Genomic DNA, 57671 nt, shown 5'->3' with positions numbered 1-57671 from the left:
GCGCGAAACGAAAAGCCCCTTGGATTTCCAAGGGGCTTTTTTGCAGGTGGATACAGTGGCGGGCACGTCGCTGTGCAATGAGGGACGGTTTCCGGCCCAGCGCAGGCTGGCTGGCGCTTGCCGCTGAACCATGTACAATACCCCGTAAGCTAGAAAACATTCCGCAGCGGCTGAGCGGGCTTACGCCCCCTCAGCCGCTTTTTCGTTTGGGCGACGCCCACGCATCATTTGGCGTTATTCAGGTAAACATTCATGGGTAACTGGTTGCTGCCCGAGAGCCTCGCCGACGTACTTCCGGCAGAGGCCCGGCGCATCGAGGAATTGCGCCGCGAACTTCTCGATCTGTATCGTACTTACGGTTTCGAGTTGGTCGCGCCGCCCCTGGTCGAATACATTGATTCATTGCTGTCCGGCACTGGCAGCGATCTGGATCTGCGCACCTGCAAGCTGGTCGACCAACTGTCTGGCCGCACGCTGGGCGTGCGCGCGGACATGACTCCTCAGGTCACGCGCATCGACGCGCACTTGTTGAACCGCGCCGGCGTTACCCGCCTGTGCTATTGCGGCAACGTGCTGCATGCCCGTCCGGCGGACCTGCTGTCCAGCCGCGAGCTGCTGCAGATCGGCGCCGAGATCTACGGCCATGCGGGTTTCGAGGCCGACCTGGAAATTATCCAGCTGGTGCTGGAAACGGTGGCGATCGCCGGTGTGCGCAACCCGAGGCTGGATCTGTGCCACCCGGGCGTACTGCGCGCCATCCTGGAGTCGGATCCGGCCGCGGCGGCCTTGTCGCAAGACGTCATTCTGCTGATGCGCGAGAAGGACGTTCCTGGGCTGGGCGAGCTGGCGGCGCGAGCCCCTGGCCTGCGCGGCGAGACCCTGAAGGCTTTGCAGTTGCTACCCAAGCTGTACGGCGGGCCGGAAGTGCTGAAGGAAGCGCGCCGCGAGTTGCCCTTGTTGCCGGGCGTGGTGGCGGCGCTGGACGCGCTGCAGCTGGTGGTGGATGCCATGCCCAATGTGGAGTTTGGCGTGGACCTGGCCGACGTGGGTGGCTATGGCTACCATTCCGGCGTGAAGTTCGCGCTGTATGCCGAAGGCTGGCGCGATGCGCTGGTCAGCGGCGGCCGTTATGACGATGTCAGCCGTGCGTTCGGTCGGGCCCGTCCCGCCACCGGCTTCAGTCTTGATTTACGCAAGCTGGCGGCAGGTTTGCCGCCGGCGGAAAGGGCGCGTGCGGTTCGCGCACCCTGGGGGCAAGCCCCCGCCCTGACCGAGGCGGTGCGCCGCCTGCGCCGGTCGGGGGAAATTGTCGTTCAGGTATTGCCCGGTCACGAGCAGGATCAGGACGAATTCGTTTGCGATCGCGAGCTGGCGCTGCAGGATGGCGCCTGGACGGTCAGAACGCTGTGACTAACTCCCTCTCGGCAGCGAGAGGGCCGCGGGGAGATTTCCGGATTTCCCGAGAAACTCGATATTGATTCGTAACATGAGCAAGAACGTAGTCGTAATCGGCACCCAGTGGGGTGACGAGGGCAAGGGCAAGATCGTCGACTGGCTGGCGGAATCCGTCCAGGGCGTGGTCCGCTTCCAAGGCGGTCACAATGCCGGCCATACGCTGTGGATCAACGGCAAGAAGACGATTCTCCGCCTGATCCCGTCGGGCATCATGCATCCCGGCGTCACCTGCTTCATCGGCAACGGCGTCGTGCTGTCCCCCGAAGCCCTGCTCAAGGAAATCGAAGAGCTTGAGGCCGCCGGTCTGGACGTGCGTTCGCGCCTGCAGATTTCCGAAATCTGCCCGCTGATCCTGCCGTACCACGTCGCCATCGACAAGGCGCGCGAAGCGCGCAAGGGCGACGGCAAGATCGGCACGACCGGTCGCGGCATCGGCCCTGCGTACGAAGACAAGGTCGCCCGTCGCGCGCTGCGCGTGCAGGACCTGTTCAATCCCGCACTGTTCGACGAAAAGCTCGCCGAAGTGCTGGATTACCACAACTTCGTGCTGACCAAGTACCTGGGCGCCGAGGCGGTTTCCGCCAATGAAGTGCGCGACCAAGCCATGGCGCTGGCTCCGGCCATCGCCCCGATGGTCAAGGACGTGTCGAGCAACCTGTACGCCATGCAACAGGAAGGCAAGCGCCTGTTGTTCGAAGGCGCGCAGGGCGCTTTGCTAGACGTGGATCACGGCACCTATCCCTTCGTCACCAGCAGCAACTGCGTTGCTGGCGCGGCCTCGGCTGGCGCTGGCGTCGGTCCGCAGCAGCTGGACTACGTCCTGGGTATCACCAAGGCCTACACGACTCGTGTCGGTTCGGGCCCGTTCCCCACGGAACTGGTCGATGAGATCGGTACCCGCCTGGCCACGATCGGCAAGGAATTCGGCTCCGTCACGGGCCGTCCGCGTCGTTGCGGCTGGTTTGACGGTGCGGCGCTCAAGCGCTCGGTCCGCCTGAACGGCATCACCGGCCTGTGCATCACCAAGCTGGACGTGCTGGACGGCCTGGAAACCATCCAGCTGGGCGTCGGCTACCGCGTCAATGGCGAGTTCCGCGATGTGCTGCCTTACGGCGCGCATGCCGTGGCGCAGGCACAGCCGGTGCTGGAAGAGCTCCCTGGCTGGAGCGAATCCACCGTCGGCATCACCGAGTACGACAAGCTGCCCGAGGCGGCCCGTCGCTACCTGGAGCGCGTGGCCGAAGTCTGCGGCGTTCCGATCGACCTGGTGTCGACCGGTCCCGACCGCAACGAAACCATTGTGCTGCGTCATCCCCTGAAGGGCTGACATCGGGTTATTATTCGCAAGGCCGCCGCCGGTCTCATACCGGCGGCGGCCTTTTCGTATTTATTAAGCAGGAGATGCTTGCCTATGAGCACGCCGACCAATGATGACAGCCATCTGTGGGTGACGTGGGACGACTACAACCGCCTGATCGAGCGCCTTACCTTGCAGGTGCATCAATCGGGTTGGAAGTTCGACAAGATTCTTTGTCTGGCGCGCGGCGGCATGCGCGTCGGTGATGTTATGTCCCGTATTTTTGATGTGCCGCTGGGCATCCTGGCCACGAGCAGCTATCGCGAAGCGGCCGGCACCAAGCAGGGCGACATGGATATCGCCCAGTTCATCACCATCACGCGCGGCACATTGTCCGGGCGGGTGTTGCTGGTGGACGACATGGTTGACACGGGTAAGACCTTCAACAAGGTCTTCGATCACCTGAAGAGTCAGTTCGCCGACATTACCGAGCTGCGCAGCGCGGTGCTGTGGTGGAAAGGCCATTCGCAGGCGACGCCGGACTACTACGTCGACAAGCTGCCCACGAATCCCTGGATTCACCAGCCTTTCGAAGACTACGACAGCCTGCGTCCGCATCAGCTCGAGGCCTGGATCCGCAAGGGTTCCAAGAGCTGAGCTTGCTGTTCCGGCAGGAGAGGGCATTCTGGTCGCCCAAGGCGCCAGACTGTCCCTCCAGTAGTCAAAATGGTCGTGACCATGCTAGAATCGCTGGTTATCGCTAAACCGAACTTGGCTTGTTACTCTTTGGGTAGTCTTTGGGTAACGGAAACAGCCAGCGGAAATCCGGGATGGGATCTGCGGTTCAGGGCTGCCAAGCAGCGCTGAAGCCAGCATCCAGCGCCTGGATTGCGCTTTCAAGGTTCCCCGTTCGCGGTACCTGCCTCTGTTGGTATGATTTTGGTATCGACGAGGCCGTTTACGCGTACCTGGACCCGCGCAGCGTTGCTGGTAAGCAAGCCAGGTTTGTCATCAACTTTTGTTACCCTACAAGCAGGCCAATCACTTTATGCCTATCGTTCGACTGAAGGAAAACGAACCGTTTGAAGCCGCTCTGCGCCGCTTCAAGCGCACCATCGAAAAGACCGGTTTGCTCACCGAGCTGCGTTCGCGCGAGTTCTATGAGAAGCCCACGGCCGAGCGCAAGCGCAAGCATGCCGCCGCTGTGAAGCGCCACTACAAGCGCATCCGTAGCCAACAACTGCCCCCGCGCCTGTATTGATTTTTGATTCCCGAATCTATTGATTCCAGAATCATTCATCCAGGATTTGCTCGCCCGAGTCGACGTCGTCGACATAGTCGGGCGATACGTGCAGTTGAGAAAGGGTGGGGCCAACTTGCTTGGCCTGTGCCCTTTTCATAACGAAAAAAGTCCCTCGTTCACTGTCAGCCCCACCAAGCAGTTCTATCACTGTTTCGGTTGCGGAGCGCATGGCAGCGCCATCACCTTTCTGATGGAACACACGGGCGCCAGTTTCCCCGATGCCGTGCGTACGCTCGCGGCATCGGCGGGAATGACGGTCCCCGAAGAAAACCGCAGTCCACGCCAGCAGCAGGAATCCGCGCGCCGCAAGGCCGAGGAATCTCGCCACACGCAGGTGCTGGATGCCGCTCAGGCCCATTACCTCAAGCAGTTGCGGGCATCGCCCGCGGCGATCCGCTATCTGAAGCAGCGCGGCCTGACGGGTGAAATCGCGGCCCATTTCGGCCTGGGGTGGTCGGGTACCGACCGCCACGGCCTGTCGCAAGTCTTTCCGACCTACGAGGATCCCGTCCTGGTCGAGTCCGGGCTGGTCATCGAATCCGAGGACGGGCGCCGTTACGACCGCTTCCGGGAACGGGTCATGTTTCCGATCCGCAATGTGCGGGGCAGTCTCATCGGATTCGGCGGCCGCATCATCGGCAAGGGTGAGCCCAAGTACCTGAATTCGCCTGAAACCCCGCTGTTCTCCAAGGGGCATGAGCTTTACGGTCTGTGGGAGGCGCGCCAGGCCATACGCCAGGAAGGGCAGGTCATTGTGGTCGAAGGCTACATGGACGTGGTCGGTCTGGCCCAGCAAGGCATCGCCAACGCGGTGGCGACGCTGGGTACCGCCACCACGCCGGACCATGTCAAGAAGCTGCTGCGCGCTAGCGACAAGGTTATCTTCAGTTTCGACGGCGATGGCGCCGGCAGGCGCGCCGCGTGGCGCGCCTTGCAGGCATGCCTGCCGGTGCTGCGCGACGATATCGCGATCCGCTTCCTGTTCCTGCCCACTGAACACGATCCTGACTCGTACGTGCGCGAACTGGGCGCGGAAGCCTTCCGCGCATGCCTGGGGGAGGCCGTGGCGCTCTCCCGCTTCCTGCTGGATGAGCTGGCCTCGCGGCACAACATGAATGAAGCCGAAGGGCGGGCCAGTTGCCTGCACGAGGCCAAGCCCTTGCTGGCTACCATTCCCGAGTGCGCGCTGCGCGTGCAGATCGAGCGGGAGATGGCCAAGCTGGTTCAGCTGACGCCAGAGGAAATGGCCCAGGTGCTGGCGCAGCAGCCTGCAAAACCCTTCGCGCCCGCGCCCAAATCCGGCGTGGCGGGAGGGGATGCGGCCTCGGCATCCGGGCGGGAGCATGAGCCCGGCCATTCAGACACGGGCTACGACTTTGCCGGTCACGATTTTCATGACATTCCGGCCGATGAGTCCGATTACGCGGACCAGGTCCACTTGCCGTCCCAGGGTTCCGACTTTGGTGGCGGAGGCGGTCAGCGCAACGGCGGCAAACAGGAGTGGAAGGGCAAAGGCGACTGGAAAGGCAAGAGCGACTGGAAAGGCGGCAAAGGCAACTGGAAAGGCAAGCGCGACAACGACGTCGGCGGCTTTGAGGGCCGCCGCACCATGCCGTCGCTAGCCAAACGCCTGCTCGGCCTGCTGCTGGCACATCCTGAGCTGGTCGACTCCATGGGCGACCAGCAGCTTGAAGTCATCGACCATGGCCCCCATCTAGGTCTTGTAAGGGACTTGATCATGCTGGCGCAATCCAGCGGCGCCCGCCATGTCGGCGCGTTGCTGGAGGCGGCGGATCCGGATTCGGATCTGGCCACCGTGCTGAAGGGGCTGCGGGCCGATATCCTGTCCCAGGAAGACCTGCCGGACCCGCAAACTGAGTGGGATGATGCCTTGAGGCGCATTGAGTTCGACTCGGCCAAGCTGGAGATCGCCAAGCTCGCAGCCTCGGGGTTGGCCACGGAAGAGGCGCGCAAGCGCTATCTGGAGCTTTCCAGCCGCATGGCCGTGCTGAAAGGTGCCGGCGTGCGCTAAATGCGCTAAAATCAAAGGTTGTCCGCCGGCATAGCGTGTTTTTTGGCCGGTGGGGCTAGGGCAGGTAGCTGTTGTGCGGCGCGGTACCCGTTGCGGGGCGCCGATGTTTGACGGACTTGGCCTGGTGCGTCTGCGAATTGAGGGGCTTGCAGTCGATTTCTGCTTAATTCTTGCTGAATTTGGTGGTGATCCTGATGCCGCAATAAGTGGGCAATACGAAATGCGTCTGGCAGACGGAATCTATTCCGGATGCTGGAATCTAATGGATGTATAGGGTTTGACGCGGGACCCGCGACCCGGACGCGGCGGACGCTCCAAAAAAATGGAACGTCAGGCGCGCAACGGCAGAAATAAAAGCGGATGCGCGCGTCAAATTTGTTACATAGTTAATTAATATAGCTGAGCGGTGAATCAAGCAGTTCGGCGACGGTTATTTCCGCGTAGCGTTAGTGGTTTGGGTGCTGTGTCTACTCAGCTGCTTGGGGCTAAGGCCCAATAAGCAAGCAAAGCCTATTTATAGGCAGACAGCCCCCCCGACGCCCGGAAGCCCCCGCAGGATGAGGCCATGCACGCAAGGCGCAATGACGGTATCGCACCGGAACGGCGCCAAACGGGCTCGCAAGAGCTGGCGCTGCGAACAACGCAGCCGTGTGGTCTCCGCTGATTCACCAGTTTTACCCGTATAACCGCCGTGTTGGGCTGCCCGTCCAAGGCGGCTTCATGCGGTGCAACATGCCCGAACGGGTTGCGACGACCACGGAAGCGACTATGACCAAATCCACCGGCAAATCCTCCTCTGCAATTGATGCGGCCGAAACCAAGGCCACCACGGCCAAGCGCGTCGTAAGCATGGCAGCGGAAAAGGCGCCCGCCAAGACGGCGGTGAAGGTCGCCAAGCCCGCCGCCAAGACGGCCGCCAAGAAGGCGACCAAGGCCGCCGCGGCTGACAAGCCCGAGAAGGTGACGAAGGCCCGCGCCAAGAAGGCCGAAGACAAGCTCGCCGATCTGGTGGGCAGCGCGCGCCCCGTGCCCAGCGGCCGCCGCCCGGGCCGTCCGGCCAAGAACGCCAACAATGATTCCGACGGCTTCGACGACGCGATGGACGGCGAAGGCGAAGTCCTGCCCGATCTGAAGCCGCCCAAGCGCGGCGGCAAGCGCGGCAAGGCCGATCCCAAGGATCTGATCGCCCGCGGTCCCGTTACGCCCGAAGAATACGAAGCGCGCCGCAACCGCCTGAAGCAGCTGATCAAGCTGGGCAAGGACCGCGGCTACCTGACCTACGGCGAAATCAACGACCATCTGCCTGACGACCTGGTCGACGCGGAAGCGATCGACGGCATCATCAGCACGTTCAGCGACATGGGCATCGCGGTCTACGACCAGGCGCCCGATGCCGAAACGCTGCTGATGAGCGAAAACGCGCCGGTGGCCTCCAACGATGACGACGTCGAAGACGAAGCCGAAGCCGCGCTGACCACCGTGGACTCCGATTTCGGCCGCACCACCGATCCCGTGCGTATGTACATGCGCGAAATGGGCTCGGTGGAACTGCTGACGCGCGAAGGCGAAATTGAAATCGCCAAGCGCATCGAAGACGGCCTGAAGCACATGGTCATGGCCATCTCGGCCTGCCCGACCACGATCAACGAGATCCTGGCCCACATCCTGCGCGTGCGCGAAGGCCAGGCCCAGATCGACGAAGTGGTCGACGGCCTGGTGGATCCGGAAGACGGCGAGGAATACGCCGGCGCCGGCGTCACCGCCGAGGAAGACGAAGGCGATGATGGTCCCGCCGGCGGCATGTCCAGCAAGCAGCTGGAAGACCTGCGCGTGAAGGCCCTGGCCAAGTTCGACGAAGTCGGCAAGCAATTCGAAAAGATGCGCCACTCGTACGAGAAGGACGGCTACAAGTCGGACGTCTACGTGCGCGCCCAGGAATCCATCCAGAACGAACTGATGGGCATCCGCTTCACGGCCAAGATGGTCGAGAAACTGGCCGACACCCTGCGCCAGCAGGTCGAGGAAGTGCGCCAGCTCGAACGCGCCGTCCTGCACACGTGTGTGGACCGTGCCGGCATGCCGCGCACGCACTTCATCAAGGTGTTCCCGGGCAACGAAACCAACATGCAGTGGGTCGTCGATGAAGTGGCCGCCGGTCACCCGTACGCCGAAACGCTGGAGCGCCAGATTCCCGCCGTGCAGGAACTGCAGCAGAAGCTCATCGACCTGCAAACGCGCGTCGTGCTGCCGCTGAAGGACCTGAAGGACGTCAACAAGCGCATGGCCACCGGCGAAGCCAAGGCCCGCAAGGCCAAGCGCGAAATGACCGAGGCCAACCTGCGTCTGGTGATCTCGATCGCCAAGAAGTACACGAACCGCGGCCTGCAGTTCCTGGACCTGATCCAGGAAGGCAACATCGGCCTGATGAAGGCCGTGGACAAGTTCGAATACCGCCGCGGCTACAAGTTCTCGACTTACGCGACCTGGTGGATCCGTCAGGCCATCACGCGTTCCATCGCCGACCAGGCGCGCACCATCCGTATTCCGGTTCACATGATCGAAACGATCAACAAGATGAACCGGATCAGCCGCCAGATCCTGCAGGAAACCGGCGCCGAGCCGGATCCCGCGACCTTGGCGCAGAAGATGGACATGCCCGAGGACAAGATCCGCAAGATCCTGAAGATCGCCAAGGAACCGATCTCCATGGAAACTCCTATCGGTGATGACGACGACTCGCACCTGGGCGATTTCATCGAAGACACGTCCACCCTGGCGCCTTCCGACGCGGCCTTGCACGGTTCGATGCGCGATGTGGTCAAGGAAGTGCTAGACTCTCTCACCCCGCGTGAAGCCAAGGTTCTGCGCATGCGTTTCGGCATCGAAATGAGCACGGACCAGACCCTGGAAGAAGTGGGCAAGCAATTCGACGTCACGCGCGAGCGCATTCGCCAAATAGAGGCGAAAGCACTGCGCAAGCTGCGTCACCCCAGCCGCGCCGATAAGCTCAAGAGCTTCCTGGAAGGGCAGTAATCGTTTTTAGGGCCTCTAGCTCATGCCTGGTTAGAGCAGCGGACTCATAATCCGTTGGTGCCGAGTTCGACTCTCGGGGGGCCTACCAAGTAATGGCGCGGGTTTGCGGGAAGTTCACGCAACCCGCGCTTTCTTTTGTGTGTGGGATTTCTTGCCAATCTCCCAAAGCGCGGACTTGATGGAATCGGTAGACAAGTGTGCATACCGTTTTGTGCGGGCGGCAGACTTGTGGCCCAGGACCGCGCTGACCGTGTAAAGATCAACCCTGACGTTGATCATTCGCTGGCTGCACTGTGACGCAGATCATGGAAACGCAGATGACCCATGCCGTACAGCGACGGCTATACCCGTGGAATCGTTCAGTGCCCTTTGCGTACTTACTGTGTGCGCCCCTGGCCGCGTATGCGCAACCAACGACGCCGTCGACGTGGCCAACGCTACCTGTTAATTTCAGCGCTCGGTGCCCGCCAGTCCCACACGTTGATTCCGCTTCCTGGGACGATCTTGTGCAGGCATATGTCGCCCTCGCTTTCCAATACGCGGAATGCGCGGCCCGACACCGGGCCCCGTTCGATGCTCGGGAAATGCCTAAGCGGTAGCTGGGACGACAGCCGGCTGCGCGGCTGCTTTCTTTCTGGTGCCCAGCTTGCGGAGGAGATTACGAGAAGGCCGTTCGATTAGGTAGTAGGAGATAGTAGCCGTGCAAATCGCCAGAGAGATCTTGTCGGCCAACCGCAGCCCTACAATCTCGTTGGACATGACCACGTTGAGCAGGAAGTGTGTCAAGTACAGGGAATAGGAGATCTCGCCCAGGAACACCGAAACCCGGTTCCCGAAAAGAAGGTGTCCCAGGCCTTTATTGCACAGCAGGCCGCCGATCAGCAGCAGCGCACCGCAGGTCATGATCCACGATTGAAACGGGACAGTGCATGCATATCCCAGGATGGCGATCCCAGCAACCACCAGAGCGTCAGAAACGAGGGTAGGGAGTTTATTGATGTCCTGGACGACGCGATAGAGAGCCACGCCAGCGATGAAGACGGACGTGAACTGAACCAGGAAATTGCCGTGGGACAGGACAATGTTGCTCGTATCGACGCCAGCGGCCTGCAAGAGGCCGATATGGGGCATTTTCATCAGAATCCAGACCATGGCAGCCATTACGGCAGCCGCGAACACCTTGGGCAGCTTGAACAGGATCAGCGCGGCGAACGGGAACCAGATATATGCGAACATTTCCACGCTGATGGTCCAGGACAGCGCGTTCCATGAAAACTGATTGACGAAGCCCCAAGCCTGGATCAAGAGCAAATTCAAGCCGAAAGTGAAGGCCGTTTCATTGGGCGTTCGCAGTGGATATCCAGCTTCCATGAGGGCAAGAAAGGCCAGAAGTGTAACTAAATGCAGAGGGTAAATCCGGGCCACTCGTTTGTAAAAGTAACTGCCGTAGGCGCCAAGATTGACCGACTTTCGGAACTCCGGATAGACGTGAGCCATCACGAATCCGCTCAGGACCAGGAACACGATCACGCCCGAGAAGCCGTATAGCAAGATCTGCATGAAAAGCCCTTCGCCTTTCATGCCTCCTCCCCAGGTGTAGTGCATCAGAACAACCCAAAGCGCCGCATACCCACGAACTCCAGTGAGAGCCGGGATGTTTTGTATCATTTTTATTCTCTGTAAATTCGAAATTTGGGCCGGATTGTAGCCCGTGTGCGCCAAAGTGGTGCGCTAGGCAGTCCTACCGCTGTAGAGGGAAAACCACCATGGCGAAGTAGGTAAATTTCGCAGCCATGTTGTGGCTCTGCGAGCACCGTGGCCGTTGACTCATAATCCGTCGGTGCCAAATTCGACTCTCGGGGGCCTACCAAGAAAGACGCGGGTCTCCAAGTAATCCGAGACCCGTCTATTTGCACATCTGGGATTTTGATTCTTTGGCGCCCAAGCGCGACTTCGGCTGTTTTCCGATCCGTCGTGGCGCCGCAGCAATCAATCGATGACTTCCGCGCAAGCATCCGTCGGCGCCGCAGCGACATCGCCGACGACCGGCACGATCTTGATGGCGGCCGATGCAATGCGGCAAGGGGCGGCAACCACGCCGCAACCGGACGCGGATAGGCACAGCATTGAAATCAAGATCCACTTCATTGGCCGTACTCGAAAATAGTTGATCAAGGCGCAGCCCGGGCAAGGGCTGGCGGTGTCCCGCGGCGTCGATGTCGATTATGTTCAGACGCGGATTTCCATTTGAAGAAAATGTGCGCGATGCATGGCGAAGGCGGCATTCTGCTGTGCGTCTCCATGCCAACAAGCGGGGAAATGTTGGGCAAGTGTAATGACACTTGCTCGTCTTGGAACAGGACGTAACGCAGCCCCTGTTTGCCTGGCGCCAGGGCCGGAGAATCCCAGGTAGGATGGTGGCGTTCCTGCCGGGCGCGCCCGGCAGGGCATCCAACAAAAAGAAGGAGCGCTACATGCTTGATACTTTCCCCAAGGCAGGCCGAGCGGGCGTGATCGCCGCGATGCTCGGCGTGGCTAGCCTGTTGTTTACCGGCTGCACCACGACCACCGCTCAATCCTCGGCCACGGCTGCGGAAAAGCGCCAGGAGCTCGATACCGCCGCGGACGCCACTCTGACCAAGCTTTATCAATCCTCGTCGCAGGCCAAGCAATTGGTCGAACGCGCGCGCGGGGTGTTGGTGTTCCCCGGCGTATTGAGTGCAAGCTTCATCGTGGGAGCTCAGCATGGGTCCGGCGTGCTGCGCGTGAGCGGTTCGGATACCGGCTACTACAGCATCACGGGCGGTTCTATTGGCTTGCAGGCTGGCGCCCAGTCCAAGGCCATGGTGGTGTTGTTCATGACGGACGATGCCTTGGCCAAGTTCCGCGCCAGCAGCGGTTGGACGGTCGGGGCGGACGCGACGGTCGCGGTGGCCAACGTGGGCGTCAACGGCAGCATCGATACCAACACCGCGCAACAACCCATCGTCGGTTTCGTCTTGAACAATGGCGGCCTCATGGCCGGAGTGTCAGTGGACGGCAGCAAGATTTCGCCGCTGTTGTTGTAGCAGGCGCGCGCGCTCTTACAGGCCCATGGCCTTTTCCCAAGGCAATTGGGGAGGCATGGCCTGCGTCATTGCATCCACAAAAGCGCGGATGCGCGGCGATAGGTGCCGGTTCGGCAGATAGACCAGCTGGACCGGCGCACCAGGCGCCATCCAGTCGGTCAACACCAGTTTCAGGCGTCCGTCCATGACGGCGGCGTCCGCGATGAAGCTGGCCATGCGGGCGATGCCCGCGCCGGCCACCACGGCATCCAGGATGGCTTCGGGATGGTTCACATTCAGGTTGCCCGCAGGCGTGATCGTGTAGCGCTCATCGCCTTTCTGGAAATCCCATTCGTGATATCGGCCGGTCTGCCATTGGACGTAGGCCAGGCAGTTGTGCCGTTCCAGTTCGGCGGGTGTGGCCGGCGTGCCGTGCACGGCCAGATAGGCGGGGCTGGCGCAGGTGACGTAGCGCAGCTGGGACAAGGTCTTGGCGATGAGGCGCGAATCCGCGGTGACGCCGATACGTATGGTGGCATCCAATCCTTCTTCGGCCAGATTGGGCATGCGGTCGCTGAAATCGGCGTTGATCGATAGTTCCGGGTAGCGCGCGGTCAGCGACAGCAGCGCAGGCATGATCACCTTTCTGCCCAACCCGACCGGCGCATGCACGCGCAGTTTGCCGCGCGGACTCTCGCTCGCTCCCGTTACTTCGGCCTCGGCGGCCTCCACTTCGAGCAGGATATGGCGGCAACGCTGCAGCAGCAATTCGCCATCGTCCGTCAGCGACAGGTTGCGCGTGGTGCGGTTGAGCAGCTTCACGCCCAACTTGGCTTCAAGCAGTGAAACGCTCTTGCTCACCGACGCGGTTGAGATATCGAGCCGGTGCGCCGCGGCCGTGAAGCTGCCGCTGTCCGCGACCCGCACGAAATTCAGAACATGCTTGAGATGGTCTATCAGGATGTACATGGCGCTCGGGCTGATGGGTGCACGCCATCTTAGCCATTCCCACGCGGAAAGTTAAAGGTGATTTGCCCTCGAGTCCGTTTATCTGCCGCATGCCTGTCCCTACACTGAACCGCAATGTTGGCAGGTTCAGAAGACGACACGACAGGAGGCATGGGTGGAGATCCAGAGCAGTGCGCAGGCAGCGGGCGGACCCGAGCGGATTTATCTAGATGGGCTGGCGGCGGGCCGGTTCCAGATTCAACGTTGCGAGGATTGCAGCCAGGCGGTGTTCTATCCCCGCTGCGTGTGCCCCCATTGCGGCGGCTTGGCATTGCGCTGGTTCTCGCCTTCGGGTGAGGGAGTGGTGTATGCCACCACGACCGTGTACCGCAAGCCGGAGCAGGGCGGAGACTACAACGTCTGCCTGGTGGATTTGCCGGAAGGCGTGCGGATGATGAGCCGGGTCGCGGACCTGGCGCCCGCGCAGGTGCGTATCGGCATGCGCGTCAGCGCCCGGATCGTGGCGGACGGCCATGCCGCGCAAGTGGTGTTCGTGCCCTCGGGGAGGACAGCATGACGCTGCGCGACTTGAGAGGCAAGACGGCCGTGGTCGGCGTGGGGCTGGCCGGGCTGGGACAGGCCAGCGGCCATAGCGAGCAGGAAGTGCTGGCGCAAGCCGCCATGGCCGCGATTGCGGACGCCGGCTTGAGCCTCAAGGACATAGACGGCATAACGACCTGTAGTTCCCTGTCGCCCATGTGGGCGATGTCGGTCGTTGAGTATCTCGGCATACGTCCGACCTTCGTGGACAGCACCATGATCGGCGGTTCCAGCTATGTGGCGCATTTGCTCCCGGCCATGCACGCGCTCGCTTCCGGGCAGTGCAATGCGGTTCTGGTCTGCTACGGCAGTACCCAGCGCACCGCCACGTTCAACCGTGCCGATCTGACCCGCGTGCGGAAATTCCTCGACCCGCAGCCCTACGAAACGCCTTATGACCCGCCTCTGCCCGTGGCGGCCTACGCCTTGGCCGCGAGCCGCCACATGCATCAGTACGGCACCACGCGCAAGCAGTTGTCTGAAGTGGCGGTAGCAGCGCGGAAATGGGCGCAGTTGAACCCTGAAGCCACCATGCGGGAGCCGCTGTCGTTGGCGGACGTCGAGGCGGCGCGTCCGGTCTGCGAGCCCTTTACGGTGCGCGACTGTTGCATGGTCAGCGACGGCGCCGGCGCGTTCGTGCTGACCCGGTCGGACCGCGCGCGCGACTGCGCCCAGAAACCGGTGTACGTGATGGGCAACGCGACCGCGATTTGGAACCGGCAGGTTTCGTCCATGCATGACCTGACCGTGACCGCAGCGCTCGAATCGGGCAAGCGCTGCTACGAGATGGCCGGCGTCTCAGCGAAAGACATGGACCTGGCCATGCTGTACGACGCCTTCACCATCAACACCATCCTGTTCCTGGAGGACCTGGGGTTCTGCCGGAAGGGCGAGGGCGGCGCGTTTGTGGACGATGGCGCGATCGCGCCCGGCGGGCGGCTGGCCGTCAACACCAACGGCGGCGGCCTGTCCTGCGTGCATCCGGGCATGTACGGGGTGTTTCTCATGGTCGAGGCGGTCAGGCAGCTGCGTGGAGAGTGCGGTGAGCGCCAGTTGAGGGATCCGAACCTGGCCCTGGTGCACGGCAACGGCGGCACGCTGTCCAGCCAGTCCACCGCGATCCTCAGCGCGTTGCCTACGCTGTGACCGTCCAACAAGTTTGCGGTGGAAGCGGCGCAACCGCGTTCACCGCCATGGGGTAAGCAATGTTGAACAAGATCGTGCCTTCCCTGGAGGAGGCCGTGGCCGGGGTGGCGGATGGCGCCACGCTGCTGATAGGCGGGTTTGGCGCTTCCGGCGTGCCGACGGAACTGCTGCAGGCGCTACTGGAGACCGACGCGCGCGAACTGACCATCGTCAACAACAACGCGGGCAATGGCGAGCAGGGTTTGAGTCAGCTGATCCGGGCGGGGCGGGTGCGGAAAGTGATCTGCTCCTTTGCGCGCTCGTCGAATCCCAAGAAGCCCAATGCCGCGGCGTTCGGAGAGTGGTATGCCGCAGGCAGAGTCGAACTGGAGGTGGTGCCGCAAGGCACGCTGGCCGAGCGCTTGCGCGCGGCCGGAGCCGGCATGGGTCCGTTCTTCACGCCCACTGCCTACGGAACCCGCTTGGCGCAAGGCAAGGAAGCGCGCGTGATCAACGGCCGCGGCTACGTACTGGAAGAGCCGCTGCCGGGCGATGTGGCCTTCGTGAAGGCGCAGTACGGCGACAGCGCGGGCAATCTGACCTACCGCTACGCCAGCCGTAATTTCGGACCCGTGATGTGCATGGCCGCGAGGTTGACGGTGGCCCAGGTAGACCAGGTGGTGTCTCTGGGGGAACTGGCGCCGGAACAGGTCATGACGCCCGGGATTTTCGTTCAACGCATCGTCGAGTGTCCCAATGAGTATCAATAGCCTGTCCCGCGCGCGCATGGCTCAGATCGTCGCCGACGACATTCCGCCCGCCTCCTACGTCAATCTGGGCATCGGCATGCCGACGTCGGTGGCCGACTATCTGAAGCCCGAGCGCGGCGTGGTGCTGCACAGTGAAAACGGCATCCTGGGCATGAAAGGACTGCCGCCGGGCGTCGCGGTCGATAGGGATCTGCTCAACGCCAGCAAGGAGCCCGTTGCGCTGGACATCGGCGCCTCGATCACCGACCACGTGGTGTCCTTCGCCATGATGCGCGGCGGCCATATCGATCTGACCGTGCTGGGCGCCTTCCAGGTTTCGGCCGACGGCGACCTGGCCAACTGGGACACGGGACGCGAAGACTCGATTCCAGCCGTGGGCGGGGCCATGGACCTGGTAGCAGGCGCCAAACGCATCTTCGTAATGATGCAGCACGTGGACCGGGATGGCCGCCCGAAGATCGTGCCTGAATGCACCTATCCCCTAACCGGCAAGGCCGTGGTCGATCGCATCTACAGCGATCTGGCAATCCTGGACATCACGCCGGACGGACTGCGTGTGCGGGCGATGGTGCGGGGCCTGGATTTTGCGGCGCTGCAGGCGCGGACCGCGGTGGACTTGAAGCTGGACGATGCATGGATCGAACTGGCGCCCTGAATTTCAGGTGGACGCCGTCATTGGAGGAAGTCATGAGCTGGACGCAGGAGTTGGACGAACTGGCACGCCGCAAGGAGTATTCCCTGCGCATGGGCGGCGCGGAAAAGGTGCAGCGTCAGCACGACGCGGGCAAGCTGGACATCCGCCAGCGGATCGAACGGCTGGTCGATGGCGGTTCGTTCGTCGAGGTGGGAGGTTTGGCCGGAAGCGGCGAATATGACGAGCAGGGCCGCCTGGTCCACGTGATGCCGTCGAACGTGATCATGGGGCGCGCGGCGCTGGACAGCAAAAGCGTCGTAGTCGTGGGCGACGACTTCACCGTGCGCGGCGGCGCGAACGACGGCGCCGTGGGCGACAAGATGATTTTTGCCGAACAAATGGCGTTCGACCTGCGCTTGCCGCTGGTACGCCTGATCGACGGCACGGGCGGAGGCGGCTCGGTCAAGAACATCGAGAAGATGGGGCATGCGCTGCTGCCGAAGATGAAGATCTGGGCCTACGTGGCGCGCAACCTGGCCCAGGTCCCTGTGGTGTCGCTGGCCCTCGGGTCGGTGGCCGGCCAGGGGGCCGCGCGCGTCGCCGGCAGCCACTACTCCGTCATGGTCAAGGACACCTCGCAGCTTTTTATCGCGGGGCCTCCGGTGGTGGCCAAGATCGGCCAGAAACTGAGTAAGAACGAGCTGGGTGGAAGCGCCATACACACCCGTAACGGCGTGGTGGACGATGAGGTGGATTCCGAGGACGAGGCCTTTGCGGCGGCCCGGCGTTTCCTGTCGTATCTGCCGGCGTCGGTCTACGAACTCGCGCCCAGGGGAGAGGTCCCCGTCGCCGCGGCGGAGCAGGAATGGCTGCGGACCGCCATTCCGAAGGATACGCGCAAGGTCTACAAGATCCGGCCGATACTGGACACCTTGTTCGATCCGGGCACCGTGTTCGAAATCGGCCGGCATTGGGGCAGGGCGATCGTGGGCGGGCTGGCTCGGGTGGATGGCTGGCCGGTGCTGTTCGTCGCCAGCAATCCCTATCACTACGGCGGCGGCTGGGACCGGCACACCGCCGAGAAATTCACCCGTCTGGTCGACCTGGCAGAAACCTTCCATCTTCCGGTGGTGAACCTGGTGGACGTCGCGGGCTTCCAGATCGGCCTGGAGGCCGAGAAGGACGGCGTGATGCGCGCCGGAGTCAGGGCGCTGACGGCGGTCTCGCAGTCAACGGTGCCGTGGTTTTCCCTGATCATGCGGCGGGCCTTCGGCGTGGCCGCGGGCGGCCATCAGAATTCCAGCCGTTTCAATTTCCGCTATGCCTGGCCTTCGGCCCAGTGGGGCTCGCTGCCGATCGAGGGCGGGCTGGAGGTGGCGTACCGGTCGGAGATCGAGGCGGCCGCCGATCCCGAAGCCAAGCGCGTGGAAATCGAGGCACGAGTGCGCGCCCTGACGTCGCCCTTCCGCAGCGCGGAGGCCTTCGTCATCGAAGACATCATCGATCCGGCCTGCACGCGTGCGCGCCTGGTCGAGTTCGTGAATCTGGCCGCACCGCTGCGCCAGCCTGGCCAGGTGGCCACTGGATACCGGCCCTGAGGGGATGCAGATGAAGAAGATCCTGATCGCCAACCGGGGAGCCGCCGCCGCGCGCATCCTGCGTGCCGCGAAGGCGCTGGGCCTGCGGTCCGTGGTGGTGTACTCCGAGGCCGATGCTGACCTTCCGTACGTTCACCAGGCCGACGAGAGTGTCTGCATCGGGCCGGCGCCGGCGCGGGCCAGCTATCTCAACCAGGACCTGCTGCTCGAGGTCATGGCGCGTTGCGGCGCCGACGCGCTGCATCCGGGCTACGGATTCCTATCCGAGAACGCGCAGTTCGCGCGCAGAATCGAAGAGGCGGGGCATTGCTTCATCGGACCTTCGTTCAAATGGATCGAGGTGCTGGGCAACAAGGCCAGCGCACGCGAGCTGATGCAACGGCATGGCCTACAGGCAGGCGGCAGCACGGGCATCCTGCCCCGGGATGACATGGCGGCAGTACGCCAGGCGGCCGAGGCGCTCGGGTATCCGGTGCTGATCAAGCCTGCGGGCGGCGGCGGCGGCATAGGCATGATCCCCGTCCACGATCCGCGGGCGCTATCTGATTGCTGGGAGCGCGCCAGCGCCATGGCCGAAAAGGCCTTCGCCAACCCCGCCCTGTACATGGAACGATTCGTGCCGTCTCCGCGGCATATCGAATTCCAGTTCCTGGCGGACAGGTTTGGCAATGTCTTGTCCTTGTTCGAACGCGATTGCTCCACCCAGCGCAGATACCAGAAGGTGATCGAGGAAGCGCCGGCGCCGGCCATCGACCGCCAGGCCGTCGCCCGCATGTCGCAGCGGCTGTCGGCGATCCTGGGAGAGATCGGCTACGACGTCATCGGCACGGTGGAGATGCTGTACACGCCGGACAGCGGCTTTTCGTTCCTTGAAGTCAACACGCGTTTGCAGGTCGAACACGCCATCACGGAAGCGGTGACCGGCGTGGACATCGTGCTGGCGCAGATCCGCTTGGCGGCCGGCGAAAGGCTGTCCTCGGTGATCGACAGGCAGCCTGTCGCGACGGGCCATGCCATCGAGGCGCGCGTCTATGCCGAGGATCCCGTGCGCTTCCTGCCTTCGCCCGGCGTCCTGAAGATGTTCGAGTTGCCGCAGTGCCGTCCCGGCTTGCGGATAGAGACAGGCTATGCGCAAGGCAACCGGGTTTCCAGCCACTACGACCCCATGGTGGCGAAGGTCATTGCGCACTCGGTCGATCGCGCCGCCGCCATCGGCGAACTGAGCAGCGCGCTTGGCCGCATGCGGGTAGAGGGCATCAAGACCAACATTCCCATGATTCTTCAGGTGCTCGGATCGGAGCGGTTCCGGGCTGGCGCAATGACTGTCGACGGTTTGCAGGAAGTGATTTCAACAGAGTCGGTAAAGGAGCTTGCATGAAAAAAATAGTCTCCAACGTGGCGGGCCGCGTGGTCGCTTGTTGCGTGGAAGAGGGCGTGCAGATTCAGACGGGCGACGAGGCGTTCAAGGTCGAGTCGATGAAGATGGAAATCCCCGTTGAAAGCGAGGCGGCAGGCCGTATCGCCAAGGTGCTGGTGGCGGTTGGCGATGAAGTGGAGGAAGGGCAGGATCTTGCGTTGCTGGATTGAGGCGGACCGCCTCTGAACCTGGATAAAAAAAGCGAGGAGACAATGTTCAAGACAATCAAAAAAGACGCGCCCGCAGCTTTTGCGCGCAAGCATCCCCTGAAGACCCTGGCGCTGCTGGGATGGGCGGCCCTGCTGGGCGCCGGCGCGGTGGGCGCGCAAACCACGCAGGGCTTTCCGAACAAGCCGGTGACCATCAATGTGCCGTTCTCGGCGGGTGGCACGACCGACATCCTGGCGCGCGTGATAGGCCAGCGCCTGAGCGAGCGCTGGGGCGTGTCGGTGGTGGTCGAGAACAAGCCGGGCGCGGGCGGCAACATCGGCACGGCGCAAGTAGCACGGGCCGCGCCGGACGGCTATACGCTGGTAATGGGCACGATCGGCACGCACGCCATCAATCCCAGCCTGTACAAGTCCATGCCCTACGACGCCATCAAGGACTTCGCGCCGATCACGCGCACCGCCATGGTGCCGAATGCCCTGGTGGTGCCCAAGAGTGCGCCGTATGACACCGTGAAGGAACTGATCGCCTACGGCAAGACCCATCCGGGGAAGCTCACCTTCGGCTCTTCCGGGCACGGGAGCACGCTGCACATGTCCGGCGAGACTTTCAAGATGATGACCGGCGTCGACATGGTGCACGTGCCCTACAAGGGCAGCACGCCGGCGGTGACGGACCTGCTGGGCGGCCGGATCTCGATGATTTTCGACAACCTGCCTTCGGCGCTGCCGCACATCAAGGCCGGCCGGCTGAAGGTGCTGGCGGTGACCTCGGCGCAGCGCAGCGATCAATTGCCCGACGTGCCCACCGTGGCGGAGGCCGGCGTTCCCGGCTACGAGGTCGTGTCGTGGTTCGGCCTGTGGGCTCCCGCCAGGACGCCGGACGACGTCGTGGCGGAGATCAACAAGCAGGTAGTCGCCATCATTCAGACCCCCGATATGCAGAAGCAGATCCGGGACCAGGGAGCGGTGCCCAATCCCGATACGCCCGTGGAGTTCGCCGCCTTCATCGGCAGCGAAGGCAGGAAGTGGGCCGAGGTGGTGCGCCGCGCCAACGTGACGACCGAGTAGGAATTCGACAGTGCCGCGTCTGCCGGATGACGCCGGCAGGCGTGCTTTGAGGAGACGCAGCATGGAACGCATGATGCAAGGCAAGGTGGTGGTGGTGACCGGGGCGGGAGGCGGCATAGGCCGCGAGGTGGCTCTGCAACTGGCGGCCGAGGGCGCCAAGGTCGTGGTCAACGACATCGGGGTCGCTCTCAATGGCGACGGCCTGTCCACCGAGCAAGCGCCGATAGCGCCTGCCGACGCGGTGGTCGCCGAGATACGCGCCGCGGGCGGCGTGGCGGTCGCCAACTTCGATTCGGTCGCGACGCATGCGTCCGCCCATGCGATCGTTCAGTGCGCGATGGACCAGTTCGGGCGCATCGATGGCGTGGTCAACAACGCGGGCAATCTGCGCGACCGCTCCTTTCACAAGATGAGCGAGGAAGAATGGCGCGCGGTCATCGCGGTGCATCTCGATGGCACGTTCTTCGTCAGCCGGGCCGCGGCCACGCACTTCCGCGAACAGGCGGGCGGGGCGCTGGTGCACATGACCTCGACCTCCGGGCTGATCGGCAACTATGGCCAGGCCAACTACGGCGCGGCCAAACTGGGCATCGTGGCCTTGTCCAAGATGATCGCGCTGGACATGGGCCGGTATGGCGTGCGCTCCAACTGCATCGCGCCGTCGGCCTGGAGCCGCATGACCAGTTCCATCCCCACCGACACGCCGCAACAGCGGGACCGGGTGGAGAAGCTGAAGAAGATGGAGGCGGGCAAGATCGCGCCGATGGCCGTCTACCTGCTCAGCGATGCCGCGCAGGAGGTCAGCGGCCAGATATTCGCGGTGCGCGCCAACGAAATCATGCTGATGAGCCAGCCGCGTCCCTTGCGGTCGGTGCATTTCAGCGAAGGCTGGACCCCGCAGCGTATTGCCGAGATCGCCATTCCGGCGATGCAGAAGCACTTCTACCCCCTGGAACGCTCACCCGACGTGATGAGCTGGGATCCGATCTGACTCCGAGTCCATGGCCGTGGAATCGTCTTTTGGAAAAAGGGGAGGGAAGTCATGCGATTAAGCCATGAGCAACTGTTGAACTACGAGTTGCCGGAGATCAGGCAACGCTACGTGGCGCGCGACGTCATGCTGTACGCGCTGTCGGTGGGCCTGGGACAGGACCCTCTGGATGCCTGCGATCTTGCCCATGTGGGCAGGCGGCACGATCCACTGGTGCTGCCATATATGGCCGTGGTTCTGGGTTATCCGGGCTTCTGGCTGAACGCGCCCGATATCGGGGCCGATACGGTGCGGCTGCTGCACGGCGAGCAGGGGATGGAACTCTTCCATCCCATTCCCGCCGCCGGCGAACTGATAGGCAAGACCCGCGTCGTCGAGGTGGTGGACAAGGGCGAAAAGGGACTGCTGCTGTATTCCGAGAAAACCCTGACGGATGCCGGCACGGGAGTGCTCATCGCGCGGACTTCCGCAACCCATGTGCTCCGGGGGGATGGCGGCATGGCGAATGCCGGCAAACAGGCGCGTCCGGCGCACGCCATGCCCGGCAGTCCGCCGGACTGGACCGTGCGGGTGCACACCCGGCCCGAGCAGGCGCTGGTGTATCGGCTCAATGGCGACTACAACCCGCTGCACAGCGATCCGACGATCGCCCGCGCCGCGGGATTTCCGCGGCCCATACTGCACGGGCTGTGCACCTTCGGCATGGTGTCGCACGCCGTCGCCAGGCAGTTGCTGCCTGAGACGCCAGGGGCCGTGCGTTCCGTGTCGCTGCGATTTTCTGGCCCGATGTATCCCGGCGAGACCCTGAGGGTGGACGTCTGGCGGGACGGGTCCTTCCGGGCAACGGTCGTGGAGCGCGACGCGGTCGTCATCGACAATGGCGTGTTGCGGGGCGCCAGCGTCGGATAGGGCGGGCCGGTCCAGGCGGCATGCTTGAGGGCGACGCGCATTTGCGCGCTGCAAAATGGAAGAGCGCCCCAGCTCAAGGTGAGTCTGAGGCGCTCCTGCCCGGCTTCGCACGCGATGGGTGTCAGACAGCCCGGCAACTCAAATCTACTGCTGAGCCTTAGGCTGGACAATAGGGAAAACCCTTGAATATTAAAGGGTTACAAGATGGCTGCCCCCCCGCGTGGCGACTGGCCTGCGCTGGGCGCTGAAGTCGGTCAGCTGTCAATGGGGCCGCGACAACTTGATCCGCCTCGGTATCCGCGAATTGTGAAGCCAGGGGGCAGACGCCGACACTGAAGCCTGTTTTCACCGTGCCGGAGAGCGGACATGTCAGGGTTGCGGAAGCGTCAGTTGGGGCAGGGCATGACGGAATACATCGTGGTCGTGGCCTTGGTCGCGGTGGCGGCCATTGCGGTGTATCAGTACTTCGGCCAGGTGGTGCGATCGCAGACCGCCGCCATGGCGCGCGAACTTGCCGGCGAGGACGGCGGCGCGCAGAGCCGTGCGGCGCAACAGGCGGCGCAGAAAGCGGCGGCGCAGACCAAGGCCCGGTCGCTGAAGTCCTTCACCGGCAATGCCGCGGACGCGAAGTGACTACACGTTCTTGCGCATCGCTTACCCACCAGCGTGGCCAGGCGCTGGTCCTGGGCCTGCTGATGGTGGCGGTGGGGGGCATCTCCCTGGTCGTCCTGTACAACTTGGGACAGACCGTGGGAGCACGCCAGCGGCTGACGCACGCCGCGGACGCGGCGGCGTACAGCGGGGCGCTGGAGCAAGCGCGCGCGCTCAATGCCCTTGCCTATATCAACCGGACGCAGATCGCGCATCAGGTCGCCATGGCGCATCTGGTCACGCTAGGTGCGTCGGCGCAATACGCCCGCACCCTGCAGTCTCAGCGCAATCGCCGCAATCCGCCCGCAGGTCTGATCACCATGCTGTTTGGGCCGGACGTGGGTATGGCTTATCAAGCCGCGCAAGCCGTGCCTGATGCGGAACAGCGGCTGGCAGCGGCGTTCGGCGAGCATGACCGGATCGTCCACCAGGTCCTGGAAGCGGCGGCGGCATCCGCTGTCGCCGATCTGGCGGCTTCACGCGACCGCATCATGAACAAGGTCCTGGCCGCCAATCTTTCGGAGGACGTTCCGACGCTCCGCGCAGATGGCGCGCATACCCGGGGCGCCAGCCTGCGGCTGCTGACGGACGGGTGGCCTGGCTACCTGGGGCGCCGCCTGGCCATGCGCGACGCAGGTCTGCGGCCCGCCGTCGAGCAGGCGGTGGAACGCTATGGTTTTCTCGACCGTCGTAGCGCCACGCGGCGCAATCCGTGGATGGTTCAACCCTTGTGTCCGCTGCATCGTCACGAGTTGCGGCGCCGGGGTTCCACCTGGTTGGGACCGGACGGGCGTTGGGGGGCGCTGGACACCCAGTCCTACCATGCACTGCGCTTCAACCGCTGGAGGGGCTGCTACTTCCGCGAATACGCCATGGGCTGGGGCACGGCGCAGGGGCAGAAGATCAAATCGCCCGAAGGCCTGGAATACGTGGACGAGCCCCCGCTCGATTTTTCCGACCAGGATTTCTGGCGCTGGGTGGAACTGTCAACAAAGTGGGATCTGCTCAATGACATAAGCAATCCCATGGCCAACTCATACGCCATGGCTGCCGCCCAGCGCTGGCCGGGCCGGGGCCTGCCAGCCTATCGCGAAGTCGCTTTGTCGCGCAGCGGCGATCCCCTGCGCTTCGCGGTGGCCGTCCGGCTTGCCGGTACATCCTTGAAAACCACGGACGCGCAAAGCGCGGTCCGGGCGCCCGTGGGAAAGTTCCGCTATGCCGCCCTCGGTCCGGAGGACACCGTTACCGTGACCTCAGCGGCAGAGACCTACTTTGCCCGGCCGGAACCACGCGCCGACGGCCGCGACGAACTTGCCACGCTTTTCCGTCCCTACTGGCAAGCGCGCCTGTCGGCCGTTACCGCGGGCGAGGCCGCGCGGGCAAGGGGGACGCCATGAATCGGATTCGCGCGCGGCAGCAAGGGCAGGCCCTGATCGAAGCGTTGCTGATGCTGCCGCTGCTGGCCCTGCTGCTTTGGGCGGCGTCCTGGATAGGCGGATTGCAGTTCACGGCACAGGAAGTCGCGCAGGCCAGCCGCAAGGCCGCGATGGCAGGCGCCTTGGGGCAACCCTCGCAGAATCAGCACGCCCCAAGCGGCACAGTGCTGTCGCGGAATGCCAGCGCGCTGCCCGGTATCGCACCAGCGCAGGTCACCGCCTTGCAGGACGAATGGTTCGGCGCGGAATTGAAACTGATGTCCGCGACGGCAAGCACTGCGCGCCGTGACCGGGACAGTGCGGCCTGGTTGCGCATCGCCCGCCGCACGCACGTGGCAAGCGGCGCCGGGTATGCGCACGGCGACACCGACGCGCAGCGCCGCATCGGCCGTGCGCCAACGTCCTGGCGCAAGACCGAAAGCGCTTCTCTGGCTGAGGCCCGGCGTTTGAAGCCTGTCGTCGATCGCCTGGACGGGCCATGGCGCAGGCCCGGCCTGTCGCTCGACTGGCTGTCCGAATGGGCGGATGTGGTGCCTGCGGAGCGGCTGGCCGGCCGCAAGGGGATGGGCAAATGACCAGACCATGTCTTTTGTCGTCTTCTGCGGGTTTGGCTGTGCCGTGGGGGCGTGGTTGGCGGACCTTGGCGGTGGCACGGACACTGCGCCTGTTGCTGGCTGGCGCATTGGCTGTCGCTGCAGTGGGGTGGCGCAGCATTGCTGCCGCACAGGATCTCGCGCCTGACTCCACGGAGGCCAGGAGCAGGTCCGGCGTCGCCGCGCTGGAAGCATTGCGTTTTCCCGCAGGCTCGCGGCGCGGGCTGCTGGCGGAAAGTATCTGGCTGCATGGAATCCCGGCGCGCGTGCTCATATTCGACACGCCGCTCAGCACGCCTGAATTGATCCGCCACCTGTCTGCGCAGCAGCCCGCTCTGACCGACCTCAACGTGTTGCCCGGACAGGCCATTCTGTCGGGGCAGGTGGGGCAGGAACGATGGGTGGTCCAGATGGAAGGTCTGGGCGCGCGTCGGACGGCCGGAAGCGTTTCCGCGGTCAGCCTGCTGGTTGCGCCAGACAGTCCCTTGCCTGTCTGGCTCCCGGGCGGCGCCCGTTTGAGGTTGGATCTGGCGGTGATGGAGGACGGTGTACGGGTCTCCGAGAAAATCTGGCAATACGCCATGTTGCCGAGGCAGTTGGCGCCGCTGCTGGAGGAGCGTCTGGTCCAGAACGGCTGGCGTCGCATGCCGGCGTCTGGGGAATCGGCGCATTGGTGGGTTCGCCGGGGCGCGCGCATGAGGCTGTCGCTGGTGCCGCTGGAAGGCGGCAGCGGGCTTCTGGTCAGCGGAAGAACGCCATGAGGAACTGGATCACCCCTGTCCTGGTGCGCCTGCGCAGAACGGGCGTGTACGCGATCGCGCTGATCGCGGGCCTGGTGTCTGCGTGGGCGGTGCGGGAACACGTGCAGCAGCGGGTCCAGGCGCTGGAGGCCGAAGCGCGCACGCCGATGGTCAGCCGGCTGGTCGCGGCATATGACCTGCCTGCAGGCACGCAACTCGAAGAATTGCATGTCGCCGTGCGCGAGATCCCGGAGCCATGGGCTTCGCGGGCCAGCATCGATCCCCTGGATCTTTCTGGCCTGCTTGGCGCCACCTTGCTGGCCGATGTCGCCAATGGTGAACCCTTGCTCCGGGGGCATTTGACGTTCACCGCGCCGGTTCCGGCCTTGGCGTCCCGCCTGCGTAGCGGGCAACGCGCGTTGACGGTGGCGGCCACCGACCTGGGAGGTCTGGCGGAAGTGTTGCGCGTGGGCGATGCCATCGACATCTATGTGAGCTTTGCGCATCGCCAGCAGGAACTGACCGTGCCTCTCTTGCAAGGCATGCGCGTGCTGATGGTCGGGGGCGAGGCCGATGGTGAAAACAAGGGTGGCAATATCACCTTGGCGGCGACGCCCGATGAGGCGATGCGATTCGTGGCGGCCCGGCAGAGCGGGGTGCTGACAGCGATGCTGCGCCATCGCGACGATGCTGCCGTGGTCAGCGGCGCAGTGCAAGGCGACCTTGCTTCGCTGATCGGATTGGACCTGGAGCCCCGGAAGGCGCCGGGCGTGGCCATTCTGTACGGCGACCGGCTGGAGCCCACAGCGGGTGAAGGAGCAATGGAGATAGAGGCGGCCGTCTCGCCTCGACTGAAAAGGGGGCGGCCATGAGGCGGGCCGTCGCCAGCATATTTGCCTGGGCGCTATGTCTCGTCAGCCCTGCAGCGTGGCCAGCGGACGAGGAGATCGAACTCCAAGTAGGAGAAACGCGGATCCTGTCGCACCCTGGAGTCAAGCGCGTGGCGATAGGCAACGGCCAGGTGATCGGCGCCATTGAGGCCGAAGGGCGCGAGGTCGTCGTGTTCGCCCGCGCCGAGGGCGTGTCTTCTCTGCATGTCTGGGCCAACGGCGCCCGCGCCAAGGCCTATGAACTCAGGGTCGTGCCGGCCGGGGCACCGCGCCTGCGGGCGGAAGTCGAGGCTTTGCTGGCCCGCATTCCTGGCGCGCGCAGCACCGAGGTGGGCGGTCGCATCCTGATCGAAGGCGACGACCTTTCCGACGACGACCGTTTGCGCATCACGGCCCTGGCAGACCGCTATCCCGCCGTGCTGGATTTCACCGGGCAAGTGGGCTGGGACCGCATGGTGCAGCTGGACGTGCAGGTCGTGGAGATCCCCACATCGAAGCTGAGGGATCTCGGCGTGCGCTGGGACGGGATGTCCCAAGGCGGCATCAATGCCGGCTTGGCCTGGGACGCGGGATCCCGGGGGCGCATGAGCCGCCCCGGCGAGGAGATCATAGAAACGGCGGGCGCGGTCTCGTCGGCGGCTGGCTACTTCGGCGTCAATGCGCTCTTGTCATCCCGTATCGCGATGTTGGCTCAAAGCGGGGAAGCCGTGATGCTGGCCCAACCTCAATTGCTGGCGCGCAGCGGCGCCAGCGCAACTTTTCTGGCCGGTGGCGAGGTGCCTTACTCGTCGACCGATACGCGCGGCAATTCGACCACGCTGTTCAAGCCCTACGGCGTCATGCTCAGGATCACGCCCCGCGTCGACCGCAACGGGGTCATCCGATCCTTGATCGAGGTCGAGGCGAGTTCCGTGGACAACGCGCTGAGCGTGCCGGGTGGACCGGCGTTGCGCACGCGCCGCGCATCCACCGAATTCAACGTGCGGTCCGGCGATACGCTGGTCATCGGCGGTTTCCTGTCCCGCGAGCGGGACGAGGCAAGCGACGGCCTGCCATGGCTGAAGGACGTCCCGGTCCTGGGCGCTTTGTTCTCGTCCCGGCGCTATCAGCTGCGGGAAACCGAACTTGCCATATTTGTGACGCCCAAACTCATTACGCAGGCTGAACCCGCCATGGCGGACCGTGTGCGGCGTGGACGTGGCTTGCTCGAAGCGGCTTTTCCCGTGGCGCCCCGCCTGGGAACCGTTGTTCCTGCCCCGGCAGGGTGGGATGCCTACGCGGGCGCAGGTTCGCAATGGGGGCAGCACCCTGACGATGTCCCGACATCTTCATCGGAAACAAGGCCATGATCGACATAGAAATGATGTTCGAGGACGCTACGGTGCACCGGTCGACGGTGGCCGCCCCCGTGCTGATCGGACGCGGCGCGCACTGCGGCTTGCGCATCGTGAACTGGCGGGTGGGACGCCAGCACGCCCGCCTGTTGCGCGAAGAGGCCGGTATCGTTCTCGAAGACCTGGGCACGCTGGGGGGCACCCTGGTGAACGGTGTAAGGATCGTGCGCCACGTACCGGTACTGCCCGACGACGAAATACTGATCGGGCCTTGCCGGTTGCGCGCATCGCTGGCGGTCGCCTCTGAACACACCGGAGTATCGGGCGGACGCGTGTCTGACAGCGCTGCGCGCGACTTGGCTGCAGCGCAGGATCTGCCGGTGCTGGCGGCGCCGGCAACGCCGTTGCCGGTTCGCGCTCCGCTGCATCAGTTGCAGGAGCGCCGGCGCCTGCATGGGGCGTTGCTGGCGGCGCTGGACCTGCGCCGCCGTGACGTGGCGGGCATGAGCGACGGCATGCTGCGCGCCGAGGCCGAGCGGCTGCTGACGCACATTGTTGCCACGGACGCGGATTTGCCGCCAGCGGTGGACCGCGCGGCCTTGTGCCGCGAGGTGCTGGACGAAGCGGTCGGCCTGGGGCCTCTGGAGCCCTTGCTCGCCGCCGCCGACATCACTGAGATCATGGTCAACCGCCATGACGAGATCTACGTCGAACGCGGCGGACGCCTGTCGCGCCACCAGGCGGCCTTCACCAGCGAGCAATCGTTACGTTGGGTCATCGAGCGCATCGTTACGCCCCTGGGGCGGCGCATCGACGAAAGCTCCCCTATGGTGGATGCCCGGCTGGCGGACGGATCCCGGGTGCATGCCATCATTCCGCCGGTGGCCATGAGAGGCGCGAGCCTGACCATACGCAAGTTCCCGCAGCGGCGCCCCGGCATGTCCGATCTGATCGCGGCGGGTTCGTTGAGCGGCGCCATGGCGCAATTCCTTGCGCTCTGCGTGAGATTGCGCAGGAATCTGGTGGTATCCGGAGGCACGGGGGCTGGCAAGACGACCTTGCTCAATATCCTGTCCAACGAGATTCCCGATGGCGAACGCGTGGTCACCATCGAAGACGCGGCGGAGCTGCGCCTGAACCACGATCATCTGGTGGCGCTGGAGGCGCGTCCTGCCAACCAGGAGGGGCGCGGACGCATCGACATCCGCGAACTCGTGCGCAACGCGTTGCGCATGAGGCCAGACCGGATCGTGGTGGGCGAGTGCCGCGGGCCGGAGGCATTCGACATGTTGACCGCCATGAATACCGGCCATGAGGGATCCCTGACGACGCTGCATGCCAACTCCCCTCGCGATGCGCTGGGGCGCCTGGAATCGATGATCCTGATGGCCGGCCTCGACCTTCCCCTGGCGGCCGTGCGCGAACATATCGCCGCCAGCGTCGACATCGTGGTGCAGCAGGCCAGGCTGGCTGACGGGCGGCGCGTCGTGACGTCGATCGCAGAGATCGCCGGCATCGAAAGTGGACGTATCCAGCTCCAGGATTTGTTCCGGTACGACCGCGTCCGGGGTTTCGCCGGTTGCGGCGCCTTGCCCGGCTTCGCGCGCGATTGGACACAGCCCGACGAAGCCTTCGACCCTGCCTGGTTCTCCGACACCGAGAAGGCGGCGCCGGGGACTGCGGTTTTTTCGCAAGGAACGCCATGATCTGGCTAGCGGCGGGGGCCGCCATGATCTCCGTGCTGCTGCTGGCGTGGCGCGCCCAGGGCTGGTTTGCGCCGGCGCTGCGCCGCTACCGAGAGGTCTACACCCAGGAGGCGGGCTTGCGCCTGAGCGAGGTGTTCCTGTTCATAGACCCGGCCCAATTGTGGGCCGGGGCGGTGGCTTGCGCCACGGTTGCGGCAGCGCTGGCCTTTGCCGGGACGGGTAGCGGCCTGGTGGCCGCCATGGCGGCGGCGCTTGCCTCGCGCTTGCCCGGGACGCTGGTGAATGCGCTGCGGCGCCAGCGTGCCCGGCGGTTCGAACAGCAACTGCCGATGGCGCTGTTGATGCTCGCCTCCGCCTTGCGCGCGGGCGTGGCATTGACGACCGGCCTGCGCCACGTCGTCGAGCAAAGCGGTGCGCCCCTGGCCCAGGAGTTCGGCTTGATGCTGCGCGAGCAGCGCATGGGAGTGCCTTGGGACGCCGCGCTTGAACACCTGAGCGACCGCATGCCGGCCGATTCGACCGCTCTCGTGGTCGCGGCCATGCGCATCGCGGCGCAGACGGGCGGCAATCTGGCGGAGGCGTTGGAGAGCATCGCGCAGACCCTGCGCGCCCGGTTGCAATTGCAGGCGAAGCTGCTGGCGCTGACTTCGCAGGGGCGCTTGCAGGCCTGGATCGTAGGGGCGTTGCCTCTGCTGTTGCTTGCCGTGCTGGACCGCCTGGAGCCGGAAATCATGGGATTGCTGTGGCATACGCCCGTGGGGTGGGGCGTGCTGGCCATCGTGGCGGTGCTGGAGACCGCGGGCATGCTGCTGATCCGGCGCATTGTCCGGATCGATATCTGACGGAGGAGGCTGTGATGTGGCTGTACTTGAGTCTGCTGACTGCCGCGTTGGCTGCGGGGTGGCTGGCCTGGGTGGTCTTGAAGCCATTGTTGCTGGACAGCCAGGGCGCCTCGTCCGCCCTGCCGTGGTGGTGGCGAGCGGCCTGGCCCTGGATTGCGGCGGTGGCGCCCTTGGCTGGGCCTTTGTGTACCTGGCGTTGGCGCATCCGGCTGACGCGGGCGATCGAGCGGGCTGCGTTGCCCGCCAGCATCAGTTACGCGCACGTGGCGGCGCTGAGCTGGAGCGCGGCAATGGCCGCCGGTGGGTTGGCGACGACGGTAGCGCTTGTTCTGCTGCAGGCTCAGTCCTGGGGGTGGATCCCTTGGGCGGTAGCGCTTGCCCTGGGGGCCGGCGCCGTGCCGGGCCTCTGGTTGCGGAGTCTGAGCGTCAAGCGGCGGCGCAGCATCGAACGCGACCTGCCTTTCGTGTTCGACATGATGACCTTATGCGTGGAGGCGGGGCTGAGCGTGCACGGGGCATTGCAGATGGCCGCGCAGAGCGGCCCGGCCGGCATATTGCGTGACGCATTGGCCGACGCGCTGGCGGAGATGCGCGCCGGCGTTTCCCGGACTGTGGCGATCAAGGCCCTGGCGGAACGTAGCAATAGTCCGCTTGCGCGCAATTGGGCCGCCGCCTTGGCGCAGGCCGAGGCGCTGGGGATAAGCCTGGGGCCGGTGCTGCGCGCGCAGGCGGCGCAAAGCCGCAGCGATCGTCACGTGCGGGCGGAACAACTGGCGATGCAGGCGCCCGTGAAGATGCTGTTGCCCTTGATCGGCTGCATCTTTCCCTGCACCTTCATCGTGCTGGCCTTCCCGGTCATGGTGCAATTGCTGCAGAGCGTGCAATGAGCAATGACCAGCCATCGGGGCAGCGTGGCGGGCTCAGGTTGCTCAAGGTAGCCAACTGGTGTGGCCGCGCCCGCGGCTTGCTGGGACGCAAGCCGCCAGGGCCGCGGTCCGGCATCTTGTTGATGCCTTGTGCCGCGGTGCATACCTTTGGCATGCGTTACGCCATCGACGTGGCATTCATATCGCGGCGGGGAAGGGTGCTCGCGGTGCGCAGGGCGCTGGCGCCCTGCCGCGTGGCCTCATGCCTGGGCGCCGTTGCCGTCGTCGAGATGCGCGCCGGCATTCTCGATGCCGAACACGGAGGTATAGGCAGGATAGAAGCTGCAGTACAGCACGCCACCCGCGGCGATATTGAAGGGAATCTGCAGCGTCCCGGCAAGCTGCGGCGACAGGCCAATGGCGACCAGGAGGCCGGCGCAGAGGTCGATGAAAAGAAATACCAGGATCCAGGTGGCGCCGTAGACCAGGAACGGCAGCTTGTTGCGCCAGCAGGCGATGCCGGAGAAAAACAGCGCCTGGACCAGCCGCAGCCCATGCCAGGCGACCAAGACGGGCGCGTGCCAGAACAGCGCCGCGATTACGACGTACGTGATCGCGAACAAGCTCAGCGGAACCGCCATGGCGGACAGGATGGGCTCCATGGATTTTTCCACGGATGCGATGCGCATGCCCTCGACCATTGCGTCGGTGAACGGCAGGAAAATGATCAGGCCGCAAACAATGCAGAGCGCTGCGTACAGCAGCCCCATCAGGAACAGTTTCCTGAACACGCCGGGCTGCTTGAGCGGCTTGGCCCACATCGAGGGCAGCATGACGCGATCGGCTTCGACATGCTTGCACGCCGATAGCGTCATCAGCGTGATGATGGGCATGAGCGCCACCACCAAGATGGGGCCGACCGGCGGCGTCGCGGTGGCGAAGATGACCAGGAGGCTGATGGCCATGGCCCAGGTGAACATGGCCAGTGGTTGCTTGCGGAACAGACGGAAGCCGTCACGGACCCATTGCCAGCCGGATGTTGCGGGTAGGAATGCTGCTTGCATGGCTCTTTAAAGGGGGTGATCTCTCAAAAAGGGACGCGCTATCCCCATTATGGGGGGAGCAACAGTTACGGCAATATTGGCAGGCCGGGGCGGTGGCGTGCTTGCAACACTCTTTCGAAATGCCGGGGATCGTGCGGTTTGAGGGTCTGAGCCGGCCGCGGCAGGAAAAAGTCGTACAGGCGCGATATCCAGAAGCGCAGCGCGGCGGCGCGTAGCATCAGCGGCCAGACTTCGCGTTCCGCTTCGGTGAACGGGCGTACAGCCGCATACGCCGCCAGCCAGGATTCGACCAGTTCGGGCACGAATTCGCCCGTGTCGCGCTCGATGCACCAGTCGTTGACGCTTACCGCCACGTCGAACAGCCAGGTATCGCAGCCAGCGAAGTAGAAATCGATGATGCCGCCCATGAGCGGATCCTCGAAGGTGCCGGCAAACAGGACGTTGTCTCGGAACAGGTCGCAGTGAGCCGGGCCGGTCTGCAATGCCTGCCACGCCGGCGTCGCAGCGGCCGCCTGCTGGTCGGCCAACTCCGATGACAGAAGCTGGGCTTGCGCCGGTTCCAGGAAGGGCATGACCTTGGGCGCCGTTTCCAGCCACCAGGACAGCCCGCGCAGATTGGGCTGGTGCAGCGGGAAGTCGCGCGCCGCCAGGTGGGCGCGCGCCAGCGTGGCGCCGGCCAGGGCGCAATGCGCCGCGCCGGGCGCGGGCTCGTAGCCGCCAGGCAGGCGCGAAACGATGGCGCAGGGCTTGCCGTGCAGCGTCGTCAGGCGGGTGCCGTCGCCCAGGGTCTGGGGGCGGGGCACGGGAATGCCGCGCTCGGCCAGGTGGTACATCAGTTCGATGTAGAACGGCAACTGGGCCTGCGTGAGCACCTCGAACAGCGTCAGCACGTACTCGCCGCGGGTCGTGTACAGGAAGTAGTTGGTATTCTCGATACCCGCCGTAATCCCCCGAAGCGAGACAAACTCGCCCAGATCGAAATGCGCCAGGAGGGCGCGAGCGTCGTCTTCGGAGACAGGGGTGAATACGGCCATTGATGTGCGGAATCTAGGGGTTAGCGGACGCGCGGCACGCCTGTTTCGGCTGCGGCGGCGCAATTTTAGACCACATGGCGGGCGGGGCTGTCCGCCATCCGGTTGAGCGGTCGGAGCCGTCGGCCGGACACAAAGCCGCCAAGCACCGTAAAATACCGCATCCCCTTGTTTTGTAGAGTGATTCTTGGACTCCCCCGACTGGCGGCTGTGCGTCGCCCCGATGATAGATGTGACCGACCGCCATTGCCGCTTTTTCCATCGGCTGCTGGCGCCGCGCGCCCGCTTGTACACGGAAATGATCACCACCGGTGCGCTGCTGCACGGCAATGTCGAACGTCACCTGGATTTTGACGAGGCCGAGCATCCCGTGGCCCTGCAACTGGGCGGCAGCGAGCCCGACGCGCTGGCGCATTCGGCCCGGCTAGGCAAAAAGTGGGGTTACGACGAGATCAACCTGAATTGCGGCTGTCCTTCGGAGCGGGTGCAGAAGGGGGCGTTTGGCGCCTGTCTGATGGCCGAGCCTGCGCTGGTGGCCGATTGCATGAAGGCCATGCAGGACGCCGTGGATATTCCGGTCACCGTCAAGCACCGGCTTGGGCTGGACTATGACGAGTCCTATGAATTTGTGCGCGATTTCGTCGGCAAGGTCTATGACACAGGTTGCCGGGTGTTCATCGCCCATGCCCGCAACGCGGTGCTCAAGGGGCTTACTCCCAAGGACAACCGCGAGATTCCGCCCCTGCGCTACGAGGTGGTGCGGCAATTGAAGCGCGACTTCCCGGATTGCACGTTCGTGCTCAATGGCGGCCTGGCTGACGCCGATCAGTCCACGCGCGCGGCGGGCGATTTTGACGGCGTCATGCTGGGACGGGCCGCCTGGCATACGCCGCGGGTGCTGTCCGAGGTGTCCTTGCAGCTATGGCCGTCGCTGCGCCTGCCGAGCGACGCGCAGGTGGTCGACGCCATGATGGAGTACGCGGCGCGGCAAGTCGCCGTGGGCGTGCCGCTGCGGGTGATGACGCGGCCGATGTTGGGGCTGGTGAACGGCCAGTCCGGCGCGCGCCGTTGGCGCCGCATGCTGTCCGATCCGGCCTTGCTGGCCGCGAACAATCCTGAACTGATTTACGATGCCTGGCGCAGCCAGCGGCATGCGCCTGATATGCGCGGCGCCGCGATCGAAGCGGCGCCGGCTGGAGTGTGATGGCAGGCCAGCTGCGGCTGGCCGGGGGCTCAGGACTTGGCCGGTTCGGCGTTTTCCGTCGGCCAGTCGCGGATATAGGCCTTCAGCATGTTGTTTTCGAACTGCTGGGCCGCCACGATGGCTTGGGCCATGTCGTAGAACGAAATGACGCCCATCAAGGTGGGGCCGTCCATGACCGGGATATAGCGCGCGTGCTTTTCGAGCATCAGGCGCTGTACTTCGTCGGCGCTGGTGTTGGGCGACACGCTGACCGGCGCGTCGTCCATGATGGAGCGGATGGTGGTGTCGCCGGCGCCGCCATGCGCATGCATGTGGCGGATGATCTCGCGGAACGTGAGCATGCCGGTCAGCGTCCCGAATTCCATGATCACCAGCGAGCCTATGTCCTGCTCGCTCATTGTTTGCACGGCCTGGGACACAGGCATGTCGGGCGACGCCGTATAGAGCGTATCGCCCTTGACGCGCAAAATCTCGCTGACCTTCAACATCGGTTCCTCCTGGGCGGACTGCGCCCTGATCCTATTTGCTAGTTCTTTTTCGCTTCCAGCTGCAGCACCGGAGCGATTCCATTTTCGGTATTTTGCGCTTCTCCGCAGACTTCTTCCAGCGTGGGCGTATTTTGCTGCGAAATCACGGCCGAGGCGACGCGCAGTATTTCCGGGTCATTGCGGACCCTGGGCTGGCTGCGATCCAGCAGAAAATGGTCCACCACGGGCGCCATCGAGGTGTTGCGGGCATCGCAGGTCAGCACCCAAAGACCTTCAGGGCTGCGCGTCGCCAGCCCCATTTCAGCCAATGTTTCCAGCACTTCGTTCAGTTCGTCCTGGTGCAGCCTCAATTGCGCGGCCAGCAGATTGGCGGGTAGTCCCGGCGGATTGGCCGCCTGCGCCTGGCGCAGCGCGCGCAGCGCATCCACGGCGTCCACGAAGGGCGCGCCGGGATAGCGGTTGATTTCCCAGCGACCCAGGCGGATAAGGGGCGCGCTGGACGCCAGGATGGCCCCCAGCAGCACGGCCAGCCACGACAGATAGATCCAGAGCAGGAAGATCGGCAGGGTGGCGAATGCGCCGTAGATGACGGTGTAGGTGGGGAAGCGCGTCAGGTAGTAGGCGAACGCCGACTTCATGATTTCCAGCACGACCGCGGTCACGCAGCCGCCGACCAGGGCGTCGCGCCAGAGGACCTCGCGGTTCGGGACCATGACGAACAGCGTGGCGAAACCGAGAGCGGTCAATATCAGCGGGATGAACGACACCGCGACGCTGAGGGCTTCAGGCACGTCCCGGACCAGGCCCAGCGATTCGCGCGCCACGAACGAGGTCGCCCAAAGGCTGGCGCCGGCCACCACCGGCCCTAGCGTGATGATGGCCCAATACACCAGCGCGCGCTGCCGCAGGGGGCGCTGGCGCGTCACATGCCAGATGTCGTTGAACGCCTTGTCGATCGTCATGATCAGCAACAGCGAGGTGATCAGGAGGAACACGCCGCCGATGGCGGTCAAGCGCGAAGCCTGGCGCGCGAACTGGTTCAGGTAATCCATGATGTTGTCCGACACGGACGGGGGCATCAGGCTGTTGGTCAGGAAATCCTCGAGCGCGACGCGGAATTCCTGGAATACCGGAAAGGCGGTGAATAGCGACAGGACCACGGCCAGCATCGGCACGATGGCCAGGACGGTCGTGAAGGTGAGACTGGACGCCACTTGCAGCAGTTTCTCTTCGCCGGCGCGTTCGGCGCTGAAGCGCACGACGCGTCCGGCCCGCGCGATCCATGAAGAGCGCGGGGTCGAGTGCTCGGTGGCCGCCGGCGTTGTGGCGGCAGGCTCGGCGGGGCGATTCATCAGGCGATAATAGCAGCATGAACCCCGAACTCAATCCCCGTTTGCGCCTGCTGGCCTCGGTTTCGCTGTTCGCCCTGATTGTGCTTTGCGTCACCTGGGAAACCGTGGTGGCGCCGGTGCGACCCGGCGGTTCCTGGATGCTGCTCAAGGCCTTGCCGCTGGCGTTTCCGCTGCGCGGCATCCTGCGCGGCAATCTCTATACCTACCAGTGGGCGTCCATGTTGTCGCTGCTCTATCTGATGGAGGGCGCGGTGCGGGCCATGTCGGATCCGGCCCCGCTGTCCGTGTTGATGGCCTGGGGCGAGATCCTGCTGTCGACTATTTTCTTCCTTAGCGCCATTTTCTACGTGCGACCCGCCAAGCGGGCCGCCAGGAGGCAACGCGCATGAGCGCCCATACGCTGTCCGACCTGCGCGTCGTCAATTCCTTTGCTGCTTTACCCGCAGCGTTCTATACCCGGCTTGCACCCCAGGCCTTGAACAAGCCGCGCCTGTTGCACGGTAATGCGCGGGCTGCGGAGCTGATCGGCCTGGACCCCTCCGCCCTGTCCACGCCCGAATTCCTGAACGTGTTTTCCGGCGCCCAGCCGCTGCCGGGCGGCGACACGCTGGCCGCGGTTTACAGCGGCCATCAGTTCGGCGTCTGGGCTGGCCAGTTGGGCGATGGGCGCGCCCATCTGTTGGGCGAGGTCGAGGGGCCGCAGGGCAACTGGGAACTGCAGCTCAAGGGGGCTGGAATGACACCGTATTCGCGCATGGGCGACGGCCGCGCGGTGTTGCGCTCATCGGTGCGTGAATACTTGGCCAGCGAGGCCATGCATGGCCTGGGCGTGCCTACGACGCGCGCGCTGGCGCTGGTGGTTTCCGATGACCCCGTCATGCGGGAAACCGTGGAGACGGCTGCCATCGTGACGCGCATGTCCCCCAGTTTCGTGCGTTTCGGTTCTTTCGAGCATTGGTCGTCGCGCCGCCAACCCGATATGCTGAAGACGCTGGCGGACTACGTCATAGACCGCTATTACCCGGAATGCCGCGAGACCGGCGCCGGCGAAGCCTCGAGCGACGTGGCGCCTTATGTGAATCTCCTGCGCGCCGTTACACGGCGCACGGCGCTGCTGATGGCGGATTGGCAGGCGGTGGGCTTTTGTCACGGCGTGATGAATACTGACAACATGTCCATACTGGGGCTGACGCTGGACTACGGTCCTTATGGTTTCATGGACGGTTTCCGCCTGGGCCATATTTGCAATCACTCGGACTCGGAAGGGCGTTATTCCTGGAACCGCCAGCCGTCCGTGGCGTTGTGGAATCTTTACCGCCTGGGCGGCAGCCTGCACGCGCTGGTGCAGGACGTGGAGGGTTTGCGGGCGGTCCTGGACGAATTCGAGGCGGTCTTCACGCGCGCCTTCCATGACCGCATGGGCGCCAAGCTGGGCCTGGCCGCATGGCGGCCGGCCGACGAAGCGCTGCTGGACGACCTGCTCAAGCTGATGGATGCCAATCAGGCTGATTTCACATTGACCTGGCGGCGCTTGGCCGATGCCCTGTCTGGCCAGCGCGCTGCGTTCGAAGACCTGTTCATCGACCGGCCGGCGGCAGGAGCCTGGCTGGACCGTCTGGTGGAGCGGCATGCGCAGGATGGACGGCAGGTGCAGGATGTAACTGCGGGCATGAATCGCGTGAATCCGCTTTACGTACTGCGCAATCACTTGGCGGAGGAGGCCATCCGGGCAGCGAAAACGGGCGATGCCGGCGAGATCGACACCCTGATGAAGCTGTTGCGTAACCCGTACCAAGCCCAGCCCGGGCATGAGCGGTATGCGGCATTGCCGCCGGATTGGGCAGGTAGCCTGGAGGTCAGTTGTTCCTCGTGATAATGGCCGCCAGCCGTACAAACCAGAGTAGGGTGCAAGCGATTTTCCCGGGATTTACGGGAAAATAACTATTTGGACAAGGAATATCGCAGTTTTTTTCACTGCAATCATTCGTTTCCATTGTAAAAGACGTAAGATTGTCGCCAACGGAATACCCGGGACTCTGCGTCTGCGGGGCATTTGTCGATAATCTTCAAAATAAAGCACTCTAAATATGGCTGGCGCAGATGGTTTGCTGTGTATCGGTCTGCTTGAGGATGACGCGGACTTCCGGGAGGAGTTGGCGTTAGGCTTGGGTGGCTATGGTTTCCGGGTGGCATTTGCCTGTGATAATGCCGCGGCGTTTTATCGCCGGTTGCAGGAGCAGCCCTGCGATATCGTCATTCTTGATGCCCATTTGCCAGGAGAAGACGGGTTCTCCGTGGCGACCCGCCTGCGCGCCCTCAGTCCGGTCGGTATCGTCATGCTGACTGGCCGCAGCGCGCTGGAAGACCGGGTGCGGGGCCTGGAAGGCGGCGCCGATGTCTATATGACCAAGCCGGTGGATCTGCTGGAACTCAGTTCGGTCATCCGCAGCCTGGCTCGCCGGATGCGTCTGGCCAAGGCGCCGCGTCCCGTGGATGCGGAAACGCGCGCCACCGCGGATACCTCATGGTCCCTGCAGGACGGCGGCTGGATCCTGGTTGCGCCCGATGGCGCTTCGCTGCACCTCAGCGCGCAGGAACGGACCTTCCTGGTTGCTCTGATGGACGCCGCCGGCAGCGCCGTCAGCCGCCAGGTCCTGGCGGAATTGTTCCTGCCGGACAGCCCGGGCGGCTTTGAACTGCGCCGCATCGACGTGCTGGTCAGCCGTTTGCGCGCCAAGGCGCAAAGCGCGGGCCTGAAGCTGCCCGTGCTGTCGGTGCGCGGCCAGGGTTACGTGTTCGCGGCCTGAAGGCGCCAGCGGCGGTCAAGCCGCCGGCGCGCTGGACGGCAGGGTGACGACGAAGCGCGTGCCTACGCCTACCTCGCTTTCCATGGTCAATGAGCCGCCCTGGTTCTGGCAGATGCGCCGGGCCAGATAGAGGCCGATGCCCATGCCTTGCGTCTCCCGGTGCGCCGAGCGCCGGAAGTGCGGCTCGAAGATCTTGGCCTGCTCCTCCACGCCTATGCCCGGACCGCGGTCAGTGACGGCCACCCAAGCCATGGGAATGGCCCCCACCCGGGTTTCGCCGGTTTCGATGCGGACAGGCTCATTTGCCGGCGAGTACTTGATGGCATTGTGGATCAGGTTGCGCACCACCACGCTGGTCAGGGGGCGGTCGCAGTAGACCGGCAGGGAGGCGCCGGCCTGCAACATCAACGCATGCGCCGTATCGGGTTGCATCGCGGTGACGACATCGCGTACCAGATCCGCCATGTCCGTTTGTTCCCCGCGAGGCGTCCATGCTTGCTCGCCCAGCCTGTCCTGATTCAGCAGTTGATCCATGAGTTCGGTCATGCGGGTGACCGAGCGATGAATGCGCGCCAGGCGGTTGTCCACGGCCTCGCCGCTTTCGGCAAGTATCATGTCCAGGGACTGGGCCGCCGCACTGACGGTGGCAAGCGGCGCGCGCAATTCGTGCGAGATCAGCGCATTCATCTGACGTTGCGTATCGAGCGCGCCCGCCAGTTCTGCCAGCCTCAGTTCACCTTGGGCCAGATGTTCCGCATCACTGTGCTCGTGGCCCGCGCGTTTCGATTCATGCTGCGGACGGCAGCGGTGATCGATCGCCAGCAGGAGCAAAGCGCTTGACACCAGCAGTAGTCGCGCCAGCACGGCGATCGTTCCTGGTGCCTCCTGGGGCAACCAGGCGTCATGCCCCAGCAGCCATGCAGAGACGCCGTAGGCGCCAGCCAACGCTAGCGCGGCCGCGCGCCCGGGTGTCTTGCTCGCGGCACGGACCAGGAACCAGATGGCCAGCGGCAGGCTGGCGATGGCGCAGGCGCCCGCGATCGCGGCCGACGCGATGCCGTTGCCCGGGTCGTAGGCGATGATCAGCGCCAGTATCGCGACTATCGTCAACGCCGCGCTGGTCCAGCGGCAGGCCGTCGCCAGCTTGGTGGCGGACGCTGCCGCAAGAAGGGGGGCGGTGAGCGCGAGCAAGGCCGCATAGGATCCGGCTTGCAGCGCTGTCGGCGGCAACAGCGTGGGCATGGAGCGGAACACGCCCTCGAGCAGCATGAATGCCAGTCCCGCGCCATAAATCGCGTTGCGGGTGGCCGCCCACGCCACGGCACAGGCGACGCCGCAGGCCGTGGCGACACCGGCCGTCAGGCCCAGATGCAGGTCTTCGTGTGAAACACCCAGGCCATGGGCCTGGGCCGCGCCGGGGCCGAGGAGGGCGCACAGCAGCAGCCCCAGAGGGGGCAGCATGGCTTGCCGAACCTCGGGGAGGCTACCGGAACGGCGCGGGCGCAAAGGCCAGCGGATGCGAAAAAGCCAACAGATGCGAAGCAGCATGCCTTCCGTCAACTGGAAATCCAGGGATGATCAGGTGCGAGGTCGTGCGTATGGGCGCAGTTTACGACAGGCCCGCGCATGGCATGGACGCCGATGCCCGCCAGGACGTTCTGCGTGGCGAGGTCAGGCACGTCTTCTGCATAGACCGCGATATCCAGCGCCGCGGCGGTCGCCACCACCGTGGCGGCGAGGTGCTGGCTGCCCGGGCTGTGGAGCAAGCCGGTGATGAAACCGCCACACAGCTTCAGGTATGACAAGGGGAACTCGTGCAGATGCTCGATGGCGCCGAACTGGAACGACAGCCGGCTCACGCCGACCCGGGCGCCGGCGGCCACGACGATGTCGCAAAGCTGGTGCAAGTCGGCCCCCTGCGCAGCCAGGGCCGCTGCGTCGATTTCCACGATCAGGCGCGCGCTCAAGGCCGGCCGGTCGGCCAGCATGCGTTGCAGCCTGGACTGGAACGACGGCTGGGCGATCGATGCCAGCGATATCGGCACCGCCAGCGCGCCTGGGCGCGCGAACAGCCAGTCCAGCCCCAGGCGGATGGCTTGTATGTCGCACTCTGCGGCCAGGCCGAGGCGGACAGCCGGGGGCATGAAGATCGAGGCCGGCACGGGATCGGCGCCGCTGGCGTCGTGCAGGGTCAGGCTGGCTTCCTGGTGCAGCAGGGCGCCGGACAGGTCGTGCAGGGGCTGCACGGACAAGGAGAACCTGTGCTGTTCGAGCGCCGTAACCAGGGCGTCGTGCCAGCTGTACTCGCCGATGTGCGTGCTGTCCGGCGCGCGGCTGGCCGGCGCGATCTGGTCGTCGTCGGCGCTTTCGGCGCACATCAGGGCGTGGTCCAGGCGCGCCAGCGTGTCGCTCATGCCATCTCCTGGTGCGTAGGAGGCCATCGCCAGGGCCCAGCGGCAGGACTCGTGCTTGTCCATGGGCACGCGCAACGAGCGCAGTTCGCGTCGCACCCGCTCGGCCAGCAGGCTGGCTTGCGGCGCTGAAGTGCGGGGCAGCAGCAGCGCAAAATCAGAACCGCTGATGCGCGCGAGCATGGCGGCTGGCCCGCCGAATTCGGCGACCAGCTTGCGCAGCCGGTCGGAAGCGGAGCGCAGCCACTGGTCCGTGAAGGCGCGCGAGAGATGCCGGTTGATCTGCGCCAGGTCGCGTTGGCGGAACATCAGCAGATGGCCGCCGGCTTCGGGGTCCTTGTCCGTCAGCGCCAGCCTGAACTGGTCGACAAAATACTTGCGATTGTGCAGCCGCGTGATCGGGTCCTTGTAGATCTCGCTCTGAAGCGATTCGATCCGCGCATTTTGTTCCTGGACAGTGGCGGCGACCATGCGTTGCGCGTCCACCAGCGCCTGGTCGACGCCTGCCAGTTCGCATGTGCCGTTCAACGTCTTGCGATTGCCCGGGGCCAGCGCGCGTACGCGTTCGCAGATGTCGCGCGAGGTGCGCGCTTCTATCCGCCGCGCCAGATTGAGGGAGAACAGGATCCATAGCAGGCCGGCTGCCAGCATCAGCCCCAGGACCCGCACGCCGCCTTGCCACAAGGTGTCGCGTGCTTCCCGCGAATCCGCCTGCACGGTGACGATACCTCGCGAGCTGCCATCCGGAGCTGCGTAAGGCCGCGACACGGCGGGCGCTTCCATGCTCAACCAGGTGTCGCGCCAATCGTGCTCCCTGGACTGAGGGTCGGTTTGCGGGGTTTGCCGTTCGATGGCGGGGGCGCCCTTTTCGTCGGTAATGCGCACCAGCGCGTAATCTCCCCCCGCGAACAGCGCATCCGCCAGCGCAGTTCGTTCGTCGGGGCCGGCCGCCGCGTGCGACAAGGCCCAGGCGAGCGCGTTGGCGCCGTCGTCGCTTTGCTGCGCCAACTGCGAGTTCAGATAGCGGTGCGCGGCCAGCATTCCCACCGCCTGCGCGCCGAACAGAACGAGGCCGATCAGAAGAGCGGTGAAGAAAAGTAGCCGGCGGAATGTGGACATGTATTTGGAGGTTCCCTTCCTGGCCGCTGCGTGGCCTGAACTGAGGACTGCCAGGTGTCCGGTTGGAACGGCGTCGGATCGCGATCAGCGCTAGAAGGCCTGGATACGGGGTGTGACACGCGTCACTAATACATCAGTGGAACAGCAATTCTACATGTCACAGAACGTGCCGAATATTACTAAATTCATGCCGTAAGGGGGCAAGCTGTGCAATTATTTCGCTGCTGCGCGTTTTTGAATGACAACTATCGAGACAGCGTGTATTAATTTTTCGGGTGTAGCTGTCGTAAGTAGTAGGGCGAGCATGGCACCAAGGGCCGGCGCAAGCCTTCATGGCCCATCCCGAACCTTCCGTGAGCAACCAGAGTAACCGTAGGAATACAAGGGAAAAGAGGCGCGTTGCCTCTGAAGTGTGGCGTTTTTTGCGAAAATAATGCATATTTTAAAAAATGTTACAGTCCTTGGGTTCTTTTTCGAACCGCAACGCCAGGGGCTTATGGATAGGGGGCTTCGTGCGTGAGAGTTACCTGCTCGCACTGTGCCTGACGCTTGCGGGCGCACTTGTAGCGATGTGCTGGGTCTTCGTGCGCAGGGAACGCCTGTTGCGCCAACGGCTGACGCGCGATGAACTGACCGGTGTCCTGAACCAGCAGGAACTGCACCGGCGCGCCCGCGCCTGGCTGAACAATGCCGAGGGCCGCTCGCGCCGCGGCGCGTTCTTTCTGGTGAGCTTCGAGCAATATGCCGAGATCAGCGCCATGTTGCGCGCGGGCGAAGATCAGGCCTTGTTGGTACAGGTGGCCAACCGCCTGGGCCTCATCTGCCGTTCCATGGGTGGCATGGTGGCGCGCTCCGGGACAGATGCGTTCACGGTCTGCGCACCCGACGTGGACGAAACGGGGGCGGCCCAGGTGTCGGCCAAGCTGCTGGAAGCCCTGAGCGCACCCTACGAGTTGGGCGGGCGCCCATTGATGGCCATGTTCCGCGTGGGTACGGCCTTGTATCCCGAGCATGGCCGCAGCGTGGAAGAACTGCAGCGCTGCGTGCAGGTGGCCTTGCTGCCGCTGAAGGAGCGCGGCGGGCCGGGCTGGAACCTGTTCGATTTCCGCATGTTGGCGCGTCAGCGCGATCAGCAGGGGCTGGAAAACGACCTGCGGCTGGCGCTCACCACACCCGCCATGGAGCAGTTCGAACTGTATTATCAGCCTGTCTGTGACAGCGGTACCGGCATGGTGCAGGGATGCGAGGCGCTGTTGCGCTGGCATCACCCTGTGCTCGGCAGCGTATCGCCTGCCGTCACCATCGAACTGGCCGAGCGCAGCGGCCTGATCGTGCCGCTGGGAGCCTGGATCCTGGAGCGCGCATGCACACAGGCGGCGTTATGGCCAGCGAGCTGGCGCGTGCATGTGAACCTGTCGGTCAAGCAGATGAACGAGGATGGTCTGGTCGAACTCGTGTCGGATGCGCTGGAGGCCGCGAACCTGGCACCGAACAAGCTGGTGCTGGAAATCACGGAATCGCTCTTCATCCTGCACTACGAACGTCACGTGAAAATCCTGAACACGTTGCGGGCGATGGGCATAGGCGTGGCGTTGGACGATTTCGGCTGCGGCTATTCCAGCCTGAATCATCTGCGCTGCCTGCCCATCGATTGGGTCAAGATCGATCGCAGCTTCATCTCCGCGCTGGAATCCGATGCCGGCAGCCGCGAGGTGGTGTCGGCGCTGTTCGGCCTGTGCCAGGCGATGCATCTGCCGGTGGTGGCGGAAGGGGTCGAAACCGAAGGCCAACGCGAGATCCTGAAGTCTCTGGGATGCCGGGTGATGCAAGGTTTCCTGTTGGGACGCCCTGCGCCGGCCTCCGAAATCCAGGCTTTGGCCTCGGCGGTGTCATAATCGGGGTTGCTTGCAAACCCGACCTCTTGACTCCCTATGCCCGGCAACACCCTAGGTACTCTCTTTACCGTCACCAATTTCGGCGAATCCCACGGGCCGGCCATCGGTTGCGTCGTGGACGGCTGTCCTCCGGGACTGTCGCTGGACGCTGCCGACATCCAGCTCGAACTGGACCGCCGCCGTCCTGGCACGTCCCGCCACGTGACGCAGCGCCAGGAAGCCGATCAGGTGGAAATCCTGTCTGGCGTATACGAGGGAGTGACGACGGGCACGCCTATCGGCCTGCTCATCCGCAACACGGATGCGCGCAGCAAGGATTACTCGAACATCGCCGATACCTTCCGTCCGGGCCATGCCGACTACGCCTACTGGCGCAAGTTCGGGGTGCGCGACCCGCGCGGAGGCGGCCGCTCGTCGGCGCGCCTGACGGCGCCGACGGTAGCGGCGGGTGCCATCGCCAAGAAGTGGCTGGCAGAGCAATACGGTGTCAAGGTGCGCGGCTACATGAGTCAGCTTGGCCCCATCGCGATTCCCTTCGTTTCCTGGGACGAGGTCCCCAATAATCCGTTCTACGCGCCCAACGCCGAGGTCGTGCCGGAACTGGAAGCCTACATGGACCAACTGCGCCGCGACGGCGATTCGGTGGGCGCCCGGATCGAGGTCGTGGCCGAGAACCTTCCCGCGGGCTGGGGTGAACCGATCTATGATCGCCTGGACGCCGACATTGCCCACGTGATGATGGGTTTGAATGCCGTCAAGGGCGTGTCGATCGGCGCGGGCTTCGACAGCATCGCCCAGCGAGGCTCGGAGCATGGCGACGAAATTACGCCGGACGGCTTCCTGACCAATAACGCTGGCGGGGTGCTGGGTGGCATTTCCACCGGTCAGCCAGTCACCGTGTCGCTGGCCATCAAGCCGACCTCCAGCATCCGGGTCGAGCGCCGCTCCGTGAATCGCGCCAACGATCCGGTCATGGTGCAGACCCTGGGACGCCACGATCCTTGCGTCGGCATCCGCGCCACACCCATCGCCGAAGCAATGCTGGCGCTGGTCCTGATCGACCATGCCTTGCGCCACCGCGGTCAGTGCGGCGATCCGGTAGTCTGATACGCTGTCGTTCTTCGAATCGACTGGGAGGTCCGCCATGAACCGGAAACGTCATCTGCTGCGCAATGCGGGCGCTGCGCTCGCGCTGGCGGCCCTGGCGGGCTGCACCGGCATGAACACCACGCAGTCGGGCGCCATCGGCGTCAACCGGACCCAGTACATGTCCAGCATGGTGCCTTCGCAGGCGCTGGAGCAGGAAGCCACTCAGCAGTACGCCGACATACTCAAGCAGGCGCAGGCCAAGGGCCTGCTGGACCGTGACGCCCAACAGGTTGCGCGGGTCCGCACCATTTCGCAGCGGCTGATCGCGCAGGCGGGAATCTTCCGGCCTGACGCCGCCAGCTGGAAATGGGAGGTGCACGTGCTGTCCAGCAACGAGATCAACGCCTGGTGCATGCCAGGCGGCAAGATCGCCGTCTACACGGGGCTGCTGGGCAAGATCAAACCTACGGACGATGAGTTGGCGGCGGTGCTGGGCCACGAGATTTCGCACGCCTTGCGCGAGCATGCGCGCGAGCGCGTATCCCAGCAGATGGCCACCAACCTGGGGCTGTCGGTGTTGGCTATCGCCACCGGGTCTTCCGCGGCGTCTGACCTGGGCGGGCAGTTCACCAGCGTCATGTTTACGCTGCCCAATAGCCGCACCCATGAAACCGAAGCTGACCGCATGGGCGTGGAGTTGGCCGCCAGGGCGGGCTACGACCCGCGCGCCGCCGTGACGCTGTGGCAGAAGATGGGCGCCGCCGATCAGGGCAGCGCCCCGCCGGAAATCCTGTCTACCCACCCGTCGGCCGCATCGCGCATCAGCGATCTGCAGGCCGCGGCGCAGCAGGTGCTGCCGCTTTACGAACAGTCCAAGGGCAAAGCCTCCCGTTGAAGCCGCTGCGGCGGCCGCAGTGGCTGTGGTGGCTAGCCTTCCGGCCGTCCTATGCCGCGGCCGTTTTGACGCCTGGACCGCGCATGATGCCTATGCCCAGCTTGGCCAGAATGCGCTGCGTTTCGGCGTCGGGTACGTCTTCGGCATAGACCGCGATCTTCAAATTGCGTGCGGTTTCCAGCACCGAAGCCGTCAACTGCTGGCTGCCGGGGCTTTGGGACATGCCGCCGACGAAGCCGCCGCCCAGTTTTACGTATGACAAGGGCAGGGTGTGCAGTTGCGCAACCGCGCCGAACTGCTGGGCCAGGCGGCGCACACCGATATGCGCGCCGAACTCCGAGGCGACCCGGGCCAGCGTCGCGATCTGCTCGTGGCATTCCACCAGGCCGTGCGCGTCGATTTCCAGGTACAGGCGGGGCGCCAGCGGCCGGTGTTCGGTCAGCAGCAGAGCCAACTGGCGGAAGAACTTCTGGCCTCGCAAGGAGGGCAGTGCCACCCGCACGGCGAGCTCGCCGGTGTTGGCCGCCAGCCAATCCAGCCCCAGGCTCACAGCCTCCAGGTCGCAATCGGCCACCAGGTCCAGGCGCACCGCCGGCGGAATGAACAGCGTGGCGGGAATCGGCACCTGATCGGCGGCAGTGCGCATCATCAGCATCGCCTCGGTGCGGACGATGCTGCCATCGGTGGCTTGGAGGTTTTCCGTGGCCAACTCGAAACGGCGCTCTTCCAGGGCGGATTGGATTGCGTCCTTCCAGGCGCGTTCACCCGATTCCGAAGGCGACTGCATGTCGGTCGCACCCGCGATCACCACCTGGTCGTTGCCAGCGCTTTCCGCCCGCATCAAGCCGAAGTCCAGGCGCGCGAGCACCGGGCCGGCCTGGCTGCCGTGGCCATAGTCGGTCATGGCCTGCGCCCAACGGCACAAATGGCCTTCACCCACAGGGATACGCGAAGCGTGCAGGTCTGCGCGTACCTGCTCTGCCACCATCATGGCCTGGGGAGCGGCGCAGCCGGGCAGCAGCAAGGCGAAATCCGAGCCGTTCAGGCGGGCCAGCAGGGGCGAGGCCACATGCATGCTCTTGAGGGTGCCGCGGATGCGCTCGCAGGCCGCGCGCAACCATTGGTCGATGAACTCCCGCGGCATGTGGCGGTTCAGGTCCGCCAGGTCGCGCTGGCGGAACACCAGCACATGGCCGCCGTCGATGCTGCGTCCAGTCGCGATGGCATGGGTCTCCAGCGCGCGGCGGAACTCGTTGACGAAGTACTTGCGGTTGGGCAGTCCGGTGACCGGATCCTGGTTCAGCTCCAGTTCCAGTGATTCGATCTTGGCGTTCTGCTCTTCAACGCTGGCATGGATGCGTTCACGGGTTTGATTCAGGGCCTGCACCACCCCGGACAGTTCAGGCACGCGCGCTTCGACCTGCTCGGTCGGCGATTCCTGGCCGATGCTGCGCACGTGGTCGCTGATTTCGCGCAGCAGGCGATTCTTGATCCAGCCCACCAGCATGAAGGCGAACACGGCCCACAGGATGCCGGCGCCCACCACCAGGGCGATCATCTTGAGGCTGCTGCGCCACAGGGCCTCCCAGGCATAGGCGTCGTTCGCGATCAGGGTGACTTCGCCAATCTGACGCCAGCCGTCGCTGACGGCATGGCTGGCCGATTGCGTGGTCAGCGGGGCCAGCGCCTGGAACCAGGCGGGAACCGACGCTGCCGTGGCCGTGGATTTCCGTTCGATCAGGACCTTGCCTTCCGGATCGGCCAGGCGTACCAGCGAGAAGTGTCCACCGTCGTACAGCGCCGATACCAGCAGCTCCTGCACGACCGGATCATTGTTCGCGGGCTGCGAGAGCGATAACGCCAGCGACACGGCGGCGTCGGTACTCTGCACCTGCAGTTGGCCTGACAGGTACTCCCTGGCGGAGTTCACGCTGAGCGCCAGCGTGCCCAGCAGGATGACGCCGATGGCAAGGGTAACGCTGAGCAATAGCTGTCGAAGTATGGACATAGTCTTATTTCCGGACATCAGGGGCGCACGCCTTCCCGTTCCATGCGTTGAAGTAGATCACGCCAGCGGCTGAGACGGTCAACCGGCGCGGCGGGTTTGCCGTCCACATAGACGCCGTCGGCATTGAAACTGAATACCGGCGTCAGGTCGCGACGCTGCGTGGCGGGCAAAATGGTCGAGATCAGGTTGTCCAGCACCAGCGGCACGGCGTTGGGAGTTTCGTAATAGCCCAGCACCATGTGGGCGATCTGGGCGCTGCTTGCGGCGCCGCCGATCCGTGCGCGGACGTAGATGAAGCGGAGCTTGTTCGCCGGTACGCCCAGCGCCAACAGCGTGAAGTACTTGCCGATGACGTAGTCTTCACAGTCGCCGGCGCCTCTGCCCAGCGATTCTAACGGCGTGGCCCAATAATCGGCCTGCTTCCATATGGTGATGTCCTCGCCGGACATCAGGGAGCGGTTCCAGAAATCGTTCGCCTGTGTCAGCGCGCCTTTTTCCTGGGCTGGGGCGGGGCTGCGCATCAGCTGCAACCATTCTGATACCGCTTTCGAGCCCTTCGCGCCATAGCGGCTGGCCGACAGGCTTTGCAGCCGGTCGGCATTTACTTCCAGGGCGGAACTTCCGCCCCAGCCGCAAGCCAGGCATAGCAAAGCCAATCGGCACAGATTCAGCGTGCGGCGGAAACGGCGGGACGATGGCATGAAACGGATTTTCACATTTTTCCGGGCATCTTAGATGCGCCCTGGGAAAAAATGCGTCATGCGGAGGCGGGAACGCGGTTGTGGACGTTCCCGTGAACAGCTGTTCAGCCGTGGTCGACGATCAGCTTACCCTTCTCCAGCAGATCGTTGATGATGGCCTGATTGCTCATGAACTGGCCGTAGTCATCGTGGGTGAGGTCGACGTCCGTTATCACGATCTTCTGATCCGCACCCTGGGCGTCCAGCTTGCCCTGGGTATTGATGTCGATGACCGTATTGATGCCTTCCTTGCGGAAGTTCAGGTAGTTGCTCAGGGAGCCGTCATTCTCGCCGACCAGCAGTCCCTGCAGATCCAGGATGTCGCCGCCATCGGCCGGCTTCAGGGTCGAGAAGTCTACGATCCAATCCTCGGCCGGGGTGTCTATGGTGCCCTGGTCGTTGAGTACCCACTTGAACGTGTCACTCTCATTGCTGTCGGGCACGGAGTCGCCGGCCAGGATGTCATTGCCCATGCCGCCGATCAGGACATCATTGCCAGCTCCGCCTTCCAGGCGGTCGTACTCCGTGCCTCCCGACAGCATGTCGTTGCCATCGTCACCTTCCAGCTGGTCCGAGCCACCTTGGCCGTAGAGAATATCGTCGCCTCGACCGCCACGCAGCCAGTCGTGGCTGCCGCGCGTGTCACCCTGCACGTCGAGTGTTTCGTGATTCTCCGAGATGAACTTGTGCAGGTCGGCGTCGGTGGGCTGCGAGCCGTTCTTCAGCAGCAGGAACTGCTTGAGTGCAAACAGGCCGGATCCGTCGAGTAGATTGGCGGGCTTGGCGGGGTTGCCGTCGATACCCCAGGGCAATCGATCCGTGTTGATCGCATCTGCGAACAGGATATCCGAGCCGTCATTGCCGATGAGCAGGTCGTTGTCCAGCGGAGCCAGCACATGGTTCGGTCTGCTTCCGGCTTCGGCTTCCCGACCTCGCGGATCGATCAGCCAGCCAGCAGGATCTGGGGGAGGAGGGGGGAGTCCCAGCACGCCTCCTTGGTCGCCCAGCATTACGTCGTTGCCGTCACTGCCCTCTTTCCCTGTGTAGGTCTGCCAGCTACCGTCGCCGTTGTCGCCGACGATGAAATCGCCCACATTCAGCTTGAACGTGTGCTGATGCGACGTGTCTTGCCCGCCGTTGGCGGTACCGCCGGTGTCCTTGATTCGGAAGTCGAAGGACGAAGCGTTGCCGTTGCCGTAGTTGGCAGCACCCGCATGGAATACCAGCTTGCCGTTGGCCAGATCCTCCGCACTGATTTCTTGCCCCAGTTTGATCGCTTTGCCGTTCAGGAGCAGCGTGCCGTCTAAGGGTTGCGAGTCGATGATTAGCGACTTCATCGAATGGCCTTCCCCAGGATCGGAGAATGGAAAGTCATTCAGGTCGAACGTGTAGCGACCGCCAGCCGCGACGTTGCCGGAGGTGTCTTGCGCTATCGGGGCGTCGTTGACGGAAAGAGCTCCAATGTCCAAGGTGGATGAGGTCGTGACCGTGCCGTCCGTCACGGTATACGTGATCTGCGGGACGTTCCCGTTCCAGTTGGCGTCCGGTGTGAACACATAGTTGCCGTCGGCTTGGACCAGGATTGAACCTACGCCTTCTACATATGCGGTGATGCCGACGGAGTACGTTGTGCCGTTGAGGGTGAAGGTTGTGACAGCAAGCGCATCGCTGTCGACATCGAACGCTCCGATGAGTACGTTGCCGGAGGCCGCGTGGTCCTCCAACACCTGGTTGCCGTGTATCTGGAGAACTGGTGCGTCGTTGGCGCCCGTGATTTCGACTGTCAAGACAGCCGTGCTAGTACCGACCTCGCCGTCGGACACAGTGTAGGTGATCGAACTGTAGTTTTTTTCGCCGACGCCGAGGTGTTGAAAGGCGGAGCCTGGGTCGAAGCTGTAGGAGCCGTCGGCGTTCAGCGTGAACGTGCCGCCGTGGGAGCCTGCGATGGCGACGCCCACGTTTGCTGTGTTGCCGTTGACGTGCGATACGGCAAGGGTGTCGCCGTCTGGATCACGGTCGTTTGCCAGCACGCCGTTTCGAGCGCTGACGTCGAGGGGGGAGTCTTCGCTGGCAGCGCCCGAGTCGTCGGCTGCGATGGGCGCGGGGTTGGCGATAGCCCAGTTGAACTTTTGCGAGCTGGTTGCGCCTGAGGGATCGGTGGCGGTAACGGTGATGTTGTAGACGCCGATCCTTCCGCCTTGCGAGGCCGAAGGATCGATGTTGCCAGTAATGATGCCAGTGCGCGGGTCTATGCTCAGGCCGGGCGGCAAGCCCGTTGAAGTGTAGGTGAGCTTGTCACTGGCGTCTGGATCCGAGAAGTGGCCGGAGACGTCGTAGCTCACGTTCGTGTGTGCATCCACGCTGGAGGTGTCGGAAATGGCGGTGGATACCGGGCCGTCGTTGGTGCCGGTGATCAGCACCACGACGGTCGCCGTAGAGGTGGCGCCGCGGGAATCCATGATGGTGTAGGACACGGTGCTGGTCACGGTTTCGCCCGCCGCCAGGTGGTCGTAATCGCCGCCGGGCGTGAAGACGTAGCTGCCATCAGGCAGCACGGTGAATGTGCCGCCATTGCTGCCTTCAACCGCGACGCCGCCCGAGGTCAAGGGGCGGCCGCCCACCGACGTGATCACCAGAGGATCGTTGTCGGGATCCGAGTCGTTGGAGAGCAGGTTGCCGCGCACCAGACTGTTTTGATCGCCTTGGCCAGCGTCGTCCCGTGCGTCGGGCGCGCGGTTGACATTGACCAGTGGAGGCGCCTCGTCTTCGTCGACGGCGGAGCCGGTACTGCTGGAAACGCGTGGCATGACATCGGCACGATGGCCGGGATTGGAATAGGCCAAGTCCAACGGGATGGTGGTTTCAAGAAGGCGGGCCAGACGTACGAAGCTGCTGCCGCCGTCGCCACCGCCGCCGGCCAAGGCGGCAGCGGTGGGATCGAGTTCATCGAACAGGTCGCGGCCGTCGTGCAGGGCCGCCAACAGACGGTCGGAGTCGGTACCCGAGGGCGAGGCCACTGCAGCTTCGGACGGGTCGTCCAACGTGGCGGTCATCTCGTTGGTCAGCGCTACCATGCGGCCTTCACCGATGACTAGCGGTAAACCTTTTTCAACCTGAAGAGAAACCGTGGCGCCCGAGGCGGTGACGACGTCGCTGCCGGCAGGGATTTTGCTGCCTAGATGCAGTTCGGTCAGAGATCCATCGCCATGGCGCAGCCACGCGCGACCGGAGATTTCGTTGACGATTGCGGGAGAGGTATCGGCCATGTTGGTTCCCTTTCCAGGGTGTTATCCAAGATGGCCAGATACTAGATGGCGTTGCCAGAGCTAGATACTGGCAACACTGATAGTGCCAAGCAGCAACGTTGCTGCTAGGGAAAAACTTGCCAAGCCGGGAAGGCCGTTGCGGGCCTTCCCGGGGCTTGCTGCTTAGTTGTGGTCGACGTTCAGCTTACTCTTCAGGAGCAGATCGTTGATGATGGCCTGGTTGCTCATGGCCTGACCGTTGGCGTCGTGAGTCAGGTCGACGTTCTCCAGCACGATCTTCTGATCCGCGCCCTGGGTGGCGAGCTTGCCCTGGGTATTGATCTCGATCAGCGTGTTGTTGGAGTTGGCCGGATCCTGCTTGAAGTTCAGGTACTGCGACAGGTTGCCGTCCTTCTCGCCCACGAGCAGGTCCTTCAGGTCCAGCACATCCCCGCCGTCGGCGACCGAGGCCTTCGAGAAGTCCTTGATCGTGTCGATCGCAGGCTGCGCCGTGGTGCCCTGGTCGCCAAGCTGCCACTTGAACGTGTCGCTGCCGCCGTCACCCCACATGGTGTCGTTGCCCTTGCCGCCGACCAGGATGTCGTTGCCGGCGCCGCCGTGGAGCTCGTCGTTGCCGGTTCCGCCATAGAGCTTGTCGTTGCCGTCATCACCCCACAGGACATCGTTGCCGCCCTGGCCGTAGATGATGTCGTCGCCCTTGCCGCCGTGCAATTCGTCATTGCCGCCACGCGTGTCGCCAGCCGCATCGAACTGACCCGGATTCTGCTTGATGAACTCGTATATCCGTTCGTTCGTCGGGGCGACGCCGTCCACCGCCTTGAGGTAGTCCTTCAGCGAGTCGAGACCGCCACCATTGTGGGATCCCGCGGGATTGCCGGCCCACGCCAGGTGGTCGGTGTTGATCGCGTCACCGAAGATGATGTCGTTGCCGTCGCCACCGTAGACGGTGTCGTGGCCGACTTCAGCCGGATTGCTCGTGCTGCTGCCTCCCTTGAGCGCGGCCGCCAGGTCGTTGGCGGTGTTGACGATGTCAATGCAGCCAGTCTTGCCAGAGACGGCTGTCCATTCAATTGGGGTTCCCCAAAAGTTCCACTTCGTGGGAAAACTGATCTGGCCGTCGCCAGCGCTGTCTGTATTGTCGAAGAAGCGCAGGATGTTGCCGTCGATGCCAGTCCCGATACCGATGCCGTGGACCTTGCTGGTGCCACTCAGGGCTTTGAAGGCGTCGACGGATTCCTTCATGGTGTTGTAGTCGGTATCGTTACCCGGTCCGTCCACCCCCTTCTTGTCGTTGTAGTAGTACTGTGTCGGGTTTCCGTCGGTCAGGAAGAACGTCAGATTCTCGAACTTCGTACCGCTGGAATTTGCTTTGCCCTGATCGGCGAACCACTTCACGGTCGCGTTGAAGGCGGCTTCGTAGTTGGTCCCCGCAGTGTTACCCGTCGCGATAGTCAGATCGTTGATCGCCTTGATCAACTGGCTCAGATTGTCCTTCGTGAGGTTGTTGATCGTGATCGGATCTTGAGCATGGGTTGCGAAGCCGATCAGCGATACATTGACGACGCCGTCGTGGTGCTCGAGATCGTTGGCGAGCTTGACCAGCGCGTCCTTGACCAGCTGCATGCGGTTGACACCGGAACCCGATTGCGCGGACATGCTGCCCGAACGGTCCACCACCAGCGCGATGTTGTAGTTCGTGCCGGGGTTGACGGTCGTGACGTAGCCGCCCTGGTCCGCCAGGATGATGTCATCGCCCGACCCGCCGTTCAGCGGCGGCTTGCCGCCGCTGCCGCTGTCGTCATTGCTGTTGGTCACCAGGTGATCGGCGGAGATGACGAACTTGTGCTCGGTCGAGGTGTCGTTGCCGCCATTCGCCGTGCCGCCATTGTCCTTCACTTGGAAATTGAAGGAGCTGTCCTGCTTGTCGGCGCCCGGAGTGAACTTCAGCAGGCCTTGTTCGATGGCCGACTTCGGAATCTCCATGCCGGCCGTGACCGGCTTGCCGTTATAGGTCATCGTGCCGCTGGTGGGCGGTTGGGTGATGATGACGCTTTGCAAGCTGTTGCCTTCCGCTCCATCGTCGAAGCGGAAATCGTTCAACGAGAAGACGTACTGGTTATCGCCAGCTTCCAGGTTCGCGGAACCGTCCACGGTCGTGGGCGCGTCGTTGACACCATTGATGGTGATGGTGATGGTGCTGGTGGCCGAGCCGTCGGCGGAGGCGACCGTGTAGGTCTCGACGATGCTTTCGCCCGCCTTGAGGAACTGGATCGCGGCGTTGTTGACGTTGTAGGTGTAGGTGCCATCGGCTTTCATTACGATGACGCCCAGCGCTCCGCCCGCATGCGTGCTGCTGGCGAGCTTGAGGGTGTCGGTGTTGAAGGTCGACTGGCCGGCATCGGGATCCGTGATCGTGACCGCGCCCTTGACGGTGAGATTTCCGCCCGTGACGTTCACATCTTCCGTGACCGACCGGAAGTCGTTGGTCATCACCGGCACGTCATTGGTGCCGTTGATCGTGATGGTGATGGTCGTGGTGCTGAAGTCGCCGTCGGAATCGCGGATGGTGTACGAGAACACGTCCGAGAGCTTGTCGCCTTGCCCCAGTGCATTGACGCGCGGATCGCTGTTGTTCAGGGTGTAGGTATAGGTGCCATCGGCGTGGATGGTGATCTTGCCGTACACGCCGTTGACCTCGGCGTTGACGTTGCCTTCGATCGCCTTGTTCGGGTTGGCCGAACCCTTGGCCACGCCGACCACGGTGGTCACGTCGGCGCCCACGGCGTCCGCACCGGTGCCGGTGATGACGTTGCCCGTGGCTTCCAAGACCTTGTCTTCCGTCACGCTGGCCGTGTCCGGCTTTGCCTCGGGCGCGGTGTCGGTGATCTGGATGGTCAGCTTGCCGCTGCTGCCGTGGCCGCCAGCATTCTTGGCGGTCACGGTGAAGTCGTCATGCACACTGTCCTTGCCGTTCGAGTGATCCTGGGATTTCCCCTTCTCGGTATAGGTGTAAGTGAGCTTGCCGGTAGCCGGATCGTAGCCGGTGATCTTCAGCGTGCCCTTGCCCGTGGTCAGGCTGACGGGGTTGGCATTCGTCGCCTTGGTGACGTCCACGCCGTTTACGTCGACGCTCACGATGCCCAACGCTGCGGAGATCTGCATCGTTCCCGTAACGGTGTCGCCAGTGGCTTCCGCGACCTTGTTCGTCGCGTTCGTAACGGCGGACTCCGCGGTGGAGGTCACGTTGAAATGCGTGTTCACCTTGTCGCCGTCGCCATCCGTTCCGGTAACGCCAACCGTGAAGTCCATCGGGCCGGCGGGAACGCTTTCCGTATAGGAGCCGGTCGTGAGGAAGGACATTTTGACGCCGCTGCCCGCGGTGACCTCGATGCTATCGAATTGAGAGAACGAGGGGGTGCCCTGGCTCAACATCTCCTTCGTGATGTGGATGGCGCCAGTCGTATTGTTCACGGGTACGGTGATGACCTTGGAAACGCCATCGCTCCATATCGTGACATTGAGCGTGCCGCTTCCCTTGACTTCCGCGACATTCAGCGTGAAATCCGAGAGGGCTTTCTTGAAGTCCATGCGGAAGCTTTCGCCCGAGTCGAAGGAGGTGTTGCCGATCCCGAACGAATTTCCGCTGCCGAACGTGTTGGCGTTGAACGTCTTTCCGCCGCCGGCGCTCAGCGTGGCATAGCCGAGGTCATAGGTGGATTGGGGGTTGTTGCTGATCGAGGAGGCCAAGTCGATCGACGCGGTCGTCCCGGGCCGGGCTTCGTGCTGGGTGACGGTATAGCCGCCCTCCGGATTCAGGGTCACCGTGAAGATCTTGGTCCCGTTGGGCGAGAAGATGTCGACCGAAGACTTGTTGAGCGCGCTGGTCGTCCAGTTCTGCGGCAGCTGACCGACAGACGACACAACCAGCGTGGCGCCCACGGCGTCGGCGCCCGTATGGAACTCCAGAGTGCCGGTGGCGCTGGTAGCGGCATTCTCCATCACCGTATTGGTGACGGCGCCGAATTCCGGACTGTCATCTTCGATATTGATCGTGATGGTGCCGTTGCTGGTGGCGTGGCCATCGTTGACCTGCACGCCGATGCCCAGCTGGAGCACATCCTCGACCGAGTTCGTCGGGTGATCCACTTGGCCCGACAGGGTTACGGTGTAGCCGCCCGCGTCGGTCATCGTGACGGTGATGACGGGGTTTCCGTGGAAGTCCTTGCCGACCAGGGTATGGCCATTGTCCGACAAGGTCCAGACGACAGGTTTCCCTTGCGAGGTCAGGGCGTTGTCCGCCGGCTTGACCAAGGTGACGGTATGGGTGTCCTTCACATCCAAATCGGAGATGGTCAGGTTGCCGGAGTAGGTGACGGCGTTCGTCGTATCGGTGGTGCCCGTGTTGTCCGGTATGCCGTGCGGCAGGCCTTCTTCGGACAGGTTGATGCTGGCGCTGCTGATGGAGGGCAGGTCGTTGGTGCCGGTGATGGTAATCGTCAGCACGGCTTCGCTGATGTCGCCATCGGCGTCGGTGATGGTGTAGCGGATGGTCTCGGTCAGCAATTGGCCGGCCTGCAGCCCCTGGACAGCCTGCAGGCTGTTGTTGAGCTGATAGGACCAGGTACCGTCGCCATTGTCCACCAGCGTGCCGTACTTGGCGTCGGCGGTGTTGATGACGGTCGTGACCGCATCGGCGCCGAGCGTGTCGTTGGTCAGCAGGTTGCCGGTGAGCGGGGTGCTCGTGTCTTCGGTGATGCCAGCCGTGTCGTCGTTGGCGACCGGGGCGGTGTCGATGATCTGGATGACCAGGTCGTTGCTGGTGGACACGCCGGCCACGTCGGTGACGG

46 protein-coding genes, 1 tRNA gene and 1 pseudogene are annotated in these 57671 nt (G+C 63.9%); 35 read left to right on the top strand and 13 right to left on the bottom strand.

The annotated features are described in order from the left end of the window. Positions 1 to 252: 252 nt before the first annotated feature. The 7 genes from IPU70_RS24375 (at position 253) to IPU70_RS24345 (ending at position 9208) form a co-directional block, all read left to right on the top strand. On the top strand, positions 253 to 1410 hold the full coding sequence (locus tag IPU70_RS24375) for an ATP phosphoribosyltransferase regulatory subunit (protein WP_207471237.1): 1158 nt from the start codon (positions 253 to 255) through the stop codon (positions 1408 to 1410). A gap of 76 nt (positions 1411 to 1486) precedes the next feature. Further along, positions 1487 to 2782 (top strand): adenylosuccinate synthase, encoded by a 1296-nt coding sequence (locus IPU70_RS24370; RefSeq protein WP_013392835.1) that lies wholly within the window; start codon positions 1487 to 1489, stop codon positions 2780 to 2782. An 84-nt stretch (positions 2783 to 2866) separates the two neighbouring features. Further along, complete coding sequence (locus tag IPU70_RS24365; protein WP_013392836.1) at positions 2867 to 3409, top strand: phosphoribosyltransferase; 543 nt, start codon at positions 2867 to 2869, stop codon at positions 3407 to 3409. Between the two features lie 391 nt (positions 3410 to 3800). After that, positions 3801 to 4013: a 30S ribosomal protein S21 gene (gene rpsU / locus IPU70_RS24360; RefSeq protein WP_006218592.1), complete on the top strand. Its 213-nt coding sequence runs from the start codon at positions 3801 to 3803 to the stop codon at positions 4011 to 4013. A gap of 19 nt (positions 4014 to 4032) precedes the next feature. Next, a complete protein-coding gene (gene dnaG / locus IPU70_RS24355) occupies positions 4033 to 6087 on the top strand; it encodes a DNA primase (protein WP_207471236.1) in 2055 nt (684 codons plus the stop codon). A gap of 768 nt (positions 6088 to 6855) precedes the next feature. Next, positions 6856 to 9120, top strand: a complete 2265-nt coding sequence (gene rpoD / locus IPU70_RS24350) for an RNA polymerase sigma factor RpoD (protein ID WP_207471235.1) — start codon at positions 6856 to 6858, stop codon at positions 9118 to 9120. Positions 9121 to 9129: 9 nt separating this feature from the next. Next, positions 9130 to 9208, top strand: a tRNA-Ile gene (locus IPU70_RS24345). A gap of 500 nt (positions 9209 to 9708) precedes the next feature. Here IPU70_RS24345 and IPU70_RS24340 read toward each other — a convergent pair. Together IPU70_RS24340 and IPU70_RS24335 are read right to left on the bottom strand one after the other, a co-directional pair. Beyond that, positions 9709 to 10788: an acyltransferase gene (locus tag IPU70_RS24340; protein WP_207471234.1), complete on the bottom strand. Its 1080-nt coding sequence runs from the start codon at positions 10786 to 10788 to the stop codon at positions 9709 to 9711. A 321-nt stretch (positions 10789 to 11109) separates the two neighbouring features. Next, entirely contained in the window at positions 11110 to 11268 is a 159-nt protein-coding gene (locus IPU70_RS24335; RefSeq protein ID WP_207471232.1) for a DUF6726 family protein, read from the bottom strand. A 326-nt stretch (positions 11269 to 11594) separates the two neighbouring features. On the opposite strand from IPU70_RS24335, the gene IPU70_RS24330 reads away from it, so the two are divergent. Then, on the top strand, positions 11595 to 12188 hold the full coding sequence (locus IPU70_RS24330) for a YSC84-related protein (RefSeq protein WP_207471230.1): 594 nt from the start codon (positions 11595 to 11597) through the stop codon (positions 12186 to 12188). Between the two features lie 15 nt (positions 12189 to 12203). Here the strand turns inward: IPU70_RS24330 and IPU70_RS24325 are convergent, their stop codons facing one another. Further along, a complete protein-coding gene (locus IPU70_RS24325) occupies positions 12204 to 13136 on the bottom strand; it encodes a LysR family transcriptional regulator (RefSeq protein WP_207471228.1) in 933 nt (310 codons plus the stop codon). 154 nt (positions 13137 to 13290) lie between these two features. On the opposite strand from IPU70_RS24325, the gene IPU70_RS24320 reads away from it, so the two are divergent. The 20 genes and pseudogenes from IPU70_RS24320 to IPU70_RS32865 all read left to right on the top strand — a co-directional run. Then, the gene (locus tag IPU70_RS24320) at positions 13291 to 13692 is read left to right on the top strand and encodes an OB-fold domain-containing protein (RefSeq protein WP_207471225.1); all 402 of its coding nucleotides are present in this window, start codon (positions 13291 to 13293) and stop codon (positions 13690 to 13692) included. Further along, complete coding sequence (locus tag IPU70_RS24315; RefSeq protein ID WP_207471217.1) at positions 13689 to 14861, top strand: thiolase; 1173 nt, start codon at positions 13689 to 13691, stop codon at positions 14859 to 14861. Before IPU70_RS24320 ends, IPU70_RS24315 begins: the two co-directional genes overlap by 4 nt. A gap of 59 nt (positions 14862 to 14920) precedes the next feature. Further along, positions 14921 to 15610: a 3-oxoacid CoA-transferase subunit A gene (locus IPU70_RS24310; RefSeq protein ID WP_207471216.1), complete on the top strand. Its 690-nt coding sequence runs from the start codon at positions 14921 to 14923 to the stop codon at positions 15608 to 15610. Beyond that, positions 15597 to 16265: a 3-oxoacid CoA-transferase subunit B gene (locus IPU70_RS24305; protein ID WP_207471215.1), complete on the top strand. Its 669-nt coding sequence runs from the start codon at positions 15597 to 15599 to the stop codon at positions 16263 to 16265. Before IPU70_RS24310 ends, IPU70_RS24305 begins: the two co-directional genes overlap by 14 nt. Before the next feature lie 32 nt (positions 16266 to 16297). After that, a complete protein-coding gene (locus IPU70_RS24300) occupies positions 16298 to 17842 on the top strand; it encodes an acyl-CoA carboxylase subunit beta (protein WP_207471213.1) in 1545 nt (514 codons plus the stop codon). 10 nt (positions 17843 to 17852) lie between these two features. Next, positions 17853 to 19220, top strand: a complete 1368-nt coding sequence (locus IPU70_RS24295) for an acetyl/propionyl/methylcrotonyl-CoA carboxylase subunit alpha (protein ID WP_207471211.1) — start codon at positions 17853 to 17855, stop codon at positions 19218 to 19220. Beyond that, on the top strand, positions 19217 to 19429 hold the full coding sequence (locus IPU70_RS24290; protein ID WP_013392847.1) for an acetyl-CoA carboxylase biotin carboxyl carrier protein subunit: 213 nt from the start codon (positions 19217 to 19219) through the stop codon (positions 19427 to 19429). The genes IPU70_RS24295 and IPU70_RS24290 overlap by 4 nt, the downstream gene beginning before the upstream one ends. Positions 19430 to 19471: 42 nt before the next feature. Further along, positions 19472 to 20497 (top strand): tripartite tricarboxylate transporter substrate binding protein, encoded by a 1026-nt coding sequence (locus IPU70_RS24285; RefSeq protein WP_242702681.1) that lies wholly within the window; start codon positions 19472 to 19474, stop codon positions 20495 to 20497. 61 nt (positions 20498 to 20558) lie between these two features. Continuing rightward, on the top strand, positions 20559 to 21488 hold the full coding sequence (locus tag IPU70_RS24280) for an SDR family oxidoreductase (protein WP_207471209.1): 930 nt from the start codon (positions 20559 to 20561) through the stop codon (positions 21486 to 21488). Positions 21489 to 21539: 51 nt separating this feature from the next. Next, entirely contained in the window at positions 21540 to 22397 is an 858-nt protein-coding gene (locus tag IPU70_RS24275; RefSeq protein ID WP_207471207.1) for a MaoC/PaaZ C-terminal domain-containing protein, read from the top strand. A 366-nt stretch (positions 22398 to 22763) separates the two neighbouring features. Next, positions 22764 to 23030, top strand: coding sequence for a hypothetical protein (locus IPU70_RS24270; RefSeq protein WP_013392851.1), 267 nt, complete (start codon positions 22764 to 22766; stop codon positions 23028 to 23030). Continuing rightward, the gene (locus tag IPU70_RS24265) at positions 23027 to 24445 is read left to right on the top strand and encodes a pilus assembly protein TadG-related protein (RefSeq protein ID WP_207471206.1); all 1419 of its coding nucleotides are present in this window, start codon (positions 23027 to 23029) and stop codon (positions 24443 to 24445) included. Before IPU70_RS24270 ends, IPU70_RS24265 begins: the two co-directional genes overlap by 4 nt. Then, complete coding sequence (locus IPU70_RS24260) at positions 24442 to 25059, top strand: pilus assembly protein (RefSeq protein ID WP_207471204.1); 618 nt, start codon at positions 24442 to 24444, stop codon at positions 25057 to 25059. The genes IPU70_RS24265 and IPU70_RS24260 overlap by 4 nt, the downstream gene beginning before the upstream one ends. 71 nt (positions 25060 to 25130) lie before the next feature. Continuing rightward, a complete protein-coding gene (locus IPU70_RS24255; protein WP_371819065.1) occupies positions 25131 to 25838 on the top strand; it encodes a hypothetical protein in 708 nt (235 codons plus the stop codon). Beyond that, positions 25835 to 26689 carry a Flp pilus assembly protein CpaB gene (cpaB, locus tag IPU70_RS24250; RefSeq protein WP_207471200.1) on the top strand — a complete coding sequence of 285 codons (855 nt, stop codon included), beginning with the start codon at positions 25835 to 25837 and terminating at the stop codon, positions 26687 to 26689. Before IPU70_RS24255 ends, cpaB begins: the two co-directional genes overlap by 4 nt. Next, complete coding sequence (locus IPU70_RS24245) at positions 26686 to 28056, top strand: type II and III secretion system protein family protein (protein WP_207471198.1); 1371 nt, start codon at positions 26686 to 26688, stop codon at positions 28054 to 28056. Before cpaB ends, IPU70_RS24245 begins: the two co-directional genes overlap by 4 nt. Next, positions 28053 to 29747 (top strand): ATPase, T2SS/T4P/T4SS family, encoded by a 1695-nt coding sequence (locus IPU70_RS24240; protein ID WP_207471196.1) that lies wholly within the window; start codon positions 28053 to 28055, stop codon positions 29745 to 29747. The genes IPU70_RS24245 and IPU70_RS24240 overlap by 4 nt, the downstream gene beginning before the upstream one ends. Beyond that, entirely contained in the window at positions 29744 to 30589 is an 846-nt protein-coding gene (locus IPU70_RS24235; protein WP_207471192.1) for a type II secretion system F family protein, read from the top strand. The genes IPU70_RS24240 and IPU70_RS24235 overlap by 4 nt, the downstream gene beginning before the upstream one ends. 14 nt (positions 30590 to 30603) lie before the next feature. Beyond that, a complete protein-coding gene (locus IPU70_RS24230) occupies positions 30604 to 31476 on the top strand; it encodes a type II secretion system F family protein (protein ID WP_207471187.1) in 873 nt (290 codons plus the stop codon). Then, positions 31473 to 31709 (top strand): annotated as a pseudogene (locus IPU70_RS32865) (DUF192 domain-containing protein); the annotation flags it as partial. The gene IPU70_RS24230 and the pseudogene IPU70_RS32865, both read left to right, overlap by 4 nt. Positions 31710 to 31715: 6 nt before the next feature. On the opposite strand, the gene IPU70_RS32860 reads toward IPU70_RS32865, so the two are convergent. Then, positions 31716 to 32519, bottom strand: coding sequence for a BPSS1780 family membrane protein (locus tag IPU70_RS32860; protein WP_242702680.1), 804 nt, complete (start codon positions 32517 to 32519; stop codon positions 31716 to 31718). 65 nt (positions 32520 to 32584) lie between these two features. Next, positions 32585 to 33553 (bottom strand): homoserine kinase, encoded by a 969-nt coding sequence (locus IPU70_RS24220; RefSeq protein WP_207471184.1) that lies wholly within the window; start codon positions 33551 to 33553, stop codon positions 32585 to 32587. Positions 33554 to 33737: 184 nt separating this feature from the next. On the opposite strand from IPU70_RS24220, the gene dusA reads away from it, so the two are divergent. Then, complete coding sequence (dusA, locus tag IPU70_RS24215) at positions 33738 to 34754, top strand: tRNA dihydrouridine(20/20a) synthase DusA (RefSeq protein WP_207471182.1); 1017 nt, start codon at positions 33738 to 33740, stop codon at positions 34752 to 34754. Positions 34755 to 34783: 29 nt separating this feature from the next. On the opposite strand, the gene IPU70_RS24210 is transcribed toward dusA, so the two are convergent. Together IPU70_RS24210 and IPU70_RS24205 are read right to left on the bottom strand one after the other, a co-directional pair. Continuing rightward, positions 34784 to 35242 (bottom strand): CBS domain-containing protein, encoded by a 459-nt coding sequence (locus IPU70_RS24210; protein WP_207471180.1) that lies wholly within the window; start codon positions 35240 to 35242, stop codon positions 34784 to 34786. A gap of 38 nt (positions 35243 to 35280) precedes the next feature. Then, positions 35281 to 36594 (bottom strand): YihY family inner membrane protein, encoded by a 1314-nt coding sequence (locus IPU70_RS24205; protein WP_207471178.1) that lies wholly within the window; start codon positions 36592 to 36594, stop codon positions 35281 to 35283. Between the two features lie 17 nt (positions 36595 to 36611). Here IPU70_RS24205 and IPU70_RS24200 point away from each other — a divergent pair, with 17 nt between their 5' ends. From IPU70_RS24200 to IPU70_RS24190, 3 genes are all read left to right on the top strand, one after another. Further along, complete coding sequence (locus IPU70_RS24200) at positions 36612 to 36983, top strand: DUF2069 domain-containing protein (RefSeq protein ID WP_013392865.1); 372 nt, start codon at positions 36612 to 36614, stop codon at positions 36981 to 36983. Next, positions 36980 to 38467 carry a YdiU family protein gene (locus IPU70_RS24195; RefSeq protein ID WP_207471176.1) on the top strand — a complete coding sequence of 496 codons (1488 nt, stop codon included), beginning with the start codon at positions 36980 to 36982 and terminating at the stop codon, positions 38465 to 38467. The genes IPU70_RS24200 and IPU70_RS24195 overlap by 4 nt, the downstream gene beginning before the upstream one ends. A 214-nt stretch (positions 38468 to 38681) precedes the next feature. After that, positions 38682 to 39401 carry a response regulator transcription factor gene (locus IPU70_RS24190; protein WP_054458575.1) on the top strand — a complete coding sequence of 240 codons (720 nt, stop codon included), beginning with the start codon at positions 38682 to 38684 and terminating at the stop codon, positions 39399 to 39401. 15 nt (positions 39402 to 39416) lie between these two features. On the opposite strand, the gene IPU70_RS24185 is transcribed toward IPU70_RS24190, so the two are convergent. Then, positions 39417 to 40862 carry a sensor histidine kinase KdpD gene (locus IPU70_RS24185; RefSeq protein WP_242702679.1) on the bottom strand — a complete coding sequence of 482 codons (1446 nt, stop codon included), beginning with the start codon at positions 40860 to 40862 and terminating at the stop codon, positions 39417 to 39419. Positions 40863 to 40957: 95 nt separating this feature from the next. After that, on the bottom strand, positions 40958 to 42931 hold the full coding sequence (locus IPU70_RS24180; protein WP_207471171.1) for an EAL domain-containing protein: 1974 nt from the start codon (positions 42929 to 42931) through the stop codon (positions 40958 to 40960). A 512-nt stretch (positions 42932 to 43443) separates the two neighbouring features. Between IPU70_RS24180 and IPU70_RS24175 the strand changes: the two genes are divergently transcribed. The 3 genes from IPU70_RS24175 to IPU70_RS24165 are packed head-to-tail and all read left to right on the top strand — an operon-like array spanning position 43444 to position 46810. After that, on the top strand, positions 43444 to 44826 hold the full coding sequence (locus tag IPU70_RS24175; RefSeq protein WP_371819063.1) for a putative bifunctional diguanylate cyclase/phosphodiesterase: 1383 nt from the start codon (positions 43444 to 43446) through the stop codon (positions 44824 to 44826). 36 nt (positions 44827 to 44862) lie between these two features. Next, positions 44863 to 45933, top strand: coding sequence for a chorismate synthase (gene aroC, locus IPU70_RS24170; protein WP_013392871.1), 1071 nt, complete (start codon positions 44863 to 44865; stop codon positions 45931 to 45933). 37 nt (positions 45934 to 45970) lie between these two features. Continuing rightward, positions 45971 to 46810 (top strand): M48 family metallopeptidase, encoded by an 840-nt coding sequence (locus IPU70_RS24165; protein WP_013392872.1) that lies wholly within the window; start codon positions 45971 to 45973, stop codon positions 46808 to 46810. A 49-nt stretch (positions 46811 to 46859) separates the two neighbouring features. On the opposite strand, the gene IPU70_RS24160 is transcribed toward IPU70_RS24165, so the two are convergent. The 4 genes from IPU70_RS24160 to IPU70_RS24145 all read right to left on the bottom strand — a co-directional run. Beyond that, a complete protein-coding gene (locus IPU70_RS24160) occupies positions 46860 to 48818 on the bottom strand; it encodes a LapD/MoxY N-terminal periplasmic domain-containing protein (RefSeq protein ID WP_207471168.1) in 1959 nt (652 codons plus the stop codon). A 17-nt stretch (positions 48819 to 48835) separates the two neighbouring features. Beyond that, positions 48836 to 49519, bottom strand: coding sequence for a transglutaminase-like cysteine peptidase (locus IPU70_RS24155; RefSeq protein ID WP_207471166.1), 684 nt, complete (start codon positions 49517 to 49519; stop codon positions 48836 to 48838). A gap of 104 nt (positions 49520 to 49623) precedes the next feature. After that, complete coding sequence (locus IPU70_RS24150; protein WP_207471164.1) at positions 49624 to 52824, bottom strand: retention module-containing protein; 3201 nt, start codon at positions 52822 to 52824, stop codon at positions 49624 to 49626. Between the two features lie 162 nt (positions 52825 to 52986). Further along, on the bottom strand, positions 52987 to 57671 hold a 4685-nt coding region (locus IPU70_RS24145; RefSeq protein WP_207471155.1), incomplete at its 5' end, for a VCBS domain-containing protein.

This window comes from Achromobacter sp. SD115 (assembly GCF_017355315.1).
GTDB classification, from domain to species: domain Bacteria; phylum Pseudomonadota; class Gammaproteobacteria; order Burkholderiales; family Burkholderiaceae_B; genus Achromobacter; species Achromobacter xylosoxidans_B.
The sequence above is the reverse complement of the archived record's forward strand: the minus strand, read 5'-3'. Positions and strand labels throughout refer to the sequence as shown.

What these genes read in the sequence shown, in the direction of transcription:
- IPU70_RS24200 (WP_013392865.1), top strand. Translation starts at nt 36,612, where the DNA reads ATGAACCCCGAACTCAATCCCCGTTTGCGCCTGCTGGCCTCGGTTTCG.
- IPU70_RS24280 (WP_207471209.1), top strand. Translation starts at nt 20,559, where the DNA reads ATGGAACGCATGATGCAAGGCAAGGTGGTGGTGGTGACCGGGGCGGGA.
- IPU70_RS24290 (WP_013392847.1), top strand. Translation starts at nt 19,217, where the DNA reads ATGAAAAAAATAGTCTCCAACGTGGCGGGCCGCGTGGTCGCTTGTTGC.
- aroC (WP_013392871.1), top strand. Translation starts at nt 44,863, where the DNA reads ATGCCCGGCAACACCCTAGGTACTCTCTTTACCGTCACCAATTTCGGC.
- IPU70_RS24330 (WP_207471230.1), top strand. Translation starts at nt 11,595, where the DNA reads ATGCTTGATACTTTCCCCAAGGCAGGCCGAGCGGGCGTGATCGCCGCG.
- IPU70_RS24300 (WP_207471213.1), top strand. Translation starts at nt 16,298, where the DNA reads ATGAGCTGGACGCAGGAGTTGGACGAACTGGCACGCCGCAAGGAGTAT.
- IPU70_RS24180 (WP_207471171.1), bottom strand. Translation starts at nt 42,931, where the DNA reads ATGTCCACATTCCGCCGGCTACTTTTCTTCACCGCTCTTCTGATCGGC.
- IPU70_RS24285 (WP_242702681.1), top strand. Translation starts at nt 19,472, where the DNA reads ATGTTCAAGACAATCAAAAAAGACGCGCCCGCAGCTTTTGCGCGCAAG.
- cpaB (WP_207471200.1), top strand. Translation starts at nt 25,835, where the DNA reads ATGAGGAACTGGATCACCCCTGTCCTGGTGCGCCTGCGCAGAACGGGC.
- IPU70_RS24185 (WP_242702679.1), bottom strand. Translation starts at nt 40,862, where the DNA reads ATGCTGCCCCCTCTGGGGCTGCTGCTGTGCGCCCTCCTCGGCCCCGGC.
- rpsU (WP_006218592.1), top strand. Translation starts at nt 3,801, where the DNA reads ATGCCTATCGTTCGACTGAAGGAAAACGAACCGTTTGAAGCCGCTCTG.
- IPU70_RS24220 (WP_207471184.1), bottom strand. Translation starts at nt 33,553, where the DNA reads ATGGCCGTATTCACCCCTGTCTCCGAAGACGACGCTCGCGCCCTCCTG.
- IPU70_RS24240 (WP_207471196.1), top strand. Translation starts at nt 28,053, where the DNA reads ATGATCGACATAGAAATGATGTTCGAGGACGCTACGGTGCACCGGTCG.
- IPU70_RS24190 (WP_054458575.1), top strand. Translation starts at nt 38,682, where the DNA reads ATGGCTGGCGCAGATGGTTTGCTGTGTATCGGTCTGCTTGAGGATGAC.
- IPU70_RS24195 (WP_207471176.1), top strand. Translation starts at nt 36,980, where the DNA reads ATGAGCGCCCATACGCTGTCCGACCTGCGCGTCGTCAATTCCTTTGCT.
- IPU70_RS24245 (WP_207471198.1), top strand. Translation starts at nt 26,686, where the DNA reads ATGAGGCGGGCCGTCGCCAGCATATTTGCCTGGGCGCTATGTCTCGTC.
- IPU70_RS24295 (WP_207471211.1), top strand. Translation starts at nt 17,853, where the DNA reads ATGAAGAAGATCCTGATCGCCAACCGGGGAGCCGCCGCCGCGCGCATC.
- IPU70_RS24340 (WP_207471234.1), bottom strand. Translation starts at nt 10,788, where the DNA reads ATGATACAAAACATCCCGGCTCTCACTGGAGTTCGTGGGTATGCGGCG.
- IPU70_RS24155 (WP_207471166.1), bottom strand. Translation starts at nt 49,519, where the DNA reads ATGCCATCGTCCCGCCGTTTCCGCCGCACGCTGAATCTGTGCCGATTG.
- IPU70_RS24165 (WP_013392872.1), top strand. Translation starts at nt 45,971, where the DNA reads ATGAACCGGAAACGTCATCTGCTGCGCAATGCGGGCGCTGCGCTCGCG.
- IPU70_RS24305 (WP_207471215.1), top strand. Translation starts at nt 15,597, where the DNA reads ATGAGTATCAATAGCCTGTCCCGCGCGCGCATGGCTCAGATCGTCGCC.
- IPU70_RS24205 (WP_207471178.1), bottom strand. Translation starts at nt 36,594, where the DNA reads ATGAATCGCCCCGCCGAGCCTGCCGCCACAACGCCGGCGGCCACCGAG.
- IPU70_RS24375 (WP_207471237.1), top strand. Translation starts at nt 253, where the DNA reads ATGGGTAACTGGTTGCTGCCCGAGAGCCTCGCCGACGTACTTCCGGCA.
- rpoD (WP_207471235.1), top strand. Translation starts at nt 6,856, where the DNA reads ATGACCAAATCCACCGGCAAATCCTCCTCTGCAATTGATGCGGCCGAA.
- IPU70_RS24325 (WP_207471228.1), bottom strand. Translation starts at nt 13,136, where the DNA reads ATGTACATCCTGATAGACCATCTCAAGCATGTTCTGAATTTCGTGCGG.
- IPU70_RS24150 (WP_207471164.1), bottom strand. Translation starts at nt 52,824, where the DNA reads ATGGCCGATACCTCTCCCGCAATCGTCAACGAAATCTCCGGTCGCGCG.
- IPU70_RS24365 (WP_013392836.1), top strand. Translation starts at nt 2,867, where the DNA reads ATGAGCACGCCGACCAATGATGACAGCCATCTGTGGGTGACGTGGGAC.
- IPU70_RS24310 (WP_207471216.1), top strand. Translation starts at nt 14,921, where the DNA reads ATGTTGAACAAGATCGTGCCTTCCCTGGAGGAGGCCGTGGCCGGGGTG.
- IPU70_RS24315 (WP_207471217.1), top strand. Translation starts at nt 13,689, where the DNA reads ATGACGCTGCGCGACTTGAGAGGCAAGACGGCCGTGGTCGGCGTGGGG.
- IPU70_RS24260 (WP_207471204.1), top strand. Translation starts at nt 24,442, where the DNA reads ATGAATCGGATTCGCGCGCGGCAGCAAGGGCAGGCCCTGATCGAAGCG.
- IPU70_RS24230 (WP_207471187.1), top strand. Translation starts at nt 30,604, where the DNA reads ATGTGGCTGTACTTGAGTCTGCTGACTGCCGCGTTGGCTGCGGGGTGG.
- IPU70_RS24160 (WP_207471168.1), bottom strand. Translation starts at nt 48,818, where the DNA reads ATGTCCATACTTCGACAGCTATTGCTCAGCGTTACCCTTGCCATCGGC.
- IPU70_RS32860 (WP_242702680.1), bottom strand. Translation starts at nt 32,519, where the DNA reads ATGCAAGCAGCATTCCTACCCGCAACATCCGGCTGGCAATGGGTCCGT.
- IPU70_RS24275 (WP_207471207.1), top strand. Translation starts at nt 21,540, where the DNA reads ATGCGATTAAGCCATGAGCAACTGTTGAACTACGAGTTGCCGGAGATC.
- IPU70_RS24370 (WP_013392835.1), top strand. Translation starts at nt 1,487, where the DNA reads ATGAGCAAGAACGTAGTCGTAATCGGCACCCAGTGGGGTGACGAGGGC.
- IPU70_RS24270 (WP_013392851.1), top strand. Translation starts at nt 22,764, where the DNA reads ATGTCAGGGTTGCGGAAGCGTCAGTTGGGGCAGGGCATGACGGAATAC.
- IPU70_RS24335 (WP_207471232.1), bottom strand. Translation starts at nt 11,268, where the DNA reads ATGAAGTGGATCTTGATTTCAATGCTGTGCCTATCCGCGTCCGGTTGC.
- IPU70_RS24235 (WP_207471192.1), top strand. Translation starts at nt 29,744, where the DNA reads ATGATCTGGCTAGCGGCGGGGGCCGCCATGATCTCCGTGCTGCTGCTG.
- IPU70_RS24210 (WP_207471180.1), bottom strand. Translation starts at nt 35,242, where the DNA reads ATGTTGAAGGTCAGCGAGATTTTGCGCGTCAAGGGCGATACGCTCTAT.